The sequence below is a fragment of the Kitasatospora sp. NPDC054939 genome, from assembly GCF_053610105.1.
Map to the genome: position 1 here is coordinate 1 of NZ_JBSGXP010000054.1, position 48,631 is coordinate 48,631.

Consider the following 48,631-nt stretch of genomic DNA (forward strand, 5'->3'; position numbering starts at 1 on the left):
CACCGAACTCCTGCGGCTGTTGCAGGTCGAACACGACGAGACCGCCGCACGCGCCGACTACCTGCGCGAACAGATCGACCAACTCACCGGTGAACCGGACGAGGTAGAGGCCCGCCTCGCCGAGATCGTCACCACCGGCAAGGTCATCGGCGGCCTCGCCCCGCCCGACCACGAACCGGCCCCTGCGGAGACCGCCACCACCTACCAGCGCATCGTGACCGCCTTCAACGAGCATCCCGGGCGGGTCTTCCGGGTCCGCGACCTACACGAACTCCTCGGCCTGCCCACCGACGAGCCCTCGATCAACGTCACCCGCTCCCGCCTGGGACGACTCGTTCGTCAGGGACTCCTCGACCAACCCGGACGCGGCCGCTACCAGAAACGGACTTAACGTCCTCTGAGAATGTCCGAGCCAGGGGGCGCGAGTCGGGGAGGGCGAGCATGCTGGCCGAGTCGGTGTATCGAACCGAGGACGTGGAGCCGCCGGACCGCTTCGACTACTGGCGGCAACAACTCGCCCGGATGAGCGCGCCGTTCGAGGGCCGCACCGACCCCGACGACTTCCGGGCGGAGCTGCGCGTCGTGCCGCTCGGCGAGCTGCAGCTGTGGACCATGGAGTGTCAACCGATCCTTGTGCGCCGGTCGCCGCGGCTGGTCCGCCCGTCCGACTCCGAGCCGGACCATCTCTCGCCCCCGTTCGGCGACGCAGCGCCCGGGGCCCGGGCGGACGGTGGTGGCGAGTTCCGCCCACAGTGTCTTGTGCTGCAGGACTGCGCGCAGCCCGGCCTCCTCCGGGTCATCACCGACGATCCGCGACAGCGGACCTGCCGGGCCGGGGCGGTCGTGCCGCGGCAGGCGGTGCCATTGACGCCGGACAAGGACCGCAGGCTGACGGACCGTCGGATGCCGGGGCGCGAGGGGGTGGGAGCCCTACTTGTTCAGTTCCTCGCCGGTGTCGCCGCCGACACCGGCGTCTACCGGCGGCCCGCTCCCGGGCCGGGTCGCCGAAGTGCTGGAGGCCGGCGACGTCACCGCGGACCTCGCGGGCCGGCTCGCCGCCTACTGGACGACCGCCTGACCGTCCCGCCCCGCGTGCTGCCCGCCGGGTGATCCCGGTCACGGACAAACCGGGAGGACAAGGTGGTTGTCCTGGGCAAATCGGGCGGTACAACATCCTGGTCAAGGGTTTGGTCGAGGGGTGGGGCCAGACCGCGGACAAGGGGGCGGTGTGCAATGTCGGCGGCGCCCGGGCGCCTCGTCCGGGTGCCGGGGCCGGCCACCGCGCCGCTCCCGGCCTCCCGCTGACGGAAGGCCACTTCGATGACCGCCACCGCGCTTGCCGCACCTGACCCCGACGACGACCGGGCCGCCGACCACCACCAGGCAGGCCAGCCGGGCGAGGTCTCGCCCGGTGGGGACAACCGGCCCGCCGCCGCCCCCGCGGGCACCTCCTCCGGCACCTCCACGGCCCGCCCCACCGCCGCCCGCGTATCCGCAGGCCGGCGGCCCCGGGCAAGGGTTGCGGGGCGGGGCGACAACCCTCTTCTGCTCGCTGCTGACGTGCGGTGGAAGGGGGGTTCGACGTCGTCGGTGCGAGCGGGGGTCTTGGTGGCGCTGGCTCTGTTTCAGCGCTGCACCGCTCGTGAGATTTGGATGTTTGCGTGCGCGGGGCAGCGATGCGATCGCGCGGTGCGCGACGCCCTGCTGGACCTGTGGGAGGCGGGGAGGGTGCGCCAGGAGCTGCGGCTGCCGGACGGGCGCAAGCTGTGGTGTCTGACCGCGGCCGGCCGCCGCGAGGCTGCGGCCCTGCCCCCGGCCTGCGCCATGCCGTCGGCGCTGCGTCCGGAGAAGGAGGGGGCGGCGGCGGTGTTCTCCGAGCACGCCCTGGATGTCGCCGCGACCGCCGGCCTTCTCGCCAAGGGCGGCATCGGGCACCTGGTCGCGTTCTCAACCGAGGTCGAGCACCCGCTGCCCGGCCGCCGCTCGCTGTTCGCCGACCTGGTGCTGCGCGACGCCGGCGCGCAGGTGCCGCTGCTCCTAGTGGAGGTCGACCGGGAGAACGAGAGCACCGGCATGTTGGTGGACAAGCTCACCGCCTACCGCGCCTGATGCGAACTCCCCGCCAAGGGCACGACGAAGGCCGCCTTCGCCAAGGCTCTGGCCCGCTCCGGCGAGCGCACCCACGCTTTGCGCCTGTGGCCCGCCGTCTACCCGGCCACCGGCCGCGAGGGGTTGCCGCCGGTCGCCCTGGTCCTGGAGGCCGGCCTCAAGCGCACCCGCCGCCCAGGCAGCAAGCCGCTCACCCCCGAGCAGAAGGCGGAGCAGGCCAAACGGGACCACCAGCGGCTGCTGAACCGCATGGCCGAGGTCGAGGCCGCCACCGAGGCCATCTGGCACGCGCCCGTCTACCCCACGTCCTACGACACCGCCACCGTCCGCGACCACCACCGGGCCCTGCCGGTCGTGGCCACCACCCTGCCGCTGCTACGTCGCCTCGGCGCCGACGCCCCGGTGTGGCACCGCTTCGGCGGGGACGGCTGGCACACCCTCACTGACGCGCTCGACAACCCGGACGGCGACGAGCTGCTGGTCTTCGAGCAGGCCGCGGCGGATCGGGCCCGCCGGGCGTGGGAGGCGGCGGAGCGGGAGCGGCGCCGTCCGGCCTGCCGCCGCTGCTCGGCGAAGTTCTCGGACGAGCGGTGGGAGGAGAAGGAACGGGGCTGGAACGACGACGGGCTGTGCGCCGGCTGCCGCCACGACGTCGCCGAGCAGCAGGCCCGGGAGGAGGCCGAGTGGGAGCGGGCCGCCGCCGAAGCCGCGGCTGCCGAGGCGAAGCGCTCCCGCTCCTGGTGGCGCCGGTCCTGACCCGGCCTCACCCGCCGCAGGCCGTTGACCTGCGGTGGGGAGTTCAGGCACCACCGCTGACCTGAGGTGGTGAGTTTCGCCGTCCGGCCGGTGAGTTCCGTGCCCAGAGTGGTGGGTTTCGCTCCCGGGGTCCGGTGAGTTTGCCCGGCCCGGGCGGCGGCGGCCGGTGAGTTTCGGAGATACGCCTAGGTCAGAGGCCGGTGAGAGCGGGACCGCTCCCGCCCTCACCGCCCCGGGCTGCTCCGTCCGGGGGGCTGCCCGGTTGGACGGCCGCGCCGGGTGGGCAGAGCCTTCGACATGACGACACCTTCGGCCAGGCGCCGGCGTCGGCGCCGTCCGGCCCAGTTCGCCGTGCCCGTCCCCACTGCCCCAGTCCGCGCCGCGAGGCCGCCGACACCGGCCCGCCCGCGTACGGCCACCGGGTGCGACCGCGTCTGGCCGAGCGAGCACCTCACCCCGGGCGGAGTCGTCGTCCGCACCACCTGGCACGAGCCCGCCTGCCCGGCCTGGTCCCGCCGGTGACCACCCACGCGGCTCCCGAGCCGGCCCGCACCCGGGTCTGCGCCATCCTGCTCCACGACGGCCGTCTAGCCCTGATCCGGCGCGACCGCCCCGACGGCCTCCAGTACTCCCTGCCCGGCGGCCTCATCGAGAACGGCGAAGACCCGCACGCCGCGCTGCGCTGCGAACTGCTGGAGGAGCTGGGCCTGGACCTTGCCGAGCTGCCCGTTCCGCCGGTGCTGCGCTTCGTCCAGGACCAGGAGACCCGGCGCCTGGGCGACACGACGCTCGTCCGTCGTCGGCACATGGTCTTCACTGCCCACCTGCCCGGCCACGTCCACCGCACGGTCGCGGCCGCCGAGCAGGACGACCCGGGCCGGGCGCCGGTGGTGTGGCTGCCGCTCGCCGCGGCGGCCGGGCTCCACCTCTATCCGGCCGTCGGTCCCGTCCTCGATCGGGCTGCGGAGCCCGCCGCCGGCCCGGTGCTGCTGGCGCCGATGACGGGCGACTCCTACTGGTGGCGCTGACCGCCACCGCTCCCCGCCGCGGCGCTGACCCGGGGCGGGGGGCTTCGCTGCCCGGGCTGGTGAGTTCGCCCGGCCCGAGGTGGTGGCGACGCGGTGACTACCCGCGCCGTGTCTGCCGACTCGGATAAGGTTTCGGCCATGGGCTGGATCGCGGCCTTGCCGGGGGTGGCTTCGGCTGCTCGGGAAGGCAGAACAAGCGGTGGAAGAGGGGCGGCCCGTACGGGCCGCCCCTCCGTCGTTCCCGGGACGGGCGGCCCCACCTTGATGGTCACCCCCGCGCACGTCCCGCTCCTTGATGCCCGCTCCGGGCCTCGGCCCGACTCCTTGATGGTCACCCCGCCACCCGGCCGCACACCTAATTCCTTGTTAGCAGCCAGCGGGAGCCAGGGAGGCTACCGCCGACTGTTCGAGAGTTCTGGGGCCGTGACGCCTTCTCGCATCCGGGCCGGTGACGCCTTTGGGTAGACCGGCGCCGCCTCGGCGTTCGTGCGCGCGAGCCGCAACGCCGTCGTCACGACTCGTCCTCTCTCACCGGCGGATCGGCGAGCTCGGGGTAGAAGGCCCGTTCGGCCCGGCGCAACCGGTCGATCTGCAGCTGACCGGCGCCGCGACAGATAGGGCATACCCGCTGTTCCCGGCATTCCGGGCACCGTCGCCGCAGTCCGGCGTCATTCAGCACCCAGCTGAGGCCACTGCAGGCCGGGCACCAGCCGAGCCCGTCGCACTCGTAACAGAGCACATGACCCGGTTCGACCGTTTCCGCCGTGCGAACGGGGTCGGGGCGCTCCGGCGCTTGTGGGGCCCGCAGGGCCACCGTCGGTGTGACGCCGGCATAGACGACATCGCCGGTGGCGGGCCAGACGCGGACATCGATCCGGAACCCGGCACGGCTCCCGGTCACCACAACCCGCGGCGCGACCGTATCGGCACGACGTTCCTCGACGATGTCGAAGCCGCCGGTGGTGAAGGCCCCGACGGTGCGGCGAACGGCCTCGTCGGCGGAGACGTCGGCGTCGAGGCCGGTCTGCGTCCGCAGCACAAATCGGTAGCGCAGCGGATCGGTCCATTCGGCGACCTCAGGTGCATCGGGCAGCGCGGACTCGGGGATCACCGCCTCAGACGTGACCTGCGCGGCGATGGTCCGCACCTGCGCGAGCAGCGTACGGCCGAGCCGGCGTAGTTCCATGTCGGTTGCGGGAACCTCAGACATCCATCCTCCGACCACGAACCCTGGCCTGCGTCATTCGACGGTCGACTCCACGCCGATCGCCGCGCCCGCGGCGTCGGCCTCGGCGTAATCGACGGAGCAGTCCAGCCCGGCCACCGTGCAGGCCCCGGCGAGCACCGCCAGCCGCTCCGCCGCCCTGGCCGGTTCCGCTTCCACGATTCCCTCGAGCAGATAGAAGGAATCACCGGAGCCGGGCGCGCCGGCCTCGTAGGAGTACACCTCGATGGTGTCGTCGCGGTAGGTCGTCTCGTATCCGGTCCGCCGCACGGCCATCGATAGTTCCGGTCGTACGAGCCAGTCACGCAGGAGCGCGATCACCGCCTCTTGACTGTCCGTCGCAACGTCGGCGTGGAAGGTTGTGCGGGCCATGAACCGAGCATGCCATGCCGCATCGTCCGCGGCAGCAGCCCGGGCGGAGCCCGCCGGCGGGGTGGCGGTGCCGGACCTGGCGCTCGGCGAGACCACCGGCTCGGTACCGCCCACCCTGCGCGGCCTGGGCGACCCGCACCGCGACTACACCCTCGGCGACGGCCTGGTCCACCTCACCTGGCCCGGCCGCTCCGACGCCCAGGCCCTCGAACAGGGCGGACACCTCGCCAGCTGGACCGAGGTCTACGACCAGCCCGGCAACTCGGCCGCCCTCATCGCCGGACGCCCCGTCGCCGACGCCGCCGACAACGCCCCCCTGCTGTCCACCAACCCCACCGACGCCCTCACCCTGCTGCGCCTGGCCCTCGACCAGGGCCTGGCCGCCGACGGCTCGGTCCGGCCGCTCCCACGCGCCCACGGGTGATCCCGGTCACGGACAAACCGGGAGGACAAGGTGGTTGCCCTGGGCAAACCGGGCAGGACAACCGCGGTGGGGGCCCGCCCGACCGGGCCCGGAGCGGTTGATGGTCGGGCTGGGCATCGTCGCGACGAGACCGAGGGAGACCCACACAGTGAGAGTGCCGCTGCTGCTGCCGCACGGCCCGTACATCGACGCCGTGGTCCGGGCGATCGGCGAGGCCGGGTACCCGGCCGGTCCGGACTCCTTCACCGAGTACGACAGCTCGGACGGCGAGCTGATGTGGCTGGAGGCGTTCATCGACCTCGGCCTCGGCGAGGACGACCAGGACGAGGACGGGGAGGAGCCGGTGCGGACCGGGCTCGCCTGGAAGCAGACCATCGGCCGGCTCGTCGGCGACTACGACGGGCGAGGCCGCTACGAGCACATCCAGAAGGTCTTCGCGGACGGCTGCGTGCTGCCGGCCCCGGGCGCGGTCGCCGCCTTCGTGCGGGACTGGTTCAACGGCGGCACCGGGTGGCCCACGCCGGCCGCCAACGACACCACGCCCACCGGCGGCCCGCTGCCGGGCCCGGTCGCCGAGGCCCTGGAGGCCGGCGACGTCACCGCGGACCTCGCGCGCCGGCTCGCCGCCTACTGGACGACTGCCTGACCACCGCCCGCGTGCTGCTGACCTGAGGTGATCCCGGTCACGGACATATCGGGAGGACAAGGTGGTTGTCCTGGGCAAACCGGGCGGGACAAGGGGGTTGGTCAAGGGGTGGGGTCAGGCCGCGGACAAGGGGGCGGTGTGCAATGTCGGCGGCACCCGGGCGCTTCGTCCGGGTGCCGGGGCCGGCCACCGTGCCGCTCCCGGCCTTGCCCTGACGGAAGGCCACCTCGATGACCGCCACCACGCTCGCCCAACCCGACCCCGACGACGGCGACCAGGCCGCCGACCACCACCGGCCAGAGCGGCCGGGCGAGGCCTCGCCCGGCGGGGACAACCGGCCCGCCGCCACCCTCACGGGCACCTCCGTCCCCACCTCCACGCCCCTGGTGCCCGGGACCGGCGTTTCCGCAGCTCAGGAAGCGAGGTCAAGGGGGCCTGGTGCGTGGCGACAACCCTTCTCCCCCTGCTGCTGAGGCGCGGTGGAAGGGCGGACTCGACGGAACCGGTCAGGATGGGTGTCCTGGTGTCGCTCGGCCTGTTCCAGCGCGCCACCGCGAGGGAGCTCTGGCCTCTGGTCCTGCCAGGACAGCGCAACGACAAGGCGACCCGCGACGCCCTGGTCGACTGGAGGCCGCCGGAGGGTGCGGGAGGAGCTGCGCTTGCCGAACCGCCGCAAGCTCTGGTGCCTGACCGCGGCCGGGCGCCGCGAAGCCGCGCGGCTCGTCCCGGCCGGCACGAAGCTCGCGGCGCTGCGTCCCGAGCGGGACGGCCGCGAAGCGGCGTTCTCCGAGCACGCCCTGGACGTCGTCGCCACCGCAGGCCGGCTTGGTGGCGGCGTCGGAGTCAGGCAGGCGCACGAGGTCGGCCTGCCGCTGGGGGCCGATCGGTTGCCGGTGGCGGGACATGGTGAAGGCACGCAGAGAGTCGTGCCCAGGCTCAGTCTCCGGCAGAGGCGCAAGGAGGGGTGCGTCCGGGGAAGGACGACAGGGGGCTTGCGTAGGGTGGGGGAGTGACGACGAGGGACGGGTCCGCCGGGGTGGAACGTACGGAGCTGCTGCTCGCGTGGAGTGAACTGGATGCAGCGTTGGAAGGGGCGATCGAGCGCGGACCGGGACTCCGCAGCCAGCTCGAGCCGCTGGTGGAGCGCCTGCGGACGTCGGCGGCCGCGTTCCTCGGACCTGAACTCGAACGCCGGCTCGCCTACTACGTTGATGCGGATAACTCCTTCGCCCGGGACCGAATCGCCCATGTCCTGGCAGGCGCCTGCGGAGAAGCGGCCCTTCCCGCCCTGCTGCGCGCCAGCGTCGGGGACCGCAACGATGACGGCGACACCCTGCAGGGCGACCTTCTCGACCTGTTGTCCGCCTGGCCCGAGCCCGCGCACCGGTTGCTGATCGAATGCGTGGTCTCGGACGATCCCGGGATGCGGCGGGTGGGTCTGTGGGGTCTGAGCGTCACTGATTTCGGAGGGGCGAGGTACTTCGACGTCTTTGTCGAGGCGGCGGTCGACCCGGATCCCGGGGTGCGGGCGGATGTGATGAGTTCCCTCGGCAGCATCGTCGGCGTGGGTGACCCCCGACGTGCTCGGGCCGTCCTGATGGACGGCATCGGAGATCCGGCCCCTGAGGTGCGGACGGCTGCCGTGCACGCCCTCGGCTCAACGTACGACCGGTCGGTCACCGACCTGCTGGTGGCCCGCGCCGAGGACGCCGACCACTGGGTCCGGTACGCCGCCGCCTGGGCGCTGGCCCGCCGTCCTGGTCCGGCGGTCCGCACTGCTCTCGAACGGCTCACCGACGACGAAGACGCCGACGTCCGGGAAGCCGCGCGCACGGTCCTGGAACTTCCGGCCGAGCGGTGACCTTCCGCGCGTCGAGCCGAAGCCCGATGAAGCTCGGTGAGACAGCGGCGGCAGCGCGGGGGACGACCGTCCCAGCTCCCGCCCGGCCCGGTCTCGGGTGAACATCGTGCCTGCCGACTCTGGCGGGCGCCTGCGGCCGGCTCGATCCAGGGGATGAGCTGCCACTGTCCCTTGACAGCCGATCGCCGTACTATCAGCGCTTCCCTGATTCAGCCGGGGGGATGACGTGTCGACCACTCATCCGTTCTGCTGCGCAGGCGATCAGGCCGCCATCAGGACGAGACTGTTCGGCGGGAATCACGAGTGCGGGGAGTGGCAGTGCTGTTGGAACGCACCGAGGTGCAGACCTTCCTGGCTCTGGCTGAGGAGCTGCATTTCGGCCGGGTCGCCGAGCAGCTGGGTCTGACGACCGGCCGGGTCAGCCAGACCATCAAGAAGCTGGAACGGCGCATCGGCGCGCCGCTGTTCGACCGGAACACCCGGCAGGTCAGACTGACTCCCCTCGGCCGCGACCTGGCGGCGGAGTTGGCTCCGATGGTGGCCGGCATGGACGAGGCGGTGCTGCGGGCGACCGAGCGTGCGCGCGGGACGACGGGCCTGCTGCGGGCCGGGTTCCTGGGGGCGGCGGCCGGGCAGTTGCTCCTCAAGGCCCTCGAACTGTTCACGGCCCGCCACCCCGACTGCAAGGTGACGATCCACGAGAGCCAGATCCACGACGCCATGACGCGGTTGCACAACGCCGAGTTGGACGTCATCATCACCGCATTCCCCGTCTCCCAGGCGGTCGCCGGGCCGGTTCTGCTGTCGGAGGCCCGGGTCCTGGCCGTTCCGACGGGGTCGCTGCTTGCGGCGCACGCGTCGGTGTCCATCGAGGTGCTTGCCGAGCACCCCGTGATCCAGCTCCCGCACGACATGCCGCAGGAGCTGCGTCACGAACGCACACCCACCCACACGCCCGCGGGCAGGCCCGTGCCGTGCGGGCCCATGGCGGCGACCTTCCCCGAGGTCCTGGCGCTGGTCGCCGCGGGGCAGGGCGTCTTCCCGGTCGGTGAGCACGCCCGGCGGTTCTACCCGCGCCCGGACGTCGCCTACGTGGCCTTCAACGACGCGGCTCCGGTCCGGTGGGGGCCGGTCTGGCTGGAGAGCAACATGAGCATGCGTCTGCGTGCGTTCGTCCAAGCGGCCGTGGATGCCAACACCTGACGTTCCCAAGGCGGCAGTCATCGCGATCCGCGGATTCCGTGGGCCCCGGGTGCCCTGCATGAACCGGATGACGGGCTATGGCGGTGAACCGGCGTCGGCCGTCGCCGCGGGGTGACGGGTGTGGGGCCGGGCGCGGGGTCTGGTGCGCTCGGCCCAGCGGACGGCCGGCCCCATGGCGATCCCCGCGGCGAAGAGGGCACCGAGCAGGAGCCAGCCGGGAGCGCCCCAGCCGAGGACCACGGTGGCCAGGACCAGTGGTCCGAGCATTCGGGCGACGGCCTGCCCGGTGGCGAAGAAGCCCTGGTACTGGCCCTGCTTGTCGGCGGGAGCCAGCCCGAAGCTGATCTCCCAGGCTCCCGAGGCGAGCATCATCTCGCCGAGGACCTGGAGACCTGCCGCCACCGTGAGGACCAGTACGGCGCTCCAGGCGGCGGAGCCGACCCCCGAGAGGGCGAAGACGGCGCAGGCGGCGAGCATGACGATGCCCGCGTGCCGTACGGTTCGTGCGGCGCTCCGCAGGCCTTGCACCCGCCGTGCGACCCGGACCTGGAAGGCGACCACACTGAGGGTGTTGAGCACCAGCAGCGCGGAGACCGTCCACGCCGGCGCCCGGGTCTGCTGTACGATCCACAGCGGGATCACCAGGCTGATCAGCGGCATGTAGAACAGCATCACCGCATGGATGGCGGTGACGACCGCGTACGGGCGATCACGCAGCGCCGAAAGTTGGGGCTCGCCCGGCTCCGCCCGCGACGGGGCGAGCACGGGCAGGCGGCTCAGCACGAGCGCCGCGGTCAGGAAGCCCACGGTGTCCACCACGAAGACGGCCCGGTAGGCCTTGCGGGTGCCGCACTGCAGGGCGAGGCCACCAAGGGCGGCGCCGACGGCCAAACCGGCGTTCGCGGTGGACTGCAGGAAGGCGCGCACCTCGGTGCGCCGGCCCTGTTCCACCAGCCCGGCCAGCAGTGCCTGCCGGGCCGCGGTCAGCCCGCACTGGCAGCTCGCGTACAGCACCGCGGCCACGGCGAACAGCGGGAAGGAGCGTACGAACAGGAACGACGCCACCGCGAGCGCCGTGGCCAGCGCCAGCACCACGGCGGTGCCGCGCGAGCCGCGCCGGTCGGCCAGGTTCCCCAGGGCAACCCCGACCACGGAGCCGACCGCCCAGCCCAGGGTCAGGCCAAGGCCGATCTGGGCCGGGGTCAGGCCCACGACCTGGGAGAAGTAGAGGGCGGACGTGACGTAGTAGGCGCCGTCCCCGATCGAGTTCAGCAGCTGGGCCAGCGCCAGCACCCGCGGCGGCTTCATGCGGTCCCCCGGGGAGCCGGGACCGTGCAGGTGATCGTGTCGATCCGGTCCCGGGGGACCGAACGCTTCTTCGCTACTCCGGGCGCCTTGCTCATCGTGCGCTCTGGAGGAGGATCTTGAGGAGTTCGTCGGGGGCGTCACCCATGACGTTGTGGCCGGAGCGGACGGCGTGGACCCGCCAGGAGGGATCGGCCAGCAGGCTGCGGTAGAGGGGCTCGAACGGGGACGGGGTCTGCCAGCCGGTGGCGTAGATGTAGTCCTTGCTGGCGAACGCCGACAGATCGTGCCGCAGGCGGACGGCCTGGAGGAGGGAGGCCAGGGGATGGGCGGTGGCGCGCGGGTCGAAGAAGGGCAGGGGCGCGCTGGAGTAGCCGGTCCGGTCGACGCCGTTGAGGTACCAGTCGCGCTCCTGCTCCGTGACCAGGGACCAGCACGAGTCGCCGTCCCGGGGCACCATGGCGTCGACGTAGACCAGGCCGCTCACCCGCTCGGGGACCCGGTCGGCGGCTCCCGTGATGACCATGCCGCCATAGCTGTGCCCGACCAGGACGGCGTCGGTGATCTGCTCGTCCTCCAGCAGGTTCAGCACGTCCTGCAGATGAGTGTCGAGGTTGACGGTGCCGGTGAGCAGGTGCTTGCGCTCGCCCAGACCGGTGAGGGTGACGGCGTGGGCCCGGTGGCCGTGTTCGCGCAGTCGTCGGGCCAGCGGCTGGAACGTCCAGGCGCCGTGCCAGGCGCCGGGGACCAGCACGAAGGTCGCCATCAGCCCTGCCCCACCGTCAGGACGATCTTGCCGCGGGTCCGGCCGCTCTGGGCCAGCTCGTGTGCCTCGGCCGCCCGCTCCAAGAGCAGGCAGGCGGCGATCTCGGGGCGCAGCAGGCCTGCCTCGACGAGGGAGGCGAGCTGCAGCAGGCCCTCCCGGTCGGCTTCGACGATCATGAACTGGGCGCGGAGCCCGAGCGGCCGTGCCTCTCGGGCGAGTGCTGCTTCGGCCGGGGAGACGAGCGAGGCGACGATGCCGCCGGGGCGCAGGGTCTTCAGTGTGCGCGGCCCGTACTCGCCGCCGATGGTGTCGATGGCGATGTCGACGTCGCGGACTGCGGAGGTGAAGTCGGTCTGGGTGTAGTCGATGACCTCGTCGGCGCCCAGGCTGCGCACGAAGGCGTGGTTGGCGGTTCGGGCGGTGCCGATGACGTGGGCGCCGCGCGCTTTGGCGATCTGGACGGCCAGGTGTCCGACGCCGCCCGCCGCGGCGTGGATCAGCACGCGGTGTCCGGGGCGTACGTCGGCGGTGTCGACCAGGGCCTGCCAGGCGGTGAGGCCGGCCAGGGGCAGGGCGGCGGCTTGGGTGTGGGTGAGTTGGGACGGCTTGTGGACCAGGTGGCGGGCCGGGGAGGTGACGTACTGGGCGTAGGTTCCCGCGGGTTGCGGGTGGCGCGGCATGCCGAACACCTCGTCGCCGGGTGCCAGGGTGGTGACACCCGGTCCGACGGCTTCCACCACGCCCGACACGTCCCAGCCGAGCCTGATGGGGGTGTCGGTACCTGACAGTCCGCTGCTGGAGCGGTGCCAGAGGTCGGTGGGGTTCACTGCGGCCGCCACGACCCGCACGAGTACCTCGGCAGGTCCGGCCTCAGGCCGCTCCGCCTCCACCGTCCTCAACACGTCGGGACCGCCGTAGCGGTCCTGGCCGATCGCCGTCATCGTCTTGGTCATGGTTCACCTGTTCCAGCCGGTCGGGACAACTGACGACCACTCAACCGGCCTGCGACACAGGCCATCAAGCAACGATCGGGACATCGCTGTTTAGCGAAACTCAAAAGCGCGGGGTTGACGGCGTCGTCGGAACACGAGGAGCTGCAGGCCTTCCCGGCACTGGCCGGGGCTGAAGTACCTCGGCCGAGTCGCTGACCAGTTCGGCCCGACGCCGTGAAGCTGGAACGCTGAGAGTGCGGCGGCCGCCGCGACCGGGGCGCGCGTTCGGTGCCGTGGCGCGGGCACGGTCGGGCGTTCAGTGCGGGTGTGCTTCTGAATTGCGGCGCGGCGCCGCGAGCCGGGTGTCGTCTTTGCTGTCCTGGGCGCCGGGTAGGTTGCCCGGATGACTGACATGGACCCGTTGGTACCCGTTCTCGCTGGGCTGTCGTCGACACCCTCTGGTTTCTCGACAGCTGCGACGACGAGGTGGATCCCGACTCCGCGGTGAAGATGATGGAGAGCGTGGCCGGGGTGCTGAAGCGGCTGCCGGAGGACCAACTCGACCGGTTCCTGCTGACGCTCAGGGGCCTGGCCGATGCTGAGTCGGACCCGCAGCGGATGGAGTTCCTGGAGTCGCTCCCCGGTGATTTCGGCCTGGTCGACGACGAAGACTGAGCGCTGGCCGGGCTCGGCTCGGCGCGACCTGAAGCCCGACCGGGCTGGGTGCCCGGCTGCAGGCCGTGGGTCTCCCTGCGGCGGATCGGCTTGCCCCGGTTGGGCTCGCCCCGGTGGCCCGGGATCGACAGCAGGTCGCCCTCGGTGAAGTGGCCCACGGTCGCGGCGGCGCCCAGTGTCCGGTCGACATCCGCGGTGCCGTGCAGTCCGGTTAGGGCGATGGAACCGGCCATCTTCGCCCGGATCTAACTTCCCCGCCCTGCCGCTGCCATCCTCGCCCTACACCGCCGATCTCCCAAGGGGCCCGGGGCCGGCCTGCCTGCGCGCTATTGTCGCCGCCCTGGGCCCGTCCGCCACACCAACAACGTAGGACCGCCTGACCGCCGACTCGTCGGGCAGGAAGTGGCGTTGGAGCAGTTCATCGAGGTCCTGCCGCGGGTGCTGGTCTGGGACCAGGTCCGCGGCTGGCGAGCCTCCCACCGACGGGCGGTCCGCCCCGGGTGCCGGCAACGGCAAGGGCTACGACCGGGCCGGACACCGCGTCGGGGTGCTCTCGCCAGCCAGTCAGCACGTTACGGGTGTTCAGCGCGGCCAGGACGCTCTCGCAAGGCGGGGCAACGTCGAGCTGCAGGGCGATGTCGGTCGGTCGCGGCGCTCGCGGAGCTTGTCGCGGGTCGGCGGCGCTGTCTCGGATCCCCGCGCTCGCCTCCTGTCCGGTGGGGGCAGATGAGGGGGCGTGACCGGCGACCGTGGAGCTGGCGTGCGCCGGCTAGCGCGGAGCGGCGCAGGCATCGGCAATGGCCTGGGTGTCCCAGTAGAACGGGCGGACCTCGGTGATCTGTCCGTCCTTGACCGTGATCGTCTGCAGGATGGGGAAGCTGAGTTAGCGGCCGGTCGTCCGCGCGCGAGCACGGACCTGCGTGAGCACAACTGCTGTCTGCCCGGTGGCAAGGAATTCCTGCTCGACCATGTCGAACGTCTCCCATGTCTGTCCCATCGCGAGGAAGAACTGCGCCATTCCGCCGTGCCCTCGCCACATACCTCCGTAGGGCAGGGCGTCCGCTTGGTGCAGCTCGACATCCGGTGCGAAGAAGGGGGCGAGTATGTCGAATGAGGCCTCACCGGGGCCTCCTGCCGCCAGATACTGCGCCTCGGCCGCATACATGCCGCTGAGGATCGTCTTTGCGTCGGTCGTGGGAGACATCGTCATGCCGTCAGCGTGCCCGGAACAGAGCCGTCCTGCTGGCGGAGATCGGACATCGCGGTGCGGTCCGGCCGGCATCCTCGCAACTCCCCAGGGCGCGCCACGCCGTCACGGGCCGGGCGGCAGCCGACCACTGCGCCTCGCCGGCCGATCCGGGCAGATGCGAGCGAAGGGGTGACGGCCCTCAACGGCACGCCGCCGCAGGCCCGGGGTCAATCCGCCCGCGCCACACTTCGCAGAGCCCCTGCAAGCAGGAACCTCTCCAACGTCGGCAGCAGGCGTGTCGCGCGTCCTGTGATCCCGGGGTCGAGAAGAATGACGGTCGTCGAATCGTCTGTCCCGAGGGGTCTCGCGTGGCGGTTGCGGTGCGGATCGCACAGCAGGACCAGGCCGACGCTCTCCTCGGACGCAGTGGCCTCGCACCCTGGTGGCAGCGCTGATGGACGGCCAGGTGCCCACCGAGCGCGCGTTCGCCGCCCCGATGACGATCGCGCTGCGCCTGGGGCGCGAGGACCTCTACGCCCAGGAGCTCGCCTTCTACGATCCGCGCAAGCTCATCGCGCTGTTCACGGCCCCTCCCGCTGTCCACGCCTTCCCGGCGCTGACGGCCCGGCAGGTCCAGGAGCTGTGCCGCTTCCTCCTCGCGCGTTACGGCGGGGATGCGGCCCGGCTGTGGAAGGACACCTCGACGGGCAAGGAGCTCCTGGGGCGGGTGAAGGAGCTGCCGGGCTTCGGCCGGCAGAAGTCGCAGATCTTCGTCGCGCTCCTCGGCAAGCAGTACGGCATCCGGCCCGAGGGCTGGCGCGAGGCGGCGGGCACCTACGGCGAGGAAGGCGACTTCCGCTCCGTCGCCGACGTGACCGGTCCTGCCTCGCTGGCGATCGTGCGGACCTTTCGCCAGGAGGAGAGACGCACCGCGAAGCGGAGGCCGGGACCGTCCTCGGATTCGACGGAACGCTGCCGGTCCCGGCAGAGCTGAACTCCACCCCGGCGCGGAGTACCCCCTGCGGGGCGTCCGGCAGCTACTTGTTCCCCGGTTCGCCCCGGCCGGAGACCGGACCCGCCACCGGCCGCACCCCCGCGGCCCGACCTCGGGCCGCGGGGGTGCGGCCCGGGTCACGTCGTGTCAGCCGGTCACGCTCGCCGGTGCCGGACGGCTGCCCAGCCGATCGGGGCCTTGCCCGGGGCGGTCGTGCGGCGGTCCGGGGGTCGGCACAGCGAGCAGACAGGGGCAGGCCCGCGGGCCTGCCGCTGTCCCCGCCGTTGGCGGGCCCGGGTGTTCTGTGCGCGCAGAACGAAGTGATCGACCCTGTGATAGTGCCGGGCTCCCCGCCCTCGGCACGGATGGCTACCCGGTGCCGCCCGTCGGGGTGTTCACGAGTAGGGCTGATCAGGGGCTGAGAACGCCGGTTGGAGATCGCTTCCCGTCCGTCCGAAGATCGCTTCCCGGTGATTCGGCTCAGAAGTCAGGGTGAACACGTAGCGCGGCAAGGGCCTCGGGTGCGTGATCGGCCTTGAATGACCAGCCCGGCATGGCACCCCAGGAGATGGACAGCCGAAGGTAGTCGACCAGGGTGACACCTGGCCGCCCACCGACACCATGAATGACTGGGTCGGCAACCGTCTCGGTCATGAAGACGTCGTGGGTGGATCCGCTGACGTTGGCCTTGTGGAGCTCGTCCGGCGCGAAGTCGAAGACGAATCCGCGGTTCGCAAGGTCCGGGTCCTCTTCTTCCTGGAAGCGGTACTCGTCCCAGCTGTAGCGGAGGTACTCGACGTCCGGAAGAACCAGCGGATCCGGAAGGACACCGGCCACGCCAAGTTGGTCCGCTGAGTCGAAGCACTCGTCCAGTGCCGGGCAGTCACCGGCGAACCACACCCCACCCACGTATCGGAGGCACGCGTCGAGAGCTACCGGCATGGCTCCAATCTCACCAGCGAGCACGTCCAGGTCCACGCGGTCCGCGTCCACAGGCGGCGTCAGGAGCGTGCCACTGGACACGAGGCCGAGCGCAGTCAACTGCTCTGCCAGCCGGGAAACATGCCCGGCCACCCGTTGCATCGTGTGCGACGCCACAGAAGCGCAGTCCTCGATCAACGTGTCGGGAACCGGTCCCAGGCGTCGGAGTTCGGCCCAGGCGCCCTCGTGGTCACCAGCGATGTAGCGCCGCGTGTAGGAGGTCATCGGGGCAGCCTGCCTGACCCCCATCTCGACAGCAAGCTGACTGCTCAAGCGGCTGGCGTCAGGTGAACATGACACTGGGCCTGAGGCATCGGGCAACTTCGTCCGCCATCGGTCATCGGGAGACCCGGCTGCCGACGGGAGTTGTCCGGTTTGGGGCATCTGTGGTCACCGCCTGCGGGCGTTTGGGGCTCGCCCATACGGTTGCCACAGGTTGTGGCCCGTTGGGTAGGCAGGGTCGGCGATGGTGTCGCTCTTCCGACGGTTGGACGAGGAAGAAGCCATCGTGCGCGGCGAGTTGGACGCGCTGCGGGAGAAGCTCGCGTCCGCCGAGGAGCGCCTGGCCCGACTGACGATCACCCGGGAGACCGCGCTGCAGTTGCTCGGCAACCAAGCCTCCGAGGCCGATCTGATGCCCGCCCCGGCGCCTGCAGCGGTTGCCGTCCCCGAGGCGATCTGGGCCCCAGCGACGGTGCCCTCGCGGAGTCTGGATGAGCTGGAAGCGAAGCTCGCCGCGATCACGGCCCAGTTCGACGCTCAGCCCAGCGCCCCTCAAGCCGCCGCTGCGGCGGCGCCGGTCGAGAGGCCTGCCCCGCCGGTGGCGGTGTCGGGGCGGTTGGAGTGGGCCGAAGGGATGGAGAGGATCCTCGGCCTGCTGGCGACGGCGGGGCGGGTGATGCAGGCGCGGGAGATCGCGGTGGCAATCGGCGAGGACACGTCGAGCCCTGCGCGGGTGGAGACGACCCGGGGCCGGTGCAAGCGGCTGGTGAAGGAGGGCAAGGTCATCGAGGTCGAGGCCGGCCACTTCCGGATCGCTACGCAGTACTCCTCGGTGGCCATGGCCGGGGGGGAGGCGCCCGGGGCGAGGTGAGGAACGAGCGGGTGGCGCCGCCGGGGGTCCAGCCCCGGCGGCGCCGATGGTGCGTCAGCTCCCAGTTAGCGGCTTAACGCGTCTTCGAGGGTAGTAGGAGTGTGCTCTCTCGGAGGGGCGGTGCCGCGAGTACATCCAGTCCCGGTCGCATCCGGTCGCGGCCGGGACGGAATCGAGGCTCAGTGCCCCACGGTTCGATCAACCCTGCTCTCATCCGGCCAGAGCCTTGCGTCCAGCGCGGCCACGAGGCGGGCGACGGTGGCCACGTCGGGCCACGAGTGGCCGGCCAGCAGGTTGGCGATGGACTGCCGGTTCACCCCGGACGCGGCGGCGGCCTGCCGCAGGCTCCACTCCCGCTCGGCGAGCGCGCCGGTGAGGCAGGCGGAGATCCGCCGCACCGCCTCCACGCCGGGCTCGGCGGCGGGGACGCGGGGCCAGGTTTCCGGATTGTCGGTCAGCTCCCTGGGGGAGCGCACGCGGGCGTGTCCGCCGACCATGCGCGCACCATCCTCTCCGTTGAACTGCGGGAATGCCCTGACGGCTGCTTGAGTAGCCGGTATTCGTGGACCGTGGTCCCTTGATCAGAAGACGTCCGCGAAGATCGTCCGCTACCGTCCGCGCGACCCGGCTCCGGGCTGGGACAAGGTCGCGCCGATCGTCCGGTCGGTGGTCGCGGCGACCGTCACCCAGGTCCCCTACGACGTCGAACGGCTCCTGCACGTCACCTGTCGTCTCGCCCTCTGGGCCGATGCCGCGGGCCTGCCGGGTGAGCCGGACGCCTGGCTGCGGGGTGAGGTGATCGACGCGTTCGTGCTGTCCTTGGCAGGGCTCTGTGAGCCCACGACCCTGCAGACCTACCGGACCTGGCTTCGTCGAGTACGCGACGCGCTGGCCTGGACCGACCGGGGCGAGCCCGTCCCGCCCCGGCTCCACGCCCCAGCAAGCCCCCATCAGCCCTACGAGGGAGCGGAGTTGGCGGGACTTCGGCACTGGGCGAACCACCTGCCCTGGCGGCAGCGGTCGGACGGACTCGCGCTCATGGGCCTGGGCGCCGGTCTGGGGCTGATGCCGAAGGAGATCGCCGCCACACGGGGCCTGGACCTTCAGCGGCACCAGGAGGGACACCCGCTGGTCCGCCGCGGCCTCGGCCGTCTGGTCGCTGCCAGGCCCGAGTGGGAGGACGACCTGGCCGAGCTCGCCGATCGCGCGGGATCCGGGTTCCTCTTTCGGCCGGGCCGGCAGGTCGACTACGCCAAGAACCTGATCAGTTCCTGGCCCCAGACGCACCCGACCCCGGCGGGGCTGCCCGCGCTCTCGGCGGGGCGGCTGCGGGCGACGTGGATCGTCGCCCTGATGCGGCAGCGGATCTGCCATGACGTCATCGCCCGCGCCGCAGGCCTTGCCTCGGCGGCGTCCCTGGCCCGCTACCAGCACTTCGTTCCCCCGCTGACCGACGCCCAGACCCTGCGGGCCGACGCGGCGTGACCGTCCCCAAGGCCTGGCGCGACGATCGCAGGATCCGTAACTGCCGACCCGCTCCGGCCACGGACGCGCCGGCGCTGATCCCGGACTCCAAGGTCGGCCAGCTGTCCCGGCTGGTCCGCGAAAGCGGTGCTCTGGAGCCGATCAAGACGGAGCTCGGCGTCCGGCCCGGCCCGGAAGGGCTCTCGGTCCACACGGTGCTGACCGGACTGCTTCTCGCCCTGCACTACCACCACGGTTCGGCCCAGCTCGGCGACGCCACCCGGGTCCTGCTCGACGAGATCAGCGACACCGCCAAGACCTGGCTCGGCGTCGACGGCACCGACCGGACCGACCCGCATGCCCGGATCGCGTTCGCCAGACGCGTCTACCGAACATTCGACCGGATCACCACCGCGCTCGATCCCATGCGCGTCGACCGCCGCAAGCGCCTGCCGCTCGACGAGGCCCGAGCACACGCCGCAGCCTGGGAAGACCCAGATCCCGACCGCGTCCGCCGCCGCACGGTGCTGCAGCAGATCAGCGACGCCCTCGTGCTGGCCCCGGTCCGCACCGCCCTCCGACGCGGCCACCTGCGGGGCTGGCCCGGCGACGTCGGCGTCGACACCACCGGCGTCCCCGCCTGGCACCGCCCACCCAGCAAACGCCGACAGCTCGGCTCCATCGAGACAACCGCCGGCTGGCACTTCAGCGCGGGCGCGACCGAGGGCGTCTTCGGGCACAGCCTGACCGTCCCGGTCGCCGCCAGCCGCCGCAGCAGCAGCACGGGCAAGCGCGCCAGCCGTCACCCGCAGCTCGCGCTCGGCGCGGTCCTGGACACCGGTGGCAAACGCGCCGGCCCCAACGCCATCCACGCCCTGACCGTCCTGGGAGAGCTCGGCCTGCCCGCCGGCATCCTGGCCGCCGACCGCGCATACACCGACCAGACCACCGGCCACTTCCAGGCACCCGCCCGCCGCCTCGGCTACAAACTCGCCCTGGACTACAAGCAGGAACAGCGCGGCATCCAGGGCACCCACCTGGGCGCCGTCCTCGTCGACGGCCACCTCGCCTGCCCGCTCATCCCCGAACAGGCAGCCACCGCGACCACCGGCCTCGGCGACACCCAGATCCGCGAGATGCCCGACAGCCTCGCCCGACAGATCGCCGCCCGCGAGCCGTTCCTCCTCAAGCGCAAGCAGGGCCCCGACCCCTCCGGCACCATCCGCCTGCAATGCCTGGCCGCCGGACCCTCCCCATCGATCACCTGCCCCCGCTTCAACCGGCTCCACCCACCGACAGGCCGCGCACCCGCAGTCATCGACCTCACCAACGCCCGGCAGACCGCCGCCCACCCCGCGGCGAAGCCCGCCGCACAGGTCAGTCCGGCCGAGCGGCTGCGGCCACCGCCGGAGAAGGAACTGCCGAGGATCTGCCGCAAGCCCACGATCACCGTCCGCCCCGGCGGCCTGGGCAAACTCGACAAGTTCCGGCAGGACCTTCCCTACCTCAGCCCGGCCTGGCACGACGCCTTCAAGCCCATCCGGGCCAACAACGAGGGGATCAACGGCAGAGCCAAGGGGCACCGCCTCGACATCGCCGAGCCGAAGAAGCGCCTTGCCCACGGCCGCGCCGCCCAGACCATCCTGATCGCGCTGATGATCTGCACTCTCAACCTGCAGATCCTCCACGACTGGCAGCACGCCACCGGCAGCCGGACACCAGAGCCGGTCCAGTCGCCCGGGGAGGGTGCTGCGGAAGGCCCTGTCACGGCCACCAGCTCGCCGAACAGCCGCCCACCGCCCTCCCGCTGACGAGCATTCCGGCCGCGTCCCGAAGATCCAGTCCCTCGACCGCCGTTGGTCCCCAGGCTTGCGGCGGCCGAGGCATGCCCTCCGCACCCCAGACCACCCCCGAACCGCCGCCACAGACCGCCCGATGCCAACTCCGCCGGCCCACCGAGTTCGCACACCGCCTCGAACAGGCCCGCAGAAAGCAGAAATCCCGCCTGGCCACATGGACCAGACGGGATCTCGTCAACCATTCCCGAGCTATCTCAAGAACAGTCGCCGTCGGCCTGGAGTGGAATCAAGCCGTCGTGGCCAGGGTCGGCCCGCCGCTGGATGGACCCGTGGCCTTGGACGGACGCTGCTCGGCGGCCCGGCGGCTGTAAGCGACGGTCAGCACTGCAACCAGGGGTCCCCAGGCGAGCATCGGGGCGTAGCAGGCGAGCATGACCTGGCGGGCGGTTCCCTGGGGGAAGTCGGGATTGGCGAGCGGGCCGTTGGGCGCCAGGGTGAGCGCGGCGCACAGGGCCGTGACGACGAAGGCACCGAACCCGGCGGTCGCGGTCACGACGGCCGGCGGGATGCGGCGCCCGCCCACGAACGGGATGCGGTGGGGAAGCCGTTCGCCCCAGGGGCGGACCAGGGCGAGGGTCAGCAGCGAGGCGGCCTGCGAGGCCACCGACAGGACCAGGACGTAGACGAGGATGTCGGTGCCGGTGTACATCGCTGCGAGCTCGCCCGTGAAGCCGACGTCGACGCCGAAGCCGAGCGCGAGCCGCCACAGGCAGGACGGGACGGTACACAGCACGGTCGCCCAGGCCGCCAGAACGGCCCAGCGGGGAACGGCGGCGGTCATCGGGATCTCCTCGAAGGACGTGGGGACGGGTCGATGGACTGACGATCCCGCACCCCGCAGGCGCCCCGCCTCGGTCCCAGTGGCGAACCCCCTCCCCCGAACGGGGGAGTCGTGGGTCTGGCCCAGGTTTTGTGGTCGGTGACGCTCGGTGCGGGGCGCCGCAGCTACCGTCGCCCCGCACCGCCGAACGACTGGCGCACCGTCCGCTGCCCCGGCCAGCCGCACAGTGGGTCGCCGTGGTGGGCTGCGCCGGTCCACCCTGGACGGCAGGACTGGTCGCGGTGGGTGACGCCGCACTCGCCGTCGACCCGCTCTCCTTCTCCGGGCTGCGGCACGCCCTCGACCTGGCCAGCCCCGCCGCCGCCGAGGCCACGCTCGGCCTGCTGCGCGGCGACGAGCGGCCGGCCGACGACTACGCGCGTTCGGTACAGCACGCATTCCTCGAACACCTGGCAGGCCGTCAGTTCCTTCACGCCGCCGCCACCCGCTACCACGCTGCCGCCTTCTGGAGCCACCGATCAGACCTCGCAGGTCCTGGGCATCTGTGACGCCCAGGACCAGTCGACCGCTCGCAGCTCAGCCCGTTGCCTGCCCATGGTCTCCTTCCGCCTTGGGGTTGGGCTTCCCAAGGCGGAACCGGAGCCAGTTCGTCGGGTCGGTCACAGCAGGGGTCTGACAACCGCTCGGGCGAGGGCTGCTGCGCATGCGCGCGGGGCGGCGGCAGCACCCGGTCCTTCGGCGTAGTAGCGCAGGAACGCCTCCTGGAAGCACGCGCCGATCAGCAGGGAGGCGGACGCGGCCGGGTCGGCGTCCGGCGCCACGCGCCCGAGCTCCTGTTCGGCCCGCAGGTAGGCGGCGAAGCCCGCGACCGCTTTCTCCGGGCCGCCGCCGTGCCGGCTCATCGCCACCCGGTGCGTGGCCATCCGCTGCGGGTCCGCAAGCAGCGCCCCCAGCATCGGGATCGACGCTTGGTAGAAGTCCAGGACCGCGTGCGCCAGTTCGGCGAGGTTGTCCTCCACCTCGCCCGCGCCCGGGCGGACCGAGACCCGGGAGAGGCCGGGCACCCGCTCTTCGAGCACGGCGAGCAGCAGTCGCTCCTTGTCGCCGAAGTACTTGTAGAGCGTGGGTTCCGAGACCTTCGAGGCCTGGGCGATCTCCTTCGTGGTGGCCTGTGCGACACCGCGTGTCCGCAGGATCTCCGCAGCCGCGTCGAGGATCCGCTCCCGCGTGCTCATGGCGCCTCCCTCCTCGTCCATTGACAGGTTAGTGAACACTAGCCACCATAGGGGCTAGTGTTCACTAACCCCCTCTGGAGGGCACATGCGCATGACCGTTTTCGGTGCGACCGGCGCCACCGGGCAGCACCTCGTCAGCCAGGCACTCGCCGCCGGCCATCACGTCACCGCCGTCGTCCGGGACCTTGCCCGTCTGCGCCAGGCGGACCACCCCCGGCTCGAACCGGTCACCGCCGATGTCATGGACCCCGACGCGATCGCGGCCGCCCTGCGCGGCCGGGACGCTGCGACATCGGCCCTGGGGCCCCGTACCAAGGACGACGTGTCGGTGTGCGCCGACAGCGCCCGCGCGATCATCACGGCGATGCACACCGTCGGCACCCGCCGCCTGGTCGTCGTCACCGCCAGCGGCCACGTCGTCGACTCCGGCGACGGGCCGTTCACCCGCACCGTGGTCAAGCCGCTGCTGCGGCGATATCTCCGGGAGGGGTTCGCCGACTTCGCCCGCACCGAGCAGGCCGTCCGTGCCAGCGGCCTGGACTGGACGATCATGCGGCCGCCACGCCTCACCGACGGCAGCCGCCGCCCCTACCGCACCGCCGTCGACCTCAACGTGCGCGGCGGCATCACGATCGCCCGCGCCGACCTCGCCCACGCCGCCCTTGCCGCTCTGGCCGACCCGGCCACCGTCCGCCACACCGTCGCACTGGGGTACTGACCATGAGGAAACCGGGCACGAAGAAACGCGTCATCATCGCCCTGTCCCTGCTGCTCGCCGGTCTGCTCGGCGCCGCGGGAACCGTCGGGTACCTCACCTTCCTCCGGTCGCCCACCAACCCGCCGGCCGAAGCCTGCGCCGAGGGGCGCAAGCAGGGCGCAGGTCCAGTCGTCGTCGCGGCCGGCGCCAGCATGACCCAGGGCACACAGGGAGCGGACTGGGTGGGCGCGCTGCGCGACCGGCCCGAGTTCCGGGGATACGAGTTCGTCAACGCGGGCGTCAACGGCAGCACCAGTGCCGACCTGCGGGCGCGGGTCGATGCCGATGTGGTGGCGTGCAACCCGGACGTGGTCACGCTCCTGGGCGGTACCAACGACGTCCGCAACGGCGTACCGGTGGATCAGTACAAGGAGAATCTCGGCGCGATCGTCGACCGCGTCAGAACCCGGACCTCCGCCCGGATCGCGCTCATGTCCCTGCCGCCCCTCGGTGAGGACCTGAATGCCGACATCAACCACAGGCTCGACGCCTACAACGCCGCGATCAAGGAGACAGCCACCCGCACCCACGCCACCTACCTGCCCGTCCACGAACAGATGGCCGACATCCTCCGGCAGCGCGGCAACGACGGAGCCTCGTACGACTTCAGCTTCGCCCTGGCCTACCGCGCGGCAGCCGAGCACTACCTGCTCCGCCGCAGCTGGGACGAGGTGGCCCGCGGCAACGGCCTTGAACTGCTCGTCGACCACATCCACCTGAGCGACCGGGGCGGAGCGATCGTCACCGGCCTCGCCGCCCAGTGGCTCTCCGCAGGCGACGGCCCCGCGACGAGCCGGCCGTGAACCAGAGCCCACAGCATCCGCCCGGTGGGGCCGGCTCCTCGCCATCCTCATCGATGTCGCTGTCGGCGGGGAGCGGGGTCTCCCACTGCGGTTCGGGCTCTGGCTCGATAACGGGGAGACTGTGCAGGCAGGAGCGGTGGCCGAGCACAGCGCGCTCGACAGCATGAGTGAGGTTGCGCCAAAGGTGGAAGCGGTCGGCGACCTGCAGTGCCTGGGGCGCCGCAGTGCTGGCGGCCTTTACTGGTGGAGTCGGGTATTGGCCCGGTCCCGGCAGATCACCTCGACCTGCGGCTGGCCGGCGAGCCAGGGGCCGAGCGTGGCCGCGTCCCGCTCGGGGAGTAGATCCAGGACCCGATGGGAGATGGCGTCGATGATCACCGTGCCGTAGACGTGGCCCTTGCGCAGCGCGAAGTCGTCCACCCCGATCGCCGTCGGGGCACCGACGGGCTGGTCCGGCAGCTCCATCACCCGCCGCAGCAGCGTGCTGCGGCTCCCACGCAGACCCAGCAGCCGGGCCATCCGCTCACCGGCCCTGCCCGCGAGAGCCAGCCCCACCGCGGCGACCGACGAGCGAAACCGCTCGGTACTCTGCCCGTGACGGCGCGTCAGGCCCTCAATCTGCTCGACGAACGTCCGCCGCGGCACGACTCGTCCGGGCAGGCAAACCGGCGCACCCGCAGCACGAGCACGACCCGCCGTCCCGCGCTCGGCAGGTCGGCCGGGAACCGCAGGTAGGAGCCATGCACTCGATTCGACCAGGCGCCGCAGCCCGGGCAGTTGGCGCCGCCGGCGGTCGATCGCGCCTCCAATCGCACCACGGGACCGGCCGGCTCCACCCGGACAACCGCCACCTCCGACACCGACGGGAACAGCAACTCCCTTAGCAGGGAACACGATTGCGTCACAACCCCCGACTGTCAGCCACACAGAACCCGAGCCGACGACTTTCAGTCGATCTACAAGCCCGGCCGACCACCGATATCCATCACGCACCGTCACCTGTCACACAACTTGGGCCAGACCCGGAGTCGTTGATGTGCTCGACGACCCGGACGGTGGTCGGCTGCGTGGTCCCAAGGAATGGGGCGCCGCCGGGCAGGCCGCCCAGGAGCGCGGGCGGCCTCCTGCGAGCGCCGCCGCGCGCGTGGTTCGGCTTCTGCCTTCGCCGCGGCCCCTGCACTACCGCGGGATCTTGCCTACTGGATCTCCTGGCGTGTCTGCTGTGCGGCGTCGTGGCCGGCCCGGCGCAGGTCGTCGGCCGCCGCTTGGGCTGCCTCCTGGCCGGTGTCCTTCGTGGTCTGCACGGCTTCCTGTGCGGTGGACCTGATGGAGGCTGCGGCTTGGGCGGCGGGTTCGCGCATGCCCTCCTTGACGTCCTGGACGATGTCGGTTGCGGTCTGCTTCACGGGCTCGATGAGTTCGCTGCCGTGCTCGCGCAGTTGGGCACCCGCCCGTTCTTCGGCTTCGGAGACCGGGAGGAGCGCTGCGGCGAGCATCCCTGCGCCGAAAGCGACGAGTCCGGCCGCTATCGGGTTGCCGCGGGTGCCGCGGCGCAGCTGGGCGGGGGCCTGCTGGACGGCTTCGCTCATCTGGGAGGTGGCGTCGCCGACGGCGTGGCCGAGGTTTTCGGCGGTGCGGGTGGCGGTGTCGGCGGCGGTGCGGGCGGTGTCGCCGGTGCTGTGGGTGGCGTCCGTTGCGGATCCCATCACGCTCTCCTTCACACTGGTCAGTCGCTTTCGGGTGGCGTCGACGCGGCGGTGGGCGATGCGGCGCGGTGCCATCCGGTCGGCCAGGAGGTCGACGTTGTGGGCGAGATGGGCGCGGCGTGCTTCCACGTGGCTTCTCAACTGGTCGGGTGTCGTGCCCACTGGGCGTCCTCCTTGAGCGTTGCGATGGTCTGTTCGGGCTTGAGGTTCACGTTCCTCAACCGTTTGCGGCCTGCGGTGTACAGGCAGGCGGCAGCGGTTGCCCACAGTGCCGTGACGATGAGTGCGGCCCAGGCCAGGTCGATCGCGTGGCCGAGGGCGAACATCGCGGTCAGGCTGATGAACACGAGGACGAGGTGGCCGGCGTAGCCGGCCCCGGCGAGCATGCCGCCCGCCTTCCCCGCTTTGGCGGCCTCGTCCTTCAGCTCGACCTTGGCCAGGTCGATCTCCTCGCGCACCAGCTGGCCGAGGTCGTTGGTGATCTCGGCGATCAGCTCGCCGACGGAGGTGTCCTGGGTTCCCGTGCCGGCCGCTGCGGCGGGCGGGGCCGGGCGGGCCGAGGGGGCGTCGGCCCGGGTTCGATAAGTGGATGTGGCGGGTGGCCGGTCGTAGGCGGTGGCCACGGCTCACCTCCCCGGTCCGGCTCGGCCCGTCGGCCCGGAGGCCGGGGGAGCAGGTGTACGCTCCTGCGCGTATTCGGGCGTCATGTGCGGGGGTTGCGACTGGCCGTACTCGTTGTACGGATCGGTGACCGCGTCTGCGGCCGAGGCCTCCCTGGTCACCGGCGTGCGCGGTGCAGCGTGCGTGCTGTGCCGGGGGCTCGCTCCGGCGGGTGGGGTGCTTTTGGGGCCGGCCGCCTCGGCGGGCGAGGGGGCGCCGTTGGTGTCCGATGCCGCACTGACCCCCTTGCCTGTGCGCCCGAGGGCGAAGCCGGCCAAGGCGGCGCCGGCGAGGAACAGTGCGGGGCGGCGCCGGGCGAAGTCCTGCACGTCGTCCAGCAGACCTTCGGGCCCGCGCTGTTCGAGGTGGTCGGCGATCCGCTGGCCGCCCTCGGCCAGGCGCCGTACGGCCGTGGTGGCGGGGGAGTGGGGCTCGCCGTGCTCCCCCATCTGCTGGAGCTCGCGGGCGAGGCCGTGGACGTTGTGCGCCAGGCGTCGGGTCTGTGTCCGGCTCTGCTCGCGCACTTCCTCGCGCAACCCCGTGGCAAGGTCGCGGGCCTGCGAGAGCGCTTCGCCGGCGACGTGTGCTGCCTGCTCCTGGGCCGTGTCCGCCACTTCGGAGGCCTGCCGGCCGGTCGCGGCCGCACCTTCGCCGACCTTCTCCTTCACGGTGTCTGCGATTGCCGCCGCTGTGCTCTGGTCCGGACGGCCGGGACCTGTCGTGTCACTCAAGACCCCTCCAGGGTCGAGTCGGGTCGTTGCTCGGCCACGACGCCTACCCAAGCCCCGCGCGCCCTACCACCGACGCCCCGATTCGGGTGCGGTGGTAGTCGCTGTGAACAGGCGGCGGCGCCGCCGGTCCGGGCGGCGCATTCCTCCTGAAGCGCCGCCGCCTGCCCGGAAGGTCCCGGGATGGCGCGGCGCGGTACCCCGGCTCCGTTCGGCAGGCGATTGATCCTGAACCCCATGAGCGACTTTCCTGCCCTGCCGCCTCCCTTCCCGCCCCTGTCCGGCCGCCATCCGAGCGGTCCTGGCCTGGCCTACCTGCGCGCGGTTGCCGCCGCCCTCGGCCCGCACACCGAACCCACCCGCACCAATGACACCCGGACGGGCTGGCTCGGCGAGCACGAGGTGGCGCTGCGCGAACTGTCCATCCATGCCCTGCCCTGGATGCTGATTTGGGACCAGGTCCACGGCTGGCAGTACCACCACCACGGGCTCGACGACGACCGCCGCGACGACGGCCCCGCGCCGCGCTACCGGCTCGTCGAGGGCGCCATCGTGCCCGCCCCCACCGACGCCGCCCGCGCCGCCCACCTTCTCGCAGCCGGCCGTCGCTGGGACCTGCCCGTCCGCGCCTGCGAAGTCCTCGCCCCCTGCGGCACCCGCCTGTCACCCGCACTCCAGGACATGCTCGCCGACGGCGCCGTACGCCCCGACACCGCGCTGCGCCTGGCCGCTTTCGAGGCCGCCGAGGTCGTCCGGCGGGAATGAACTCCCGGTAGGCGGCCTGCGCCTGCGGGCTCGGCGGGGCGTCGGTGGCGGTGGCGGTGGTGAACCAGGATGGAAGGACGACCGCGGAGGTCTCAATGCCACCGGCGGCACACCCCTGCCCTGAGCCGGAACGGTCGGGTCTCCGTAGGTGTCACCGGGCGGGGCGCGTCAGCCCGAAGCGCACGCGTCGCACACCGTCGGAGAAGTGGACGAGCGGCGCGTCCGCGGGATCGGGCAGGCCTGCCGCTCCGGTCATGTCCTGGGTGATCGCGTGGTCGGTCGTGCCCCGCAGCGGCCACGGCTCGTGGTCGACCGGTGTGTCCCACAGCACGCCGAGATGGTGGGTGTAGGCGCGCCAGCGGGAGGTCAGCCAGACCTCCAGGCCGTCGGGTACCAGCCGGGGCCCGGGGCGGAGCGAGACTCGGTAGGAGGCGGTGCGGCCCATCCGGCGCCCGTGGTAGTCGAGGAGCCCGCCGGCCTCGTCCGCCTCCAGGTGCGCGAGCCGGTACGGGGCGCCCAGGAGCGCGTTGGCGGCGACGATGAACGGCAGGTGGGTCGCGTCGAGGGAGAAGAACCACAGGCCGTCGCGCCCGTGGGGGCCCCGGACGTAGGTGCGGACATTGGTCTCCCGGAACGTCTCCGAGGCCAGCGGGAGGAGAGCGGCGACCCGCACCCGCGCCATGGTGAACGGGGTCAGCCCCACCCACGCCCGTCCCGCGTACTGGTCGACGGTCAGCCCCGCCGGCAGCAGCCGCTGGACGGCATCGGGTGGGTAGGCCCAGTGGACGAAGGCGATGCGCAGCCACGCCATGCCCAGGGCGGGGATGGCGATCCGCTGCTCGGGGTAGTGCGCGGTCATGACCCGCGCGTGCCCAAAGCCGTCGAGTTGACGCCCCGGAACGAGGTGTCCGGATTGCCGGAGGCTCCCGAAGTGTCCGAGAGGGCGGGGGCGTCAGGAGGCGGCGCGGCGGCGGGGGTCGGCGTGTTTGAGGGCGTGCCGGAGTTCGTCACGGCTCATGGCCGCGCGGTGAGGGCTCGAGGTCGGTGGCGCGTTTGTGGAGCTCGGCCTAGGTGAGCTGTTCGAGCTGCTGCTTGCCGGTTGCGCCGAGGCCAGTTCGACGCAAGGCCCCGTCCGGGCTGTCAGGGCCGGTCGTCGTGGTGCCCGCACAGCCACGCGAGCGCCGCGAAAGCGCCCAGCAGCCAGTCGGTGTCCGCCACGCTCCGGCCCGTGCCCATCCGGATCTGCACCTCCGCGGCCTGGCACTCCGCGAGCAGCTGCGCCCGGCAGGGCCCCACCGCCCCCACGGCCTGGGCGGCTGTGGCGGGTGCCAGGTCGCGGGTGCCCACCGCCCACCGGTAGGCGTGCAGCATGCCCTGCTCGTAGTCCGTCCACGGCCGGCGCCGTATAGAGAGCTCCTCCAGCGCCGCGAACACCTCGCTCGCCGGGCGCACCCCCACCACCGCTGCCGTCTCGTCGGTCGTCATACGAACGACGCTACGACCGGGCAGCCGCACGTGTGCGGCTGCGTTGCGCCGACCGGACCGACCGCCGCGGCGCGCGATCGAGAGGCCCGTTGGCGGCTACGGGGCAGCGGCGTGGTCCGTGGGGGAGTGGGAGCGGGGGCCGGAATCTGCGTGCCCGTCGACCTGCCGCAGGTCGGGGGGCTGCGTGGCGGCGGGTGTGTCTGCGTCGAGGGTGATGTCGGGGTCGGTGAGGAGGGTGAGGAGGGCTTCGACGGGCAGGCCGCCCTCGGCGGGGTGGCGCAGGTGGGTGTGGGGGGCGATGCGGTAGCGGTTGCGGCGTCCGTCGCGGGTGTGGGTGAGGTAGCCGTCGCGCTCCAGGTCCCCGACGACGGCCTGGACGGCGCGCTCGGTCAGCCGGCACACGGCGGCGATGTCCCGCAGGCGGGTGCCGGGGTCGCGGGCGATGGCGGCCAGTACCCGCGCGTGGTTGGTCAGGAACGTCCAGTTCTCCCGTGCGCGCGCGGCCGGAGGCTCGGTGTGTGCCATACCCACCATCGTAGGATCCGTGGTTCCGGTTCTGCCATGACTGAATCACTATTCGTGTATCGGTTGACCGACAAAGCGGATCGGATCACCCTGGAAGGGCACCCAGCGCCGAGCAGGAGTTCCCCGATGCCCGCCGATCCCTCCGCCGACACCCCCCTCGTCGACACCGAGGCCAGTGCCGACCCGCCCGCGCGCACCCGCATGCGCCTGGCCGACACCCTGGTCCTCGACATGACCACCGGCCCCGACCGCACCCGCGCCGCCCTCCACGGCGAAGTCTTCCTCGACAACGCGACCGCACTCCACGACGCCCTCGACAAAGCCCTCCACACCAGCGGAACCGGACTCGACCTCGACCTCGCCCCCCTCACCTTCTGCGACAGCACCGGCCTCAACACCCTGCTGCGCCTGCGCCTGGCGGCCCTGGCGGAGGGCCGCACGCTGACGGTGGTGGCGGCCAGCCGGCAGGTACGGCGCCTGTTCGAACTCACCGAGACCACCGATCTGTTCACCCCGCCTGTTCGCGGGAGCCGAAACCCGTGACCACCCTCTCCGACCCACCGCGATCCCCGCCGACGACCACGGCCTGGGCCGTCGGCCTCCACTGCACGACGGCCGGCTCCAGTTGCTGCTGCGCCTGCCGGACGGGCGCACTGCCGTCAGCGCACCCCTCACCGCCGCGGAGGGTGCCATGATCATCACTGAGACAGCGCGGAGCATGCCGGGTGCAGGGCGTCCATGATCCTGGCCGGGGTGCCCGGTGCGGGGGAGCCCCAGGGAGTGGTGAGGCGGGACCTTTCCGCATTGCCTGCCGCGCAGCCTTTCGGGTTTGCTGGTGTACGGCCTTGTCCGGCGGGTCGGGCAGGCCTTGGTCATGCCCGGTCGTGCTGTTCCTGGTGGTGCACGACGGTCCAGGGCAGTAGGAGCCAGCACAGGGCGAACCACGCGAGGACGGCTGCGCTGAGGGCCCAGGCGAGTGCGGTCGTGTGCAGGGCGGTGCGCAGGAGCAGGAGTAGGGCACCGGTGATGGTGAGGGCGAGCAGGACCAGGCCGGTGGTGATGAGGTGTCCGGCGACGCGGATGAGTTCGGGCTTCATCCCGCGTCCGGCGAGGAAGCGGTGGAAGGCGACGGGGGCGATGAGGGTGCCGGTGGCGGCGGCGCCGAGCAGCACGGTGGTGACGTAGAGGTGGCGGTCGAAGTGCGGCAGGTCGGTGAATCGGGGCATGAAGACGACGGAGAGCAGGAAGCCGAAGAGGATCTGCGCGCCGGTCTGGCAGACCCGTACCTCCTGCAGCATCTCGTTCCACAGCCGGTCGGCCCGCTCGGCCGGCGTCTCGTCGCGGTCGGGTCCGTTGCGTGTCATGGTTCCTCGGTCCTCTGAAGGGCTCGGGGCGCCTGTGGCCACGGGGTACTCTTCGGCTGCGCCGGGAACGGGGACGTCCTGTGGCGGTGGCCGCTGGTGTCCGACAGTCGAGAGGGTAGCGGGCCGGGTTCGTCAGGTGTTGGCGCTGGGCACCTTGAGCGGGTCGCGGGTGGCACTCTCCTTGGCCTCGGCGAGGCGTTCGCCGAGTTCGACCAGGCTCTTGCGGCCCATGGCTTTGCGGACTTCGGGGAACCAGTCCTGTTCCTCTTCCTCGACGTGGTGGCGTACGTTCTCCATCAGCACGGTCATCTTCGCGTCGAACCGCTCGTCCTGCGGGTCCATCCCGGCGAGTTCGGAGAGCATCCACACCACGACGTGGTGCTCCTCGATGCTCTCCAGCACGTGGTCCTTCGTGTCGGGGGCGGCCTGGCGGGCGGCGGGGTAGAAGACCTCCTCCTCGATGACGGCGTGGACGGTCAGTTCCTCGATCACCTGGTCGGCGATCTTCTTCTTCTTCTCCGCGTACGCATTGTCGCCGGCCTTCTCGAAGGCTTTGAAGAGCTTCTCCACGCTCTTGTGGTCTTCCCTCAGCAGAACGATCGCGTCCATGGGCAGTCCTCCGGGTGTGACGGGCGGTCGGTGGCCGGTGGCACTGGTACCCGGCGCGCGGACCGGTACACGGGCGGGCTCGGGCCAACCACCCGTGTGCCGCAGCCCGCCGCGCGAACGGACCGGCGCGCGGCCAGACTCGCCCCCGTGAACCACCCCGGCCCACCCGAGGGAGACCGCCTACCGTGAACGACCAGCACACCCCGCAGGACCCGACCGAGCAGCATCCCCAGCCGCCGTTCCCCGAACAGTCCCAGCCGCACCCGGGCAGCGGGGAGGAGATGGAGCCCCGCCCGGACCACGGCGAGAGGAGCTACCGTGGCACCGGCCGCCTGAACGGCCGCACCGCACTGATCACCGGCGCCGACTCCGGTATCGGGCGGGCCGTCGCCCTCGCCTTCGCCCGTGAGGGGGCCGACGTCGCCTACCTGCCCGCCGAACAGGGCGATGCCGAGGAGACCGTCCGCCTCGTCACCGACGCGGGCCGGCGCGCCCTCGCCGTGGCCGGCGACCTGTGCGACGAGGACTTCTGCGCCGACCTGGTGGCCCGCACCACCGAGACGTTCGGCGGCCTCGACGTCCTGGTCAACAACGCCGCCTACCAGATGTCCCAGCCCGAGGGCCTGGCCGCGATCACGAGCGAGCAGTTCGACCGGGTGATGAGGACCAACCTGTACGGCATGTTCTGGCTCACCCGCGCCGCCCTGCCCCACCTGCGCGAAGGCGCCTCGATCATCAACACCGCCTCCGTCCAGGCGTACAAGCCCAGCCCGCACCTGCTGGACTACGCGATGACCAAGGCCGCGATCGTCGCGTTCACCCAGGGCCTTGCCATGCAGCTCGCCCCCGCGGGCATCCGGGTCAACGCCGTCGCCCCCGGGCCGGTGTGGACGCCGCTGATCCCGGCCACCATGGACGAGGAGAAGGTCGCGCACTTCGGCGAGCAGTCACCGCTGGGCCGCGCCGCCCAGCCCGCCGAGATGGCACCGGCCTACGTCTTCCTCGCCTCCCAGGAGTCCTCCTACATCACCGCGGAGATCGTCAACGCCACCGGCGGCACACCCCTGCCCTGACGCCTCCCACCCCGTCCCACAGGTACGCCTGCCGGATCGGACGGGCGCCGCCGGTGTGGCCATGCGCAGGATCACGGTGGCGCCCTGTCCTCGCGCCTGCGCGGCCCGGGCCCGGTGAAACCTCATGCGGAGTTCCCGCCCGGTTGCGGTGCCCGGGGAGGTTCTCGGGTTGCCGGATTCGGGCGGCGGGGGCGGAATCGGTAGGGGGCCCGGCATACGGGTCGGCCGCCGGGGAAAGGCGAACCGGCCACCGGGCAGATCCGACGAAGCGAAGGTGAGTGCAGCGATGAGCAAGGTGCAGGAGTCGATCGACGTGGACGTGCCGATCAGCACCGCGTACAACCAGTGGACGCAGTTCGAGGACTTCCCGATGTTCATGGAGGGCGTCGAGGAGGTCACCCAGATCGACGACCGCCACAACCACTGGAAGACCAAGGTCAAGGGTGTCACCCGGGAGTTCGACACCGAGATCGTCGACCAGGTCCCCGACGACCACGTGGCCTGGCGCACCACCGGCGGCGATGTCCGGCAGACGGGCATGGTGAGCTTCGAGCCGATCGACGCGCGCCACACCCGGGTCATGATGGAGATGGACTTCCAGCCCGGCGGCATGGCCGAGAAGGCCGCCGACATGGCGGGGATGCTCGACCGCCAGGTCAAGGGCGACCTGCGCCGCTTCAAGCACTTCATCGAAAAGCGCGGCACGGAGAGCGGCGGCTACCGCGACACCCTGTGACCAGCACCCCCCGGGACCCCGCCGCCACGCGGCGGGGTCGTCCAGTGGTTTCGAGCTCTGCCGTCCTCAGCGGTACCAGTGTTGTAGCCGGGGCCGGAGACTCGCGCGCCGATGACGCGGCGCGGTGCACCGGCTCGGACCGGAGGGCGACCGATCCTGACGTCCATGAGTGACTTCCCCGCCCAGCCGCGTCCCTCCTCACCCGTACACGGCCATCTGCCGAGCGGGCCTGGCCTGGCGCACCTGCGCGCCGTCGCCGCCGTGCTCGGCCCGCCCACCGGACCCGCCCGCCCCGATGACAACCGGACGGGCGGCTCGGCGAGCATGAGGTGGCGCTGCGCGAACTGTTCTGCCCGGTCGCCGGAGGGGTCGACCGCCCGGTCGGGCGGGTCCGTCGGCTCGGCACTCTCGTGGGCGCGGCGTAGGAGCGTGTGATGACCGGCGATCTTGTTCTTGAGGTCTCGCGTACCGAGGACGCCGCGGTCCTCGCCCCGTGCGGCGGCATCGACATGGACAACGCGGGCCGCCTGATGGCCGCGGTCCGGGAGGTCCTCGCGACCTATCCGGTGCCGCCGCTGATCGTTGTCGACCTCGGCCGCCTGGGCTTTTGCGACTCCGCCGCCCTGAACGTCCTGCTCCAAGCCCGTCTGGCCGTCCGGGCTGTGGGTGTGGATCTGGTGCTGGCCGCGCCCCCGCCGCAGATGGTCCGCCTGCTGGACCTCACCGGTACCGGCGAGGTGTTCACCGTCCGGGGGAGCGTGGCCGCGGCCCTGGGCGACGGCCACCCCGGCGGGGGGTGAGGGGCGTGACGGCGCCTGCGCGGTACGTGGTGCTCCTGCCTCGCGGCCCGGGCGGGTCCGTACCGCCGGAGGTGGTCGTCGTCCACCGCACCGGCGAGAGGACCGCCGACGGCGCCCCGACTGCACGGACGACACCGGCACGTTCCGGGTGGAGATCGCGGCGGGAGCAGCCCGGCCACACCGGGCAGCCGCCGGCCGACACACCTGTCGGCACGCCGTCCTACGGTCCTGACCCGGCCGCTTGCCACCGTCCCACCGACGGGTGCACCCGTGCGCAGCCGGGCTGCCGTGTCGGGTTGCCTGTGGCCGTAGGCGGTCTGGCTGCTCGACGGATGCGAACGGGTGGAAGGCTGCGCGGGGGCGGGTGCGTGGGCCGGTGCGGGGGGAGGCTCGGGCGGGCATGAACTCGAGGACGGAACCCACCGCCGTCACGGACCATGCCTCGGGGCGTGGGTGGCGGCGAGGTGCGTGCCCCGCCCGGCGGCCGAATCTCGGCCGGCCGGCCCGTAGGTACGGGATCGGAAGTATTACCGTTTTATCTGTTTATGTCGGCTTTATGGGGTAGATGGTGGGAAGCACTTCTTCTCCGGAGGTCATCATGGCGTCAACCCACCGTCCACCCATCGAAGAGCACCCCGACCTGAGGGAGCTGCGCGCCCGGCACGACCGCGCCGTCGCCACCCCCCGGGCCCAGATGATCGAGGCCCTGGCCCTCATCACCGGCCTGTACCTGGCGGCTTCGCCCTGGATCTGCGGGTTCAACGGCTTCACCACTCTGGCCGTCACCAACCTCGTCACAGGCATCGCCTATGCCCTGCTGCTGGGCGGGCTCGGCAACTCCTACGAGCGCACCCACTCCATGGCCTGGGCCGCCGCCGTCCTCGGCGTCTGGACCTGCGTCGCGCCCTGGGTCGTGGCCGGCGACGTCGCCCGCACCCGCTCCATCACCAGCAACCTCATCGCCGGCGCCATCGCCACCCTGCTCGCCCTCGCGGCCGCCACCGCCGCCCGCGACCGCGACACCACCCGCCCGGGAGCCGGCGACCGCCGCAGCCGCCGTCCCGTGCCGGGTCTCGACGACCGCTGACCAGCCGTCCCCAGCGCTGCCGGGAGAGCCTCACCGTCCTCCCGGCGGCCGCTTTCCCCCCAGCGCCGCCGGGAGGGCGACGACCTCCCCCTCCCGGCGGCCCCCGCGCATGCCGGCACCCGCGACGGGCATGCGCCCACTGTCCGTGACCACCTCGGTCGAACAGGAGAGACGATGAGCGCCAGACCCGAACTCGAACCGGTACTGCGCGGCATCGCCGAAGCCGTCCGCGACCGCGACGACCACGTCCTGCGCCGCCTGCTGGCCCGTCTCGCCGAACAGGCCACCACCGAGGACCTCTACGCCCTGCGCGACGCCCTCCCCCGCCTACGCACGGCTGACACGAATCCGCGACCCGCGTTCGGGAGCCTCAGGCAGGCTCGCCCTCGCGGACGGGCCGGTGGCGCAGCAGGGTGACCTGGTCGTCGAAGACCCGGGTCTCGGCGAGCGTGAGGTGCAGCCGCGGCCGGGGAGTGGGGAAGACCGGCTTCCCGCCGCCGAGCACCACGGGGTGCACGAGGATCCGGTAGTCGTCGATCAGCCGGTGCTCGGTGAGGTGGGCGGCGAGCGCGGAGCCCCCGAACAGCACCATGCGGGCGCCGTCCTGCTTGAGCCGGGCCAGCTCCTGCGCCGCGTCGGTGGTGATCACCCGGGTGTTCCAGTCGGCCTGCTCCAGGGTCCGCGAGACGACCAGCTTGGGGGTCTTGCGCCACAGCGGTGCGAACGCGAGGTCGTGCGCGTCGGTGGAGATCTCCTCGGCGCGCGGCCAGTAGCCGGCCATCATCTCCCACACCACCCGGCCGTAGAGGAAGACGTCGGCCTCCGCGGTGAGTTCGCGCGAGTAGGCGGAGAGTTCCGGTCCCATCACGGGCCAGTCGAACTCGCCGTCCGGTCCCTCGATGAATCCGTCGAGCGACTGGTGTACGAAGTGGGTGATCGTTCCGGTGGCCATGGTGGTGGTTCCTCTCCTGCGGTGGCGGGCGCCTCGATCGGGCCGCGTGAGTACGATCCCGCGGCGCGGTGTCCGTGATCAACGGACGATCGGTCAACAGCCGTTTAGCCGCGCTCCACGATGACGGCGGCCGGGGTGACGACTCGGTCCGGTCGTCCGCCCGCCGTGCCGCTACGCGGGGGCGAGGACCTCGGTCAGGGCGCGATGCTGTGCTCGCCGTACCCCGCCTCGGCCGCCCGGCGGACCAGGTCGTGCAACGGGGCGAGCCAGGCCGTCTCGACGTTCGTCTCCTTGCCCAGCTCCTCGTCGTACGCCGCGCCGACGACAGCTCGCTCCGCTCCCCGGCCAGCACCTGGGCTGGGGTGGTGTCGCGGCGTCGGCGGATTCGGACTACCCGTCCGCGTCGAGGGTGTCGGCGGCGAGCCAGTCGCGTCGCTGAGTGCGGGCCCGCGCCGGCGCCCGCTTCGAGCGCGGACACCTCGTCGAACGCCCGGGCGGTCCGCATCGCATGAGGCGCATGGCGGCAGGGCGTGAAATGCGATGGACACGGTGATCACAGCGGCCGTACCCTCGCCAGGTCCCAGCCTTCACACGTCCGAAGGGGTGCATTTGATGACGGTCCAGGTACTCGCGGCCAACCCCAGTCGGCCGCACTGCCCAGCCGTTCTGACCGACACGGACCGAAGGAACCCCTGTAGTGGATCTGCCACGTAGCTTCACCATCCGCGAGAGCAGCCATCGCATCTGCAACCCGTTCACCAGCGAGAAACTGGCCATCCTGGGTCAGGCCATCAGCCCGTCGCCGGACACCCGCATGCTCGACCTCGCCTGCGGCAAGGGCGAGATGCTGTGCACCTGGGCCCGGGACCACGGTGTCGCCGGCACCGGGGTCGACATCAGCACCGTCTTCCTCGACGCCGCGCGCGGGCGGGCAGTGGAACTGGGCGTTGCCGACCGCGTGGGCTTCGTGCACGCGGACGCCTCGGGCCATGTCGCCGACGATCCCGTCGACATCGCGGCCTGCGTCGGCGCCACCTGGATCGGCTCCGGTGTGGTGGGCACCGTCGAACTCCTGCGGCGCAGCCTCGCTCCCGGCGGCACGATGCTGATCGGTGAACCGTACTGGCGCCGTGAGCCTGAGGACCAGACCGTCGTCGAGGGCTGTCACGCGGCCCGCAGGGACGACCTGCTCACGCTGCCCGAACTGCTCGAACAGTTCGGGGACCTGGGCTGTGATGTCGTCGAGATGGTCCTCGCCGACCAGGACAGCTGGGACCGGTACGTCGCGGCACAGTGGCTCAACATCCGACGCTGGCTCGACGCCAACCCCGACGACGAGCTCGCCGACGACATGCGCGCGGAACTCGCCGCGGCACCCGTCCTGCACGCCAAGTACCAGCGCGAATACCTCGGTTGGGGCGTGTTCGTCCTGATGGACCGCTGACACACCCCTCCCGGTGAGCCCCGGCGCCACCTGCCGGGGCTCACCCGCCTGGACCGCACCGGCTTGGCCGGAGACTCTACGGTGTGACTGTGACCGGCGGGGTCGGTCGTGACTACGTTGAGTGCGGTGGCGAGGGGCTGCGGATGACCGGTGGACGTGGCGACGCTGACGATGTGGGACGCACGTTGCCGGTGATGGCGGACGCACGGGTCGGTGAGCCGGCTGTCGAACGCGGCCGCGGCCGAGGCGCTGGCAATGACCGATGCCGTGGAGTGGGCCTCCGACTGGTCCACAACAAGGGCGCGACCACGCTGTTGACGCATCGTCAGGCATCGCCCGGGATGCGGCCCAACTGCTGGCCCTGGACAAGCGGATCGGCGGCCTGGACGAGCAGATCAAGGCGACCTTCCACTCTCACCCGCAGGCGAGCATCATCGAAATCAATGCCGGGCATCGGGCCGATCCTGGGCGCTGAGTTCGTCGTCGCGGCCGGCGACCTGTCCGCCTACGCCGACGCCGGGCGCCTGGCTCCGCGGCAGGGGCTGGTCCCCGATCCGGCTCGCCCTGTGGGGGCGGGACGAGGATGCAGCCCGGGAGCTCTGGCGCAGGGCGGCCCCTGAGCTCCGCCGGGACGACCCATGAGTGGGCGCTCAGTCGCGGTCGGCGAGTTCCTGGGCCAGTTCCGCGCAGCGCACCCGGGCCGGGGAGAAGCCGTGGGGCAGCTTCGTGACGGCTTCGAACACGCTCATGTCACCATCCCTGACGCCGGTTTCCGCATTCTCTTCGGCGGCCTCCGGGTGAGTGGCGTCCAAGACGGTGTCGAGGAGGGCTGCTTCCTCCTCCTCGATCCCTGACTCTTCGATCACCGTCATCAGGATCCTCTCGAACGCGTGGCGCCGAGCGGCCGTTTCGGCAACGCGTGGGTCGTCGACGGCGACGGTGTCGTCGAGTGCTTCCTCGGCAGCGTCCACACGGTCGGACTCGGCCCGAAGCTCGGGATGGGTGGCCAGCGCGATGAACCGGGATGCCTGCACGACCGCGCCGAGGGGGCCGAAGATCCGCTCGGTGACAAGCAGCGTGTCCAGGTCCTCCTGGCGCAGTGAGCCCGCGGGAAGGTTCTTCAGGCGGCCGGTGACTGCCTCGGAGAGCAGGCCCGTCCTGCCGCCCTCGGCGCGCATCCGCCGCACCCGGGCCCGCTGGCGGGCCAGCTCCGCCTCCTGGGCAGCGAGGGCCTCCTCCAACCGGGCCAGGGCGGCCTCTGTGCCGTCCCCCTCACTCTCGCCGGTCCCGGCCACACCCACGGCGATGGTGAAGGCGTCACGGATGTCGCTCAGGGCGATTCCCGCCTCGGCCATCTTCCGGATCCACAGCAGCCGGACCACGTCCTGGAAGCCGTAGCGGCGACGGCCGTCGCCGCCCCGCGTGGGCTCGGGGATCAGGCCCATGGCGTGGTAGTGCCGGATCGCCCGCGGTGTCGTGCCCACGAGGGCCGCCACATCACCGATCTTGGCCTGACGCGAAACGAAGAAGGACATGGGCATCGGTAAAGGGCCTTTCACAGACGAACGAGGACGGCTCCACCTGACCACATGACGCTACGGAAGCTGCAAGCACGAGCCTCCCGCCGGCCGTACATACTGTCTTGGCCCGCACACGAGGTTCAGTCGTCCGAGGCAAGCGCGACTCGCCGGACCGACGTCTCGGTGACCGGCGGCGGAACCGCGGTGCTCCTCGCCCTCACCGCGGCCGCCACCACCGGCGGAGCCTGGTGCGCAAACCTCGGCCTTGAGGAACCGGGCCTGCGCCCCGTTCCCGCGGCCCCGCGGCCCCGCGGCCCCGCGGTCCGGCCCACCGGCTGCCCGTGTCCGGGCTGGGGCGCCGACGGCGTCGTGACGCTTCCGGGGGGTGCCGGGTTCGTGCGGGTCGGGGGCGGGACCGCGGTGGCGGTCTGCTCGGGGGTTTTCGGGGGCGGGTTGCCGGGTGGTGGCGCCGCCCCCGACGGGTTGGTGTCAGTCGCGGACCCAGAACTCGATGGACATGGGAGGGACGGTGATCTCCAGGGTCGGGGCTGCGCCGGGGTGCCGGGGGATGGGCGCCACGAGCGCGACAGTCATGACGAAACGGACTCCGCGACTCGCGACTCGTGAACGAGGCCGGGTTCAGGCCTGCCGGCGGGCGAGGTCGGCGCGGGTGGTGGAGAGTTTGGCCAGGACGCGGGCGACGTGGTTCTCGACGGTGCGGGTGGAGAGGAACAGGGCGGCGGCGATGTCCTTGTTGGTGGCGCCGGTGACGAGCAGGTCGCGGATCTGTTGCTCCCGGGGGGAGAGCCGGTCGCCGTAGCCGGCGCGGCCGCGCAGGTTGGGGGTTTTGCGGCCGAGTTCGCGCAGCAGGTGGTGGCAGCGGGCCGCGTCGGAGGTCGCGCCGAGGCGCTCGAACGTGGCGAGCGGCCCGGCCAAGCGGGTCTCGGTCTCGGCGGGGTCGGTGCGGGTGCGCACGGCGTGTTCGGCGGCGAGGGCGGCATGGTAGGGGCGGCCGATGTCGGTCCACTGGGCGGCCGCGAGATCGAAGGCCGCCATCGCCGCGTCGGGACCGCCGGCGCGCAGCAGCAGGCCCCGGCACAGGTGGTGTTCGGCGACGGCGCCGGGTGCGTCGCGGCCGTCGGTGGCGGTGGCGTGGCGTTCGGTCAGTTCCCGGGCTTCGGCGGTGCGGTCGAGGGTGAGGAGGGTTTCGACGGCGGTGGGCAGGAGGTCCCAGGCGTGGGCCCAGGCCTCCTTGCGGTCGAGGAGGTCGAGGAAGTCGAGCGGGTCGGTCAGCGTCCGCCAGGCGGACTGGGGGTCGCCTCGGGTGAGGTGGAGGCGGGCGGTGCCGGCGGCGGCGCCGAGCGAGTCCAGGTGCAGGCACTCGCGGGTGAGGACCTGCTCGAAGGCGGTGGCGGCCTGGGTGGTGCGGCCGCGGGCGGCGGCGAGGAGGCCGCGGACGGTGGCCAGCAGTCCGCCCGAGTTCAGCGGGCTGTCCGGATGGCGGTCGTGGAAGGCTTCCAGGCCGCGCTCGGCCTCGTCCCAGCGTCCGGCCTGCCAGTCGAGCACGACCTGGAGAGAGCGGAGGTGCAGGCCCAGCATCTGCATGCGGGTGCGTGGCACCATCGCCTGCGCCTCGGCGAGGGCCACCGCGGCCGGCCGGTCGTTCCCGACGGCGAGTGCGCCCATGACACCTGCACTCAGGAAGACCGCCGTGCCGTGGAGCACCCGAACGTCGTCGCCCTCGCGGGGCAGCTCCGCCACCAGCCTTGCCGCGGCCGGATCGGCGGCCACGCACTGCTGGGTGAACCTGCCTCCGCCCGGTAGGTCAGCACCAGTGCCGAATCGGTGGGCATGTCGCGTGCGAGCAGGAGCAGCAGTTCGCGGGTCGCCGCGTCCGCCCAGTGGAGGTCCTCGACCACGAGCACCGCCGGCGCCACCGCCTCCAACAGCGCCCGCACCCCCGACACCACCCGGAACCGCTGCATACCCGAACCGGAGGAGCCCGGCAGCGGCTCGGGCGGCGGTTCGGGCAGTGCACCGGCCAGGTCCGGCAGCAGCGGCGCCAGCGCCCCCGCCGAAGCACCCAGTTCTTCCACCGGCGGCAGCCACGGTCCGATGCGGCGCAGCGCGTCGACCACCGGTCCGTAGGCCAGCGGTTCACGCAGCGGATGGCAGCCTCCCGCCAGCACCCGCAGACCCTCGGCTTCCAGCCGCGCCGACGCCTCCGCGACCAGCCGCGACTTGCCGATCCCCGCCTCGCCCTCCACCAGCACCACCGCCGGACGCGCCTGGGACACCGCGCCCAGCAACTCCCGCATCTCGCGTTCGCGACCCGCGAACGCGCACCCCTGAACCGCGGGGAAGGACGCTCCACCGCCCAGCCCGTTCATGCCCAGCTCCCATCACCACCGCCGCCCCACAAGGGCGTGACAGACCGCAGCACCGGATCGATTCCACCGTAGCCCGGCCCGCAGCAGACCGCCGAGACGCACGCCCCCGTCCTGGCCGTGACCCGGCCGTCCAGAACCGTGCATCGCTCACGGAGCGCAGTTCAGGTGGGAGGCCACAGACGGCTGACGTCCAGGAATCGGCGGCGGCTCAATGCCTGCACGGGGGGCGGTGGGCCGGGTTGCCGGGGGTGGCCGTACGCTGGGCGTCCCCATGCACCGAGGCGTGGACATCATGGCCGAGGAGAGCGATCGTGGCACAGGGACGTGGCGGCATCAGGGGTGCGCGGATCGGTTCGGGTCCCATGGGGGAGTCCGAGCGCGGCGATCTCGCCCCTCGTACAGCGGTGTCGTTCTGGTGCGGCAACGGCCACCGGACCCAGATCAGCTTCGCGATCGAGGCGGTGGTCCCGCAAGCGTGGGACTGTCGCAGCTGCGGTCTGCCGGCCGGCCCCGATCCCGATGACGTGCCCGTCGCCCAGGGCAACGCCCCCTACAAGACGCACCTGGACTACGTCCGGCAACGCCGCAGCCAGGAAGACGGCGAGATCCTGCTCAACGAGGCACTGGCCAAGCTGCGCGGGACTCTCTGAGCTCCTGGAACGGCGCCGCGACCGGCTACCTCACCAACGGTCGGCGCCCCCGCAGTACATGCTGACCAAGTCCTCACAGGCGCTGTTCATCCCCTCCACGCCGTGCTCGGCGAGCTGCGCGAGCTGCCCCGGCGTGCCTCGCATGGAACACCCGGTCATGGTCAGGGTGCACGGGGCCAGGGGTGTGAGCAGCGCAATTTCCGCCCGGGTCGCGGCCAGGCGGACCGTCACCAGGACTCCGGCCGCCGGGTCGCCGGGCCTCCCGGGGGACACCCGGGAGGGCCACCCACGGGCCCGGCCGACAGGTCGGTCCGCCCCTGCGGGCGCCAGGCCGCCGGCGTCTGTTCGACGCGGATGTCCCTCGGCCCGGTCTCCTCCGGGGGCGTCTCCTGCAGTCTGCGCCGGAGTTCAGGACTCACCGGCGCAGACACCGGGCGGTCTACGGCCGGCGGGTGGGTTTGGCCAGCAGGGCCTCGGCGGCGGCCGTCGCGACGACCTCGGCGACCGTGGACAGGGCGGGCGAATCCAGCTTCCACTGCTGCCAGTACAGGGGAACGTCCATGGGCCGGGCGGGTGCGAGTTCCACCAGTCGGCCGGACCGCAGCAGCGGCTCGGCCTGCGGTTCGGGGACGAGGCCCCAGCCGAGCCCGGCGGCCACCGCGTCCCGGAACCCGTCCGAGGCGGGCACCAGGTGGCGGGTCCGCCCGGCGCCCGACTGCCCCCGGGTGAGGGACCGGACGAACTCGTCCTGGAGCTCGTCGCGCCGGTCGAAGACCACGGTGGGGGCTTCGCGCAAATCCTCGGCCAGGTCTCCGGTGAGGTGACGGGCGGCGAACTGCGGCGTAGCCACGGCCAGGTAGCGGGCCAGCCCGAGCCGCCGCGCGGTGCAGCCGGCCACCGGTTCGGGCGAGGAGGTGACGGCGGCCATCACCTGGCCCTCGCGCAGCAGGGCGGTGGTGTGGGACTCGTCCTCCCGGTACAGCTCGAAGAAGATCGGCGGGTCCTGCGGCACCCGGGTGAGCGCGGGCAGGAACCAGGTCGCGAGGGAGTCGGCGTTGACCGCGATCGGGACCCGGGCCGGGCCCTGCTCGGCCGCCAGGCCCAGTTCGGCGCGGGCGTCGCGTTCCAGGCGGGCCAGCTGGCGGGCGAAACGGACCACCACCTCGCCGGACTCGGTGAGCCGTACCGGCTTGGTGCGCAGGAGCAGGACCCGCCCGGTGCGCTGCTCCAGGGCTTTGACGCGCTGGCTGACGGCGGAGGGGGTCACATGCAGGGCGGCAGCCGCGGCGTCGAAGGTGCCCTCGTCGACCACCGCGAGCAGGGTCCGAACCTGGTCCAGGGGAAGCTCGTCCATAAGTACAGCTAAGGTTACCTAAGAATCTTTAGCTGTACTCATCGATACGCGATCCATACGGTCGAAGCCATGAACAGCAGCACCATCGCCGCCGTAATCGCCGGTTTCGGCACCGGGCTCTCCCTCATCGTGGCTATCGGGGCCCAGAACGCATTCGTCCTTCGCCAGGGCGCCCGCAGGCACGCCGTCCTCGCGGTGGTCGCCATCTGCGCCGTCTCGGACGCGGCGCTGATCGCGCTCGGCGTGACGGGGGTGGGCGCGGTGGTCACGGCCTGGCCGGCGGCGCTGACCGCAGTGGGCCTGATAGGCGGGGCATTCCTGCTCTGCTACGGCTTCCTGGCGGCCCGTCGGGTGCTGCGCCCGGATCCGGCGGCCGCGCTCACCGGCGGAGGACCGGAGGCGGGGTCCGTCCGGCGAGCGGTCTTGACGTGCCTGGCGATGACCTGGCTGAACCCGCACGTGTACCTCGACACCGTGCTCCTGCTGGGCTCGCTCGCCTCCGACCGCGGCGACCTGCGCTGGGCCTTCGGTACGGGCGCGGCGATGGCCAGCCTGTGTTGGTTCGCCGGCCTGGGCTTCGGCGCCCGGCTGCTGAGCCGTGTCCTGTCCCGGCCGAAGGCCTGGCGGGTGCTGGACGGACTGGTCGCGGCGACCATGCTGGCGATGGGCGGGATGCTGGTCGCCGGCGCATAGGGCGACCTGGCCGCCGGACGGATCCCGCAGCAGCCTCGGTACGCCGGTTCCCCCGATCGCCGCACTGATCGGCACCCCGGCCGAGTCCGTCGAACGGTGGATCGCCTGCGTGCCCACCGCCGCCGCGCTGCCGTTCAGCGTCCGGCCGACGACTTGGTCCGGGTACGTTGCCCGCGGCCAGGTGCCCGCCCCGGAGGACTGCATCGGGGCCGCCAGACCGCCACCAGGGATCGTGCAACTCGGGACGGGTCGGCTGCGTCGTGGATCACATGAAGACCGTGACTGATGATCAGCGGACCGGGCAGGGGTGGCCCCGGTCCTTGGCGACTGTGCTGGCGGCACCCGGGCTTGCGGCAGGGGGTACGGTGCTCGGCACCTCCTGGACCGTGCAGGCGTGGGCCGACTGCCCGTTGGGCAACGACGCGGCCGCGAACCTCTCGCTGACGGTGTTCACTGTCCCGATGGTGTGGCTGTTGATGACCGTCCTGCTGGCGGTGATACACCTGCGGCTCCGGGCGACCACCGATGCGGGGGAGTGGCCGTTCCGTGCCTTCGTGCTCGTCCTGGCGGCGTTGGTGTTGATGGTCCTCTACCGCGGAGGGATGAGCTCTCCACTGCCCATCGAGCCCGGCGGGACATGCATGGAGGGCTGGCCGGTCTTTCCCTTCACCGGCAAGCCCGGTCCCGGCCCCTCCTAGGAGACGCCCGTGCCGTCCTGTTCACCTGGTGGTCGCAGCGGCTGCTGCCCGGCGGACGCGTCCGCTGGAGCTGCTCGACCTTCTTCCTGAAGGCCGCCCAGACGCCGAGCGCTTCGCCGAGCCAGTGCGTGAAGCCTTGGCCGTTCGCCGGGTCGGCCGCCGAGATGACGAACAGTCGGCCGGGATTCGGCGAGTCGGACCGCAGCCGTGGCGCTGGGAGCGCACCTGAACAGCGAGCTTGTCGGCGTTGCTCACGTCGGCCCTGGCGGTGGCCCGGGCATTCGGGGGTCGGTCGCCCGTTCGGCCGGGGCGCCCGCAGGTCCGGCGGGCACCCGGCCGCAGGCCCGGCTCAGCACCCTGGCGGCGTACGTTCCCACGACCCGGTGGTCAGCGGCGCTGTTCACCGAGGCGGTACACGGTGACTCCGCCGCCGTTCGCGACCGGAGCGTACCCGGCGCCGGGTAGGGCGTGGAGGGCGTCGGACTCCTGTCGGGCGGTGAAGAGCCCGTCCTGCGGCTGGTCGAACGCCGCGACCCATTCGGGCCTCACTCCTGGTCCGCCGGGGTAGCGGGGGAAGAGGTAGACCTCGGTGCGGGCGGTGAGTTGGGGGGGCGAGCGCGTTGGCGGCGGCCACCCGGGCGCCGTCGGGGATCCGGCGCAGGACGTCCCGTACGGTGTCGGCCGCGGGGTCGTGCTGCCAGGTGGCCGGGCGGGCGAGCGTGCTGAGGGGCTGGGCGGGCAGGTTCCCCGCGGTCACTGCGAGTGCGGAGCCGACGAGGCAGCGCACGGTCCACCGCGGCAGGACGCGTCCGGCGCGCAGCCGGGTGAGGGCGTCGGCGAAGGCGATGAAGACGATCGGCATCAGGATCGCGCCGTAGTGGAACGTGGTGCCCCAGTAGGAGGGGTTGGTGGACCAGAACCGCCAGGCCAGGGTCGGTACGGCGAGCAGCAGCAACGGGGAGCGCAGCGCCAGGAAGGCAGTGGGAGCCAGCAGCACACCGAGCGTGACCCACTTCTCGCCGGGCATCAGGAGCCTGGCCAGCGGGTTGCCGGACGGCCCGTCCACGCTGTTGAGGTAGGGGTAGACGCCGTCGGGGTTCAGCGCGGGGACGATGACCAGCACCACCAGGGCGAGGGTGGCGGCGGCCACGGCGGCGAGGGTCGCGCCCAGTGCGCGGCGGCCGTGGAGGAACAGACAGCAGCCGATGGCCGCGACCGTCGCCGCCAGGTCCTCCTTCACCAGCAGCAGCGGCAGCGCCCACCCGGCGGCCGCCGCCCACTCGCGCAGCGTCAGCCGTTCCAGGGCGAAGGCCAGCAGCGGCACCGCGAAGGCGATTTCGTGGAAGTCGAAGCCGACCGCCTGCTGGAGTCCGACCGACAGCCCGTAGGCCGTTCCGATGCCCGCGCCCGCCCACGGTCCCGCCGCCCGCGCCGCCACCCGGGTCACCGGGACGACCGAGATCGCGAGCAGTGCCGCCTGGGCGACCAGCAGGGTGAGTGGGGAGGGGGCGAGGAGGTAGAGCGGCGCGAGGGTGGTGAGAACGGGATGGAAGTGGTCCCCGAGCAGGTGGAAGCCCGGCCCCTTGAGTTCGGAGACCGGTGCTCGCCCGTGGGCATAGGCGCGTACGGCCTGCTCTAAGATGCCCAGGTCGAAGCCGGTCGTCTGCAGGTGCAGGTGGCGGGAGACGGACAGCGCGGCGTAGGCGGCGAACAGGACCGCGGCCAGGGCCCAGGGCAGTAGGGCGGCCACGCGCCGTGCGGGTGCGGGGGGCTGCCGCTGTTCCGGCAGGCGTGGCCGTTGCGGCGTGGTGGCCTGGGCCGTCGGCGGGGTCAGGAGCACGGGGCACCTCCTGGTTGCGAAGCCGCGCCGCGCAGGATGGAGCAGCGGTTGATGCCGTGCGGCTCGGGGGGGCGGGCGTGGGGTGTGGGGGTTGGAGGTGGTCGGCCGGCCCCGTCCTCGGCAACCTGCTGCGGCCCACCTACGCCGAGGCGGCCGGCACCCCCGGCTACCACCTCGACACGGCAGCGACCGAGCTCAGACCCGACACGGCCCTCCCCGGTTTCGGAGGAACCGGCGGGGGCGTCACCTACGGCGTCACGTACAACGGGTGGTCCCGAAACGGTCAGGCCTGGTACCCGCTGAGCGGGGAGTTCCACTACGTGCGCTACCCGGCCCACCGCTGGGAGCGGGAGCTCGGCAAGATGCGCGCGGCAGGCCTCGACACCGTCGCCACCTACGCGTTCTGGAACCACCACGAGAATCCGCAGGGAACCTGGGACTGGACGGGGAACAGGGACCTGCGGGCCTTCCTGGCCGCGGCCCAGCGACAGGGCCTGCTGGTCTGGCTGCGCGTCGGCCCCTACATCAACGCGGAGACCAACGACGGAGGTATCCCGTCCTTCGCCCTGAGCGGCAAGCGCACCGACGACCCGGGATATCTGGCCAAGGTCGGCTCGTACTTCTCACAACTCGCCGACCAGCTCCAAGGGCAGTTCGTCAAGGACAGCGGCCCGATCGTCGGAATCCAACTGGAGAACGAAGCATCGCATCGTGCCCTCTGCCTCGCCCTGGTTGTCCGGAGAATCCGCGAACCGGATCCCGGTCAGGCACGGCAGGCGGCCGTTCAGGTGCGGAGCCGGATGGCGAAGGCCGCGTCGGCCCTCAGAGCCCCGGTCGGTGCGTGCGCAGACGCTGCCAGGATGCGCCGCCACGCGTCCGGAGATGATGGCAGGCCGGACGCGGGGCGGCGTCCGGCTGCCACGTCCACCAGTCCCTGTACGAGTCGGCCCATGCCCATTCGGTCGATGGGGACCGGGACCACGAGACGGAAGCGGGGCCGGCCGTGCAAGGGCGAGTCGGTCGGCGAGCCCCGGGGTCAGGCCGGATGTCCGGCGTCGATGTCCGCGACATCGCCGAGGCGGAGCGGACCGCGC

55 protein-coding genes and 2 pseudogenes are annotated in these 48,631 nt (G+C 72.1%); 31 read left to right on the forward strand and 26 right to left on the reverse strand.

Annotated elements, in window-relative coordinates:
* The 5 genes from ACWGB8_RS17445 to ACWGB8_RS17465 all read left to right on the forward strand — a co-directional run.
* Positions 1 to 391 (forward strand): type IV toxin-antitoxin system AbiEi family antitoxin domain-containing protein (locus ACWGB8_RS17445; protein WP_452214362.1); only part of this gene is annotated, 391 nt, incomplete at its 5' end.
* A gap of 50 nt (positions 392 to 441) precedes the next feature.
* On the forward strand, positions 442 to 1,110 hold the full coding sequence (locus ACWGB8_RS17450; RefSeq protein WP_452214363.1) for an AraC-like ligand-binding domain-containing protein: 669 nt from the start codon (positions 442 to 444) through the stop codon (positions 1,108 to 1,110).
* A 579-nt stretch (positions 1,111 to 1,689) separates the two neighbouring features.
* Complete coding sequence (locus tag ACWGB8_RS17455; RefSeq protein WP_452214364.1) at positions 1,690 to 2,109, forward strand: hypothetical protein; 420 nt, start codon at positions 1,690 to 1,692, stop codon at positions 2,107 to 2,109.
* Between the two features lie 78 nt (positions 2,110 to 2,187).
* On the forward strand, positions 2,188 to 2,865 hold the full coding sequence (locus ACWGB8_RS17460) for a hypothetical protein (protein ID WP_452214365.1): 678 nt from the start codon (positions 2,188 to 2,190) through the stop codon (positions 2,863 to 2,865).
* Between the two features lie 518 nt (positions 2,866 to 3,383).
* Complete coding sequence (locus tag ACWGB8_RS17465; RefSeq protein ID WP_452214366.1) at positions 3,384 to 3,893, forward strand: NUDIX domain-containing protein; 510 nt, start codon at positions 3,384 to 3,386, stop codon at positions 3,891 to 3,893.
* A gap of 511 nt (positions 3,894 to 4,404) precedes the next feature.
* Here ACWGB8_RS17465 and ACWGB8_RS17470 read toward each other — a convergent pair.
* Both ACWGB8_RS17470 and ACWGB8_RS17475 read right to left on the reverse strand, forming a co-directional pair.
* Positions 4,405 to 5,103 carry a hypothetical protein gene (locus ACWGB8_RS17470; protein WP_452214367.1) on the reverse strand — a complete coding sequence of 233 codons (699 nt, stop codon included), beginning with the start codon at positions 5,101 to 5,103 and terminating at the stop codon, positions 4,405 to 4,407.
* A 30-nt stretch (positions 5,104 to 5,133) separates the two neighbouring features.
* Positions 5,134 to 5,490 carry a hypothetical protein gene (locus tag ACWGB8_RS17475; protein WP_452214368.1) on the reverse strand — a complete coding sequence of 119 codons (357 nt, stop codon included), beginning with the start codon at positions 5,488 to 5,490 and terminating at the stop codon, positions 5,134 to 5,136.
* Here ACWGB8_RS17475 and ACWGB8_RS17480 point away from each other — a divergent pair.
* The 4 genes from ACWGB8_RS17480 to ACWGB8_RS17495 all read left to right on the forward strand — a co-directional run bounded on the left by ACWGB8_RS17480 (position 5,489) and on the right by ACWGB8_RS17495 (position 9,624).
* Positions 5,489 to 5,914 (forward strand): hypothetical protein, encoded by a 426-nt coding sequence (locus ACWGB8_RS17480; protein ID WP_452214369.1) that lies wholly within the window; start codon positions 5,489 to 5,491, stop codon positions 5,912 to 5,914. The genes ACWGB8_RS17475 and ACWGB8_RS17480 overlap by 2 nt on opposite strands.
* A gap of 148 nt (positions 5,915 to 6,062) precedes the next feature.
* On the forward strand, positions 6,063 to 6,560 hold the full coding sequence (locus tag ACWGB8_RS17485; RefSeq protein ID WP_452214370.1) for a hypothetical protein: 498 nt from the start codon (positions 6,063 to 6,065) through the stop codon (positions 6,558 to 6,560).
* A gap of 1,009 nt (positions 6,561 to 7,569) precedes the next feature.
* A complete protein-coding gene (locus ACWGB8_RS17490; RefSeq protein ID WP_452214371.1) occupies positions 7,570 to 8,421 on the forward strand; it encodes a HEAT repeat domain-containing protein in 852 nt (283 codons plus the stop codon).
* 318 nt (positions 8,422 to 8,739) lie between these two features.
* A complete protein-coding gene (locus tag ACWGB8_RS17495; protein WP_452214372.1) occupies positions 8,740 to 9,624 on the forward strand; it encodes a LysR family transcriptional regulator in 885 nt (294 codons plus the stop codon).
* A gap of 75 nt (positions 9,625 to 9,699) precedes the next feature.
* On the opposite strand, the gene ACWGB8_RS17500 is transcribed toward ACWGB8_RS17495, so the two are convergent.
* The 3 genes from ACWGB8_RS17500 to ACWGB8_RS17510 form a co-directional block, all read right to left on the reverse strand.
* A complete protein-coding gene (locus ACWGB8_RS17500; RefSeq protein ID WP_452214373.1) occupies positions 9,700 to 10,932 on the reverse strand; it encodes an MFS transporter in 1,233 nt (410 codons plus the stop codon).
* A gap of 91 nt (positions 10,933 to 11,023) precedes the next feature.
* Complete coding sequence (locus ACWGB8_RS17505; RefSeq protein WP_452214374.1) at positions 11,024 to 11,695, reverse strand: alpha/beta fold hydrolase; 672 nt, start codon at positions 11,693 to 11,695, stop codon at positions 11,024 to 11,026.
* The gene (locus ACWGB8_RS17510; RefSeq protein ID WP_452214375.1) at positions 11,695 to 12,648 is read right to left on the reverse strand and encodes an NADP-dependent oxidoreductase; all 954 of its coding nucleotides are present in this window, start codon (positions 12,646 to 12,648) and stop codon (positions 11,695 to 11,697) included. Before ACWGB8_RS17510 ends, ACWGB8_RS17505 begins: the two co-directional genes overlap by 1 nt.
* Before the next feature lie 465 nt (positions 12,649 to 13,113).
* Here ACWGB8_RS17510 and ACWGB8_RS17515 point away from each other — a divergent pair, with 465 nt between their 5' ends.
* The gene (locus ACWGB8_RS17515) at positions 13,114 to 13,302 is read left to right on the forward strand and encodes a hypothetical protein (RefSeq protein WP_452214376.1); all 189 of its coding nucleotides are present in this window, start codon (positions 13,114 to 13,116) and stop codon (positions 13,300 to 13,302) included.
* Positions 13,303 to 14,071: 769 nt separating this feature from the next.
* On the opposite strand, the pseudogene ACWGB8_RS17520 reads toward ACWGB8_RS17515, so the two are convergent.
* Positions 14,072 to 14,512: pseudogene (locus ACWGB8_RS17520) on the reverse strand (nuclear transport factor 2 family protein).
* Positions 14,513 to 14,933: 421 nt separating this feature from the next.
* Between ACWGB8_RS17520 and ACWGB8_RS17525 the strand changes: the two are divergent.
* Positions 14,934 to 15,485 (forward strand): HhH-GPD-type base excision DNA repair protein, encoded by a 552-nt coding sequence (locus ACWGB8_RS17525; protein ID WP_452214377.1) that lies wholly within the window; start codon positions 14,934 to 14,936, stop codon positions 15,483 to 15,485.
* A gap of 480 nt (positions 15,486 to 15,965) precedes the next feature.
* Here the strand turns inward: ACWGB8_RS17525 and ACWGB8_RS17530 are convergent, their stop codons facing one another.
* Entirely contained in the window at positions 15,966 to 16,691 is a 726-nt protein-coding gene (locus ACWGB8_RS17530; protein WP_452214378.1) for a hypothetical protein, read from the reverse strand.
* 241 nt (positions 16,692 to 16,932) lie between these two features.
* Here ACWGB8_RS17530 and ACWGB8_RS17535 point away from each other — a divergent pair, with 241 nt between their 5' ends.
* Entirely contained in the window at positions 16,933 to 17,559 is a 627-nt protein-coding gene (locus ACWGB8_RS17535) for a hypothetical protein (protein WP_452214379.1), read from the forward strand.
* A 179-nt stretch (positions 17,560 to 17,738) separates the two neighbouring features.
* Here the strand turns inward: ACWGB8_RS17535 and ACWGB8_RS17540 are convergent, their stop codons facing one another.
* On the reverse strand, positions 17,739 to 18,056 hold the full coding sequence (locus ACWGB8_RS17540) for a helix-turn-helix domain-containing protein (RefSeq protein WP_452214380.1): 318 nt from the start codon (positions 18,054 to 18,056) through the stop codon (positions 17,739 to 17,741).
* A gap of 169 nt (positions 18,057 to 18,225) precedes the next feature.
* Here ACWGB8_RS17540 and ACWGB8_RS17545 point away from each other — a divergent pair, with 169 nt between their 5' ends.
* Complete coding sequence (locus ACWGB8_RS17545) at positions 18,226 to 19,044, forward strand: hypothetical protein (protein ID WP_452214381.1); 819 nt, start codon at positions 18,226 to 18,228, stop codon at positions 19,042 to 19,044.
* A complete protein-coding gene (locus ACWGB8_RS17550; protein ID WP_452214382.1) occupies positions 19,041 to 20,834 on the forward strand; it encodes a hypothetical protein in 1,794 nt (597 codons plus the stop codon). Before ACWGB8_RS17545 ends, ACWGB8_RS17550 begins: the two co-directional genes overlap by 4 nt.
* A gap of 274 nt (positions 20,835 to 21,108) precedes the next feature.
* Here ACWGB8_RS17550 and ACWGB8_RS17555 read toward each other — a convergent pair whose 3' ends face one another.
* Positions 21,109 to 21,663, reverse strand: coding sequence for a hypothetical protein (locus ACWGB8_RS17555; RefSeq protein ID WP_452214383.1), 555 nt, complete (start codon positions 21,661 to 21,663; stop codon positions 21,109 to 21,111).
* 281 nt (positions 21,664 to 21,944) lie between these two features.
* Here ACWGB8_RS17555 and ACWGB8_RS17560 point away from each other — a divergent pair, with 281 nt between their 5' ends.
* Positions 21,945 to 22,211 carry a hypothetical protein gene (locus tag ACWGB8_RS17560; RefSeq protein ID WP_452214384.1) on the forward strand — a complete coding sequence of 89 codons (267 nt, stop codon included), beginning with the start codon at positions 21,945 to 21,947 and terminating at the stop codon, positions 22,209 to 22,211.
* Between the two features lie 111 nt (positions 22,212 to 22,322).
* Here ACWGB8_RS17560 and ACWGB8_RS17565 read toward each other — a convergent pair whose 3' ends face one another.
* Entirely contained in the window at positions 22,323 to 22,898 is a 576-nt protein-coding gene (locus tag ACWGB8_RS17565) for a TetR/AcrR family transcriptional regulator (RefSeq protein WP_452214385.1), read from the reverse strand.
* 85 nt (positions 22,899 to 22,983) lie between these two features.
* On the opposite strand from ACWGB8_RS17565, the gene ACWGB8_RS17570 reads away from it, so the two are divergent.
* Together ACWGB8_RS17570 and ACWGB8_RS17575 are read left to right on the forward strand one after the other, a co-directional pair.
* Positions 22,984 to 23,616: an NAD(P)-dependent oxidoreductase gene (locus ACWGB8_RS17570; RefSeq protein WP_452214386.1), complete on the forward strand. Its 633-nt coding sequence runs from the start codon at positions 22,984 to 22,986 to the stop codon at positions 23,614 to 23,616.
* 2 nt (positions 23,617 to 23,618) lie between these two features.
* Positions 23,619 to 24,458 carry an SGNH/GDSL hydrolase family protein gene (locus ACWGB8_RS17575; protein WP_452214387.1) on the forward strand — a complete coding sequence of 280 codons (840 nt, stop codon included), beginning with the start codon at positions 23,619 to 23,621 and terminating at the stop codon, positions 24,456 to 24,458.
* A gap of 237 nt (positions 24,459 to 24,695) precedes the next feature.
* On the opposite strand, the gene ACWGB8_RS17580 is transcribed toward ACWGB8_RS17575, so the two are convergent.
* The 5 genes from ACWGB8_RS17580 to ACWGB8_RS17600 form a co-directional block, all read right to left on the reverse strand.
* Entirely contained in the window at positions 24,696 to 24,977 is a 282-nt protein-coding gene (locus tag ACWGB8_RS17580; RefSeq protein WP_452214388.1) for a transposase, read from the reverse strand.
* Between the two features lie 86 nt (positions 24,978 to 25,063).
* Positions 25,064 to 25,363 (reverse strand): transposase family protein, encoded by a 300-nt coding sequence (locus ACWGB8_RS17585; protein ID WP_452214389.1) that lies wholly within the window; start codon positions 25,361 to 25,363, stop codon positions 25,064 to 25,066.
* A gap of 291 nt (positions 25,364 to 25,654) precedes the next feature.
* Positions 25,655 to 26,326 carry a DUF3618 domain-containing protein gene (locus ACWGB8_RS17590; protein ID WP_452214390.1) on the reverse strand — a complete coding sequence of 224 codons (672 nt, stop codon included), beginning with the start codon at positions 26,324 to 26,326 and terminating at the stop codon, positions 25,655 to 25,657.
* Positions 26,302 to 26,787: a phage holin family protein gene (locus tag ACWGB8_RS17595; protein WP_452214391.1), complete on the reverse strand. Its 486-nt coding sequence runs from the start codon at positions 26,785 to 26,787 to the stop codon at positions 26,302 to 26,304. The genes ACWGB8_RS17590 and ACWGB8_RS17595 overlap by 25 nt, the downstream gene beginning before the upstream one ends.
* A gap of 3 nt (positions 26,788 to 26,790) precedes the next feature.
* Positions 26,791 to 27,492, reverse strand: a complete 702-nt coding sequence (locus ACWGB8_RS17600) for a hypothetical protein (protein ID WP_452214392.1) — start codon at positions 27,490 to 27,492, stop codon at positions 26,791 to 26,793.
* A gap of 297 nt (positions 27,493 to 27,789) precedes the next feature.
* Between ACWGB8_RS17600 and ACWGB8_RS17605 the strand changes: the two genes are divergently transcribed.
* Entirely contained in the window at positions 27,790 to 28,317 is a 528-nt protein-coding gene (locus tag ACWGB8_RS17605) for a DUF6292 family protein (protein WP_452214393.1), read from the forward strand.
* Between the two features lie 151 nt (positions 28,318 to 28,468).
* Here the strand turns inward: ACWGB8_RS17605 and ACWGB8_RS17610 are convergent, their stop codons facing one another.
* The 3 genes from ACWGB8_RS17610 to ACWGB8_RS17620 form a co-directional block, all read right to left on the reverse strand.
* Positions 28,469 to 29,176, reverse strand: coding sequence for a YqjF family protein (locus ACWGB8_RS17610; RefSeq protein ID WP_452214394.1), 708 nt, complete (start codon positions 29,174 to 29,176; stop codon positions 28,469 to 28,471).
* Positions 29,177 to 29,457: 281 nt separating this feature from the next.
* On the reverse strand, positions 29,458 to 29,802 hold the full coding sequence (locus ACWGB8_RS17615; RefSeq protein ID WP_452214395.1) for a hypothetical protein: 345 nt from the start codon (positions 29,800 to 29,802) through the stop codon (positions 29,458 to 29,460).
* 96 nt (positions 29,803 to 29,898) lie between these two features.
* Positions 29,899 to 30,327: a helix-turn-helix transcriptional regulator gene (locus ACWGB8_RS17620; RefSeq protein ID WP_452214396.1), complete on the reverse strand. Its 429-nt coding sequence runs from the start codon at positions 30,325 to 30,327 to the stop codon at positions 29,899 to 29,901.
* A 126-nt stretch (positions 30,328 to 30,453) separates the two neighbouring features.
* On the opposite strand from ACWGB8_RS17620, the gene ACWGB8_RS17625 reads away from it, so the two are divergent.
* Entirely contained in the window at positions 30,454 to 30,870 is a 417-nt protein-coding gene (locus ACWGB8_RS17625) for an STAS domain-containing protein (RefSeq protein WP_452214397.1), read from the forward strand.
* 329 nt (positions 30,871 to 31,199) lie between these two features.
* Here ACWGB8_RS17625 and ACWGB8_RS17630 read toward each other — a convergent pair whose 3' ends face one another.
* Both ACWGB8_RS17630 and ACWGB8_RS17635 read right to left on the reverse strand, forming a co-directional pair.
* Positions 31,200 to 31,691, reverse strand: coding sequence for a DUF6328 family protein (locus tag ACWGB8_RS17630; RefSeq protein ID WP_452214398.1), 492 nt, complete (start codon positions 31,689 to 31,691; stop codon positions 31,200 to 31,202).
* A 132-nt stretch (positions 31,692 to 31,823) separates the two neighbouring features.
* The gene (locus ACWGB8_RS17635) at positions 31,824 to 32,300 is read right to left on the reverse strand and encodes a hemerythrin domain-containing protein (protein ID WP_452214399.1); all 477 of its coding nucleotides are present in this window, start codon (positions 32,298 to 32,300) and stop codon (positions 31,824 to 31,826) included.
* Positions 32,301 to 32,485: 185 nt separating this feature from the next.
* Between ACWGB8_RS17635 and ACWGB8_RS17640 the strand changes: the two genes are divergently transcribed.
* The 6 genes from ACWGB8_RS17640 to ACWGB8_RS17665 all read left to right on the forward strand — a co-directional run bounded on the left by ACWGB8_RS17640 (position 32,486) and on the right by ACWGB8_RS17665 (position 36,413).
* A complete protein-coding gene (locus tag ACWGB8_RS17640) occupies positions 32,486 to 33,373 on the forward strand; it encodes an SDR family oxidoreductase (RefSeq protein ID WP_452214400.1) in 888 nt (295 codons plus the stop codon).
* A gap of 286 nt (positions 33,374 to 33,659) precedes the next feature.
* Positions 33,660 to 34,109 carry an SRPBCC family protein gene (locus ACWGB8_RS17645; RefSeq protein ID WP_452214401.1) on the forward strand — a complete coding sequence of 150 codons (450 nt, stop codon included), beginning with the start codon at positions 33,660 to 33,662 and terminating at the stop codon, positions 34,107 to 34,109.
* Positions 34,110 to 34,543: 434 nt separating this feature from the next.
* Positions 34,544 to 34,909: an STAS domain-containing protein gene (locus tag ACWGB8_RS17650; protein ID WP_452214402.1), complete on the forward strand. Its 366-nt coding sequence runs from the start codon at positions 34,544 to 34,546 to the stop codon at positions 34,907 to 34,909.
* Positions 34,910 to 34,914: 5 nt separating this feature from the next.
* Positions 34,915 to 35,313, forward strand: a complete 399-nt coding sequence (locus ACWGB8_RS17655; protein WP_452214403.1) for a DUF6296 family protein — start codon at positions 34,915 to 34,917, stop codon at positions 35,311 to 35,313.
* 194 nt (positions 35,314 to 35,507) lie between these two features.
* Positions 35,508 to 35,996, forward strand: coding sequence for an SPW repeat protein (locus ACWGB8_RS17660; RefSeq protein ID WP_452214404.1), 489 nt, complete (start codon positions 35,508 to 35,510; stop codon positions 35,994 to 35,996).
* 174 nt (positions 35,997 to 36,170) lie between these two features.
* Positions 36,171 to 36,413 carry a hypothetical protein gene (locus ACWGB8_RS17665; RefSeq protein ID WP_452214405.1) on the forward strand — a complete coding sequence of 81 codons (243 nt, stop codon included), beginning with the start codon at positions 36,171 to 36,173 and terminating at the stop codon, positions 36,411 to 36,413.
* On the opposite strand, the gene ACWGB8_RS17670 is transcribed toward ACWGB8_RS17665, so the two are convergent.
* Entirely contained in the window at positions 36,367 to 36,948 is a 582-nt protein-coding gene (locus ACWGB8_RS17670; RefSeq protein WP_452214406.1) for a dihydrofolate reductase family protein, read from the reverse strand. The two genes, ACWGB8_RS17665 and ACWGB8_RS17670, sit on opposite strands and share 47 nt — an antisense overlap.
* Before the next feature lie 697 nt (positions 36,949 to 37,645).
* Between ACWGB8_RS17670 and ACWGB8_RS17675 the strand changes: the two genes are divergently transcribed.
* Complete coding sequence (locus ACWGB8_RS17675) at positions 37,646 to 38,392, forward strand: methyltransferase domain-containing protein (protein WP_452214407.1); 747 nt, start codon at positions 37,646 to 37,648, stop codon at positions 38,390 to 38,392.
* Positions 38,393 to 38,777: 385 nt separating this feature from the next.
* A pseudogene (locus ACWGB8_RS17680) lies at positions 38,778 to 38,949 on the forward strand (transposase); the annotation flags it as partial.
* Positions 38,950 to 39,042: 93 nt separating this feature from the next.
* Here ACWGB8_RS17680 and ACWGB8_RS17685 read toward each other — a convergent pair.
* The 3 genes from ACWGB8_RS17685 to ACWGB8_RS17695 form a co-directional block, all read right to left on the reverse strand.
* Positions 39,043 to 39,933, reverse strand: coding sequence for a MerR family transcriptional regulator (locus ACWGB8_RS17685; protein ID WP_452214408.1), 891 nt, complete (start codon positions 39,931 to 39,933; stop codon positions 39,043 to 39,045).
* 618 nt (positions 39,934 to 40,551) lie between these two features.
* A complete protein-coding gene (locus tag ACWGB8_RS17690; RefSeq protein ID WP_452214409.1) occupies positions 40,552 to 41,703 on the reverse strand; it encodes a LuxR C-terminal-related transcriptional regulator in 1,152 nt (383 codons plus the stop codon).
* Positions 41,610 to 42,302 carry an ATP-binding protein gene (locus ACWGB8_RS17695; protein ID WP_452214410.1) on the reverse strand — a complete coding sequence of 231 codons (693 nt, stop codon included), beginning with the start codon at positions 42,300 to 42,302 and terminating at the stop codon, positions 41,610 to 41,612. The genes ACWGB8_RS17690 and ACWGB8_RS17695 overlap by 94 nt, the downstream gene beginning before the upstream one ends.
* A gap of 311 nt (positions 42,303 to 42,613) precedes the next feature.
* Between ACWGB8_RS17695 and ACWGB8_RS17700 the strand changes: the two genes are divergently transcribed.
* Positions 42,614 to 42,952: an RNA polymerase-binding protein RbpA gene (locus tag ACWGB8_RS17700; protein WP_452214411.1), complete on the forward strand. Its 339-nt coding sequence runs from the start codon at positions 42,614 to 42,616 to the stop codon at positions 42,950 to 42,952.
* 439 nt (positions 42,953 to 43,391) lie between these two features.
* Here ACWGB8_RS17700 and ACWGB8_RS17705 read toward each other — a convergent pair whose 3' ends face one another.
* Entirely contained in the window at positions 43,392 to 44,306 is a 915-nt protein-coding gene (locus tag ACWGB8_RS17705) for a LysR family transcriptional regulator ArgP (protein WP_452214412.1), read from the reverse strand.
* Between the two features lie 69 nt (positions 44,307 to 44,375).
* On the opposite strand from ACWGB8_RS17705, the gene ACWGB8_RS17710 reads away from it, so the two are divergent.
* On the forward strand, positions 44,376 to 44,999 hold the full coding sequence (locus ACWGB8_RS17710; protein WP_452214413.1) for a LysE/ArgO family amino acid transporter: 624 nt from the start codon (positions 44,376 to 44,378) through the stop codon (positions 44,997 to 44,999).
* Positions 45,000 to 45,364: 365 nt separating this feature from the next.
* Positions 45,365 to 45,697 carry a hypothetical protein gene (locus tag ACWGB8_RS17715; RefSeq protein WP_452214414.1) on the forward strand — a complete coding sequence of 111 codons (333 nt, stop codon included), beginning with the start codon at positions 45,365 to 45,367 and terminating at the stop codon, positions 45,695 to 45,697.
* Between the two features lie 400 nt (positions 45,698 to 46,097).
* On the opposite strand, the gene ACWGB8_RS17720 is transcribed toward ACWGB8_RS17715, so the two are convergent.
* Positions 46,098 to 47,537, reverse strand: a complete 1,440-nt coding sequence (locus ACWGB8_RS17720) for a DUF2079 domain-containing protein (RefSeq protein ID WP_452214415.1) — start codon at positions 47,535 to 47,537, stop codon at positions 46,098 to 46,100.
* A gap of 77 nt (positions 47,538 to 47,614) precedes the next feature.
* Here ACWGB8_RS17720 and ACWGB8_RS17725 point away from each other — a divergent pair.
* Positions 47,615 to 48,631, forward strand: a 1,017-nt coding sequence (locus tag ACWGB8_RS17725) for a beta-galactosidase (protein ID WP_452214416.1), incomplete at its 3' end; no start/stop codon positions are given.

What these genes read in the sequence shown, in the direction of transcription:
- ACWGB8_RS17450 (WP_452214363.1), top strand. Translation starts at nt 442, where the DNA reads ATGCTGGCCGAGTCGGTGTATCGAACCGAGGACGTGGAGCCGCCGGAC.
- ACWGB8_RS17470 (WP_452214367.1), bottom strand. Translation starts at nt 5,103, where the DNA reads ATGTCTGAGGTTCCCGCAACCGACATGGAACTACGCCGGCTCGGCCGT.
- ACWGB8_RS17480 (WP_452214369.1), top strand. Translation starts at nt 5,489, where the DNA reads ATGAACCGAGCATGCCATGCCGCATCGTCCGCGGCAGCAGCCCGGGCG.
- ACWGB8_RS17475 (WP_452214368.1), bottom strand. Translation starts at nt 5,490, where the DNA reads ATGGCCCGCACAACCTTCCACGCCGACGTTGCGACGGACAGTCAAGAG.
- ACWGB8_RS17500 (WP_452214373.1), bottom strand. Translation starts at nt 10,932, where the DNA reads ATGAAGCCGCCGCGGGTGCTGGCGCTGGCCCAGCTGCTGAACTCGATC.
- ACWGB8_RS17505 (WP_452214374.1), bottom strand. Translation starts at nt 11,695, where the DNA reads ATGGCGACCTTCGTGCTGGTCCCCGGCGCCTGGCACGGCGCCTGGACG.
- ACWGB8_RS17510 (WP_452214375.1), bottom strand. Translation starts at nt 12,648, where the DNA reads ATGACCAAGACGATGACGGCGATCGGCCAGGACCGCTACGGCGGTCCC.
- ACWGB8_RS17530 (WP_452214378.1), bottom strand. Translation starts at nt 16,691, where the DNA reads ATGACCTCCTACACGCGGCGCTACATCGCTGGTGACCACGAGGGCGCC.
- ACWGB8_RS17535 (WP_452214379.1), top strand. Translation starts at nt 16,933, where the DNA reads ATGGTGTCGCTCTTCCGACGGTTGGACGAGGAAGAAGCCATCGTGCGC.
- ACWGB8_RS17540 (WP_452214380.1), bottom strand. Translation starts at nt 18,056, where the DNA reads ATGGTCGGCGGACACGCCCGCGTGCGCTCCCCCAGGGAGCTGACCGAC.
- ACWGB8_RS17555 (WP_452214383.1), bottom strand. Translation starts at nt 21,663, where the DNA reads ATGACCGCCGCCGTTCCCCGCTGGGCCGTTCTGGCGGCCTGGGCGACC.
- ACWGB8_RS17565 (WP_452214385.1), bottom strand. Translation starts at nt 22,898, where the DNA reads ATGAGCACGCGGGAGCGGATCCTCGACGCGGCTGCGGAGATCCTGCGG.
- ACWGB8_RS17570 (WP_452214386.1), top strand. Translation starts at nt 22,984, where the DNA reads ATGCGCATGACCGTTTTCGGTGCGACCGGCGCCACCGGGCAGCACCTC.
- ACWGB8_RS17575 (WP_452214387.1), top strand. Translation starts at nt 23,619, where the DNA reads ATGAGGAAACCGGGCACGAAGAAACGCGTCATCATCGCCCTGTCCCTG.
- ACWGB8_RS17580 (WP_452214388.1), bottom strand. Translation starts at nt 24,977, where the DNA reads ATGGCCCGGCTGCTGGGTCTGCGTGGGAGCCGCAGCACGCTGCTGCGG.
- ACWGB8_RS17605 (WP_452214393.1), top strand. Translation starts at nt 27,790, where the DNA reads ATGAGCGACTTTCCTGCCCTGCCGCCTCCCTTCCCGCCCCTGTCCGGC.
- ACWGB8_RS17610 (WP_452214394.1), bottom strand. Translation starts at nt 29,176, where the DNA reads ATGACCGCGCACTACCCCGAGCAGCGGATCGCCATCCCCGCCCTGGGC.
- ACWGB8_RS17615 (WP_452214395.1), bottom strand. Translation starts at nt 29,802, where the DNA reads ATGACGACCGACGAGACGGCAGCGGTGGTGGGGGTGCGCCCGGCGAGC.
- ACWGB8_RS17620 (WP_452214396.1), bottom strand. Translation starts at nt 30,327, where the DNA reads ATGGCACACACCGAGCCTCCGGCCGCGCGCGCACGGGAGAACTGGACG.
- ACWGB8_RS17625 (WP_452214397.1), top strand. Translation starts at nt 30,454, where the DNA reads ATGCCCGCCGATCCCTCCGCCGACACCCCCCTCGTCGACACCGAGGCC.
- ACWGB8_RS17630 (WP_452214398.1), bottom strand. Translation starts at nt 31,691, where the DNA reads ATGACACGCAACGGACCCGACCGCGACGAGACGCCGGCCGAGCGGGCC.
- ACWGB8_RS17635 (WP_452214399.1), bottom strand. Translation starts at nt 32,300, where the DNA reads ATGGACGCGATCGTTCTGCTGAGGGAAGACCACAAGAGCGTGGAGAAG.
- ACWGB8_RS17645 (WP_452214401.1), top strand. Translation starts at nt 33,660, where the DNA reads ATGAGCAAGGTGCAGGAGTCGATCGACGTGGACGTGCCGATCAGCACC.
- ACWGB8_RS17650 (WP_452214402.1), top strand. Translation starts at nt 34,544, where the DNA reads ATGACCGGCGATCTTGTTCTTGAGGTCTCGCGTACCGAGGACGCCGCG.
- ACWGB8_RS17660 (WP_452214404.1), top strand. Translation starts at nt 35,508, where the DNA reads ATGGCGTCAACCCACCGTCCACCCATCGAAGAGCACCCCGACCTGAGG.
- ACWGB8_RS17665 (WP_452214405.1), top strand. Translation starts at nt 36,171, where the DNA reads ATGAGCGCCAGACCCGAACTCGAACCGGTACTGCGCGGCATCGCCGAA.
- ACWGB8_RS17670 (WP_452214406.1), bottom strand. Translation starts at nt 36,948, where the DNA reads ATGGCCACCGGAACGATCACCCACTTCGTACACCAGTCGCTCGACGGA.
- ACWGB8_RS17685 (WP_452214408.1), bottom strand. Translation starts at nt 39,933, where the DNA reads ATGCCCATGTCCTTCTTCGTTTCGCGTCAGGCCAAGATCGGTGATGTG.
- ACWGB8_RS17695 (WP_452214410.1), bottom strand. Translation starts at nt 42,302, where the DNA reads ATGAACGGGCTGGGCGGTGGAGCGTCCTTCCCCGCGGTTCAGGGGTGC.
- ACWGB8_RS17705 (WP_452214412.1), bottom strand. Translation starts at nt 44,306, where the DNA reads ATGGACGAGCTTCCCCTGGACCAGGTTCGGACCCTGCTCGCGGTGGTC.
- ACWGB8_RS17710 (WP_452214413.1), top strand. Translation starts at nt 44,376, where the DNA reads ATGAACAGCAGCACCATCGCCGCCGTAATCGCCGGTTTCGGCACCGGG.